This is a genomic window from Kitasatospora sp. NPDC041988, assembly GCF_055588525.1.
In genome coordinates this window covers 102,002-148,641 of the sequence record NZ_JBVJCO010000007.1, presented here as the reverse complement: position 1 = coordinate 148,641, position 46,640 = coordinate 102,002, and the positions used below count along the sequence as shown (strand labels likewise).

Below are 46,640 nucleotides of genomic sequence, written 5' to 3'. Positions count from 1 at the left end.
CCCACAGCGCCCCCCCCCCCCCCCCCCCCCCCCCCAACCCCCCCCCCCCCCCCCCCCCCCCCCCCCCCCCCCCCCCCCCCTCCGGGCGCTGCTGACTGCCGGCGGACTACTGCTGGCGGAGCATCCCGTCCACCACGCGGGCCGCGGCCTGGCCGTCGTCGAGGTCGCAGTACGCCTCGCGGAAGGCCGTGTACTTGTCGGCGTACTCCGCGGCCACCTCGTCGACCCGGCCGAGCGCGGAGAGCAGCTCCTCCGAGGTCGCCAGCAGCGGGCCGGGCGCCTCCGCCTCGAAGTCGAGGCTGAAGCCGCGCAGGTTGTCGCGGTAGTGCTCCAGGTCGTGCGTGAAGAACAGCACCGGCTTGCCGGTCGCGGCGAAGTCGAACAGCGTGGCCGAGTAGTCGGTGACGAGTACGTCGGCGATCAGCAGCAGCTCGGCCATGTCGGGGTAGCTGCCGACGTCCCAGATGTAGCCGTTGCCGGCGCCGGGGATCTGGCCGCACATCACGCTGTGCCGGCGGACCAGCAGCACCTGGTCGTCGCCGAGCGCGCCCTTCGCCGCCTCCAGGTCAATCCGCAGGTCGATCTGGTAGCCGCCGTTCGGGCGGCGCCGGTCCTCACGGAAGGTCGGCGCGTAGAGCACGACCTTCTTGCCCTCGGGCAGGCCGAGCCGCTCGCGGACCTGCTCGGCGGTCTTCTCCCGGTCGGACGCGAACAGCAGGTCGTTGCGGGGCGAACCGCTCTCCAGGATCTCGCCCTTGAAATCGAACGCGCGGCGCAGGACCGGCGCGGCCCAGCTGTTGCCGGCGACCAGCATCGACCAGTTCGGGACCTCCTTGGCGACGCCCTTCAGGTAGTTGGCGTCGGTGAACCAGACCTTCTCGAAGTCGTACCCGATCTGCTTCAGCGGGGTGCCGTGCCAGGTCTGCACGACCACCTGGCCGGGGCGGCGGACGAAGAAGTCCGGCAGGTGCGCACTGGTGACGATGTACTTGGCGGTCGCCAGCGCCTCGAACCACTCGGGGCTCCAGAGCCGGATCGCGCCGGCCGTCTGCGGCAGCTCGGCCTGCAGGTCGTCGCTGCCCCACAGGTGCTCCAGCGGCAGGCCGCGGCGGACCAGCTCCTCGTGGATCGCCCGCGGCGAGTCCGCGTAGAGACCGCCGAGCGCCACGTTGTAGAGCACGGTGTCGCGCACCGGCAGCCGGCGGGCCGTCGGGTAGTCGACGGTGCGCAGCTGCCGCTGCCGGTAGCCGCTGCGCTCCTCGGGCAGCAGCGCCGAGTGCGACTCCAGCGAGAGGCCGTCGTAGTGGCGGCGCTCCAGCACGATCCGCTTGCCGCGCGACTCCACCTCCAGCGGCAGGGCGCCGAAGCAGGCGGGCGAGATCAGGGCGTACCGGGTGGCGATCGTCTCGGCCGGCTCCCCGACCGGGCGGAAGAAGACGTCCCAGGTGCCCTGGGCGAGCGGCACCTGCCCGGCGAAGGAGGCCGTCGGCACCGGCGGCAGCGCGGCCCGGAACCGGCCGTCCGCGATCTCCACCGGGTAGACGTGCTCCTCCTCGCGCCAGTTGTGCCGGGCGACGAGCTCCCAGCGGTGGTTGCCGGGCAGCGGGAAGGCACCGCTGAGCAGGAAGCCGTCGGCGCCGCGGGCGGCGACCTCGTCCACCACCGGCTGCAGCAGCTGGTCGGAGAACTGCAGGTAGCCGCCGGGGGAGGGCTTGGAGTAGAGCACGCGGCGCTCGGCGTCCGGGGCGTCCGGGTTCAGCGCCAGGTGCAGCTGCGCCGGGGCGTTGCGATCGTCCCAGGCCACCGGCACGGGGCTGCCGTCGGCGAGCAGCAGAGTGGTGTCCCAGCGGTCGCGGGCGCGCTCCGGGGCGACCGGGTCGAGCTCGGCCCAGGCCTCGCGGACGGCGGTCAGCTCGGCCAACGAGACGGAGGCCGAGAACGGCTGCAGAGTGCCGACCGGGGCGCCGAGCTCCACCGGGAGGAGCAGCTCGCGGTCGGACTCGACGTGGGTGAGCTTCAGCCGGGCCCCGGCGAGGTCCGGGCCGGAGCGGGCCGCGCCGGACACCTCCAGCTGCCCGTCGTGCGCGGCCAGGCCGGTCACCCGCGCCCGGACGGTCTCCACCCGCAGGTAGACGTGGCCGTCGCGGACCCACGGCACGATCCGCACGTCCGGCTCGACCCACTGTGCGGGGATGTACGCGGCGGTGTCGCTCCACCCGGCCGAGACCCGGCCCTTGTAGACGCCGCCCTTGCCGGCGCCGGCCACCAGGACGCGCCAGTTGCCGTCCTTCCACTGGCCCCGGTGCTTGAGCTTCTTGGGGTCGAGGGAGACGGTGAAACCGGCCCAGTCGCAGTTGTACAGGTCGTGCTTGGAGCTGGCGGTGGCCTCGGGGCTGTACTGGGTCTTCATCGGCACGGCGATCACCCGGCGGCCCTTGGTCTCGCGCAGCACCAGCGTGCGGACCATGTCGAGCTTGTTGGCGGCGCCCAGCTGCTCCGGGTACGCGTGCCCGGTCAGCTCCAGCCTGCCGCCGGTCCAGGCCGACTCGTAGAGCCGGCTGCGCATCACCAGCGAGTTGTCCAGCTTGAGGACACTGGCCGGCACGCTCTTGCGCCCGCCGCGCAGGAACGGGTAGTCGGCGTACGGGCGCAGCAGGCCGCGGGCCGCGACCCCGCCGTTGCTCTCGCCCTCGTACTTGATCTGCTCGACGAACTCGTCGATCCGGCCCGACAGGGTCAGGTGGTACTTCAGCCGCAGCGGCGCGCGCAGCTTGCGGACCTGCTCGGGGCCGATCGCCCGGAGCAGTCGGCTGACGTTCTTGTGGTAGGCGTCCCGGTACTCCTTGTCGCCGTCCACGACGGACCAGAAGAACATCGGGATCTCCTCGACGAGGGTGTTCTCGTCGTAGGAGTGCAGGTACTGCGCGAACCGCGGGTCGGTCTGCTTCCTGAGCCAGCCGCGGACCAGCTCCACCGAGGCGACGCGGTCGATCAGGCCCTTGGGGTTGGTGCGCATCTGCGTGATCGACATCTCGCCGACCTCGCGCTCACGCCAGTGGTAGATCGGCTCGGCGAGCACGTCCACGCTCTTGGCGAGGTAGTGGTGCGGCACGCTGACCGGGGCGTCCTCGTACAGGATGCCCTCGGGGTAGAGCAGGCCGGCCGCGTCGAAGAAGGACCGGCGGTACACCTTGTTCCACGCCGTGCGGTCGGTGACCAGCGCGGGGATCTCGGTGATGTGGGTCTTGAGCCTGGTCTCCTTGAACGGCTTCACGTGCCCGCCGGACTGGTAGTAGCCCACCGCGCGGAACCGCAGCACGTTGCCGGTGGCGAAGTCCGAGCCGGTCTCGTCCAGCGTGTTGATCATCAGCTCGTACGCACTCGGCGGCATCGAGTCGTCGCTGTCGACGAAGCAGAGGAACTCGCCGTCCGGGTCGATGTGCCGGATGCCGGTGTTGCGGGCCGCGCCGAGGCCCTTGTTCACCTGGCGGACCAGCCGGAACCGGGAGTCCTTGGCGGCATACGCCTCGGCGAGTGCCGCGCTGCCGTCCTTCGAACCGTCGTCGACCATGACGCACTCGAAGTCCGTGAACGTCTGGGCGGCGATCGAGTCGAGGCATTCCACGAGGTAACGCTCGACGTTATAGATCGGAACGACGATGGAGAGGCGGGGAGCCATCGGCTACGCAGGCCTTTCTTGGGAAGGAGCGTGGCAGCCCGTTCGGGGTCTGACCGCACTTTGAACCGGTGCGTACGTGCCCACCGATCCTACCGTCCGGCCCCGGAGGCCCTCCGGGTCCGCCCGGGCGGCGGACGGGGAGGCCCTGGCGGGCCCGCGCGGCCGGGCAGGGGCGGGACCGGCCGGGCGGGCGGCCACACTACTCTGTGCCCATGCCCCGCTTCAGCGTCATCGTCCCCGTTTACCAGGTCCAGGAGTACCTCCCCGAGTGCCTCGATTCGGTGCTCGGCCAGGGCGGCCCGGACTTCGAACTGATCGCGGTGGACGACCGCTCCCCGGATGGCTGCGGCGCCCTCCTGGACGAGGCCGCCGCCGGCGACCCCCGGGTGCGGGTGCTGCACCTGCCGGAGAACGTCGGCCTCGGCCGGGCCCGCAACGCGGGCCTGGAGGTCGCCACCGGCGAGTACGTGATCTTCCTGGACAGCGACGACACGCTGACCCCCGGACTGCTCAAGGCCGTCGACGACCGGCTCGCGGCCGGTGGCGACCCGGACATCCTGGTCTACGACTACGCCCGCACCTACGTGGACGGCCGGATCACCCGGGCCGCCTCGGCACACGTCTTCGGCGCCGACTCCCCGGACGTCTTCGACCTCGACCGCCGCCCCGACCTGCTCGACCTGCTCCAGGTGGTCTGGAACAAGGCCTACCGCCGCGGCTTCATTGCCGAACAGGGCCTCACCTTCCCCGCGGGCTACTACGAGGACACCCCCTGGACCTACCCGGCGCTGCTCGCCGCCGCGAGCATCACCCTGCTCGACCAGGTCGGCGTGCACTACCGCCAGCGCCAGGAGGGCGGCAACATCCTCGCCACCGCCAGCCGCAAGCACTTCGACGTCTTCGCCCAGTACGACCTGGTCTTCGCCTTCCTGGACGGCCGCCCCGACCTCGGCCACTGGCGCCCGGTGGTCTACGGCCGGATGCTGCACCACCTCAACACCGTGGTCTCCAAGGCCGGCCGTGTCCCGCCCAGCGACCGCCGCGAGTACTTCCGCCGCGCCGCCGCGCACTGCGCCCGGCTGCGCCCGGCCGGCTACCGCCCGCCCGCCGGGGTGGACGGGGTCCGCACCGAGCTGCTCAGCCACGGCCGCTACGGCGCCTACCAGGCCGTCCGCGCCCTGGCCCGCGCCCGCCGGCTCGTCAAGCGCTGACGTGCCGAACCTCCCGGGGGCGCGGGGAGCCTGACGGCCATTCGGGCGAACGGCCGGTATAACCGGTCGGGTGGACTTCCTGACCCGCCTCCCGGTGATCGGCCCGCTCGTGGCGCGGGTGCTGCGCAGCCGCCCGTACCGCGCGTACGAGCACTTCACCGCCGCCCGCGGCAACCGGCTGGCCGGCGCGATCACCTTCTTCGGCTTCCTCGCGCTCTTCCCGCTGCTCACGGTGGCGCTGGCGATCGCGGTCGCGACCCTCAGCGACACCCGGGTCGCCGAGCTGCAGAAGCGCATCTCCGACCAGCTGCCGGGCATCTCCGACGCGCTCAACCTGCCCTCGCTGGTGGCCAACGCGGGCGCCGTCGGGCTGGTCGGCGGCGTGCTGCTGCTGATCTCCGGCCTCGGCTGGGTGGACACCATGCGCACCTCGGTCCGGGACATCTGGCAGCTGCCCGAGAACGACGGCAACCCGGTGCTGCGCAAGGGCTTGGACTGCGTGGTGCTCTGCGGCCTGGGCCTGGTCTCGCTCTTCTCGCTGGCCGCTTCCGCCGCCGGGACGACCCTGGCCGGCCGGATCGCCGAGTGGATCGGCCTGGGCACCGGCGGGCCCGGCGGCTACCTGCTGACCGGCGTCGGCCTGCTGATCGCGGTCGCGTCCGACACGGTGCTCTTCGCCTACCTGCTGGCGCCCTTCCCCGGGATTCGCGGCCAGCGCCGGCGGGACGTACTGCAGGGCGCGCTGATCGGCGGGATCGGCTTCGAGCTGCTGAAGGTCCTGCTCGCGTCCTACCTCGGCTCGGTCGCCGGGAGGAGCCTCTACGGCGCGTTCGGCGTGCCGGTGGCACTGCTGCTCTGGATCAACTTCGTCTGCCGGCTGCTGATGTACTGCGTCGCCTGGACGGCCACGGCCGACCCGGCCGCCGCCCGTGACCGGGCCCGCGAGCGCGCCCGGGAGATGGTGACGGCCGCCGACAAGGCGGAGGCGGAGGACGAGGCGGAGGACGAGGAGGAGAAGGGCGAAGGCACGGAGGAGGGCAAGGGGGAGGCCCGGTCCCGGGAGTGAGGGACCGGGCCTCGCACGGCCTCCGTCAGCCGGACGACGGGCGACCGCGCCGCCGCAGCAGGAACAGCGCGCCCGCGCCGCCCACGGTCAGGGCGAGCGCGACCGCCAGCCAGCCGGCCGGGCCGAGCCCGTCGGCGCCGCCGTCCCCGGCAGGGGCCGCGGCGGCCTGCGCTGTGGGGGTGGGCGACGGGTGCGGCGGCGGCGCGGGCACCCCGGCGGTTCCGCCTGCCTGCCCGGTCGGCGTCGGCTCGGTGCCCGTGGCGGGAGCCTCGTCCACCAGTCGTCCGACCGGCGTGACCTTGTCTGCGGCCGCGAACCCCCAGTCCAGCAGAGCCGCTGTCTCGTCGTACACCTTCTGATACGTCGACGGGTGCATCACCGTCACCAGCAGGGTGCGTCCGTCCCGTTCGGCCGCCCCGACGAAGGTCGAGCCGGCTTCGGTGGTGAAACCGTTCTTCACGCCGATCAGCCCCGGGTACTTGCCCAGCAGCCGGTCGGTGTTGGCGATCCCGAAACTGCCGCGCTGGCCGGTGTTCTTGTCCACCGCGCCGGGGAACAGCGCGTCCCGGGTGGCGCAGTACATCCGGAAGTCGGGGTTGCGCAGCCCGGCCCGGGCGAACAGCGTCAGGTCGTACGCCGAGGAGAGCTGGCCGTCCATGTCGTAGCCGTCCGGCGAGACCACCTTGGTGTCCTTCGCCTGGAGCGCGTCCGCGCGGGCCTGCATCTCGGCGACGGTCTGCTGGACCCCGCCGTTCATGTGCGACAGGACGTGCACCGCGTCGTTGCCCGAGCTGAGGAACACGCCGCGCCAGAGGTCCTCGACCCGGTACTCCAGGTCCTCCTTGATGCCGACCAGGCTGCTGCCGGCGCCGATCCCCTGGATCTCCGCGTCCGCGACCTTGTGCACCGTGTTGCGGTCGAACTTGGGCAGCACGGTGTCCGCGAAGAGGATCTTCAGGGTGCTGGCCGGTGCGAGCCGCAGATGCGGGTTGCTGGCCGCCAGCACGTCTCCTGACGCGGCGTCGGCGACTATCCAGGACTGTCCGGTGAGGCCCCCCGGAAGTGCCGGGGCGCCGGCCAGCGGGGCCACCTGGACCCCGGAGAGTCCCAGTCGCTCGCCGCCGATCGCGGCCGCCGGGGGCGGCGGCTCGTGCGGGGCGGCGAGGGCCGCCGGGGCGGCGAGGAGAACCGGGAGGGCCGCGACGTACGCGGCGAGCAGGTGTGCGAGCTTAGGGCATTTGGGCACCCGCAGACCGTACCCAGTCGGAGCCCCCGCCGTCCGCCCCTCCGGGCCCGTCCTCCGCAGGAGGGGGCAGACGTACGCCGAACGGACGCCTGCGCATACTGGGAGGGCACAGCATCTTCACGCCACCGCTCGTTGAGGACCTCCATGAAGCTCAGCCGCCGCACCTCCTGGTTCCTGACCGCCTTCGGCGTCTGGTCCATGATCATCTGGACCACCTTCGTCAAGAACCTCTGGAAGGACTCCGGCGGCCAGGCCTTCACCGACGGCGACCACTCCCAGCCCACGGCCTTCTTCTGGATCCACCTCCTGCTCGCGGTGACCTCGTTCCTCCTCGGCATCGCCGTCGGCGCCGTCGGCGTCCGCGGCCTGCGCGCCGCCCGCCGCGAGCCGGCCGCCGGCTGACCGCACCCGCCGGAAACGACCGAGGGCCCGTCCGATCGCAGGATCGGACGGGCCCTCGGTTCAGTGGTGGATCAGAAGCGGCGGGTGACCAGCGCCCGCTTCACTTCCTGGATCGCCTTGGTGACCTCGATGCCACGCGGGCAGGCCTCCGAGCAGTTGAAGGTGGTCCGGCAGCGCCAGACGCCCTCACGGTCGTTCAGGATCTCCAGCCGCTGCTCCGCACCCTCGTCGCGCGAGTCGAAGATGAAGCGGTGCGCGTTGACGATCGCGGCCGGGCCGAAGTACTGGCCGTCGTTCCAGAAGACCGGGCAGGACGACGTGCACGCGGCGCACAGGATGCACTTGGTGGTGTCGTCGAAGCGCTCGCGGTCCTCGGCGGACTGCAGGCGCTCGCGGGTCGGGTCGTTCCCCTTGGTGATGAGGAACGGCATGACGTCCTTGTACGCCTGGAAGAACGGGTCCATGTCCACGACCAGGTCCTTGAGGACCGTGAGGCCCTTGATGGCCTCGATCGTGATCGGCTTCTCCGGGTTGACGTCCTTGATCAGGGTCTTGCACGCCAGCCGGTTGCGGCCGTTGATCCGCATCGCGTCGGAGCCGCAGATGCCGTGCGCACAGGAACGGCGGTAGGTGAGGGTGCCGTCCTGCTCCCACTTGATCTTGTTGAGCGCGTCCAGGACGCGCTCCTTCGGGTCCAGGGTCAGCTGGTAGTCGACCCACACCGGGTCCGGGTGCTCCTCCGGGTTGAACCGGCGGATCCGGAAGGTGACGGTGATCAGCTCGACACCGCCCGCCTCGACCGCGTCCAGAGCGGCCGAGTGCTTCTCCACAGTCGGAGTGCTCATCAGTACTTACGCTCCATCGGCTGGTAGCGGGTCGTGACGACCGGCTTGTAGTCGAGGCGGATGGAGGTGGTGCCGTCCTCGGCAACCTCCTGGTACGCCATGGTGTGCTGCATGAACTTCACGTCGTCACGGGTCGGGAAGTCCTCGCGGTAGTGGCCGCCGCGCGACTCCTCGCGGGCCAGCGCGGAGACCGCCAGCACCTCGGCCAGGTCGAGCAGGTTGCCCAGCTCGACGGCCTCCAGCAGGTCCGTGTTGTAACGGAAGCCCTTGTCCTGGATGGCGACGTTCTTGTACCGCTCGCGCAGCGCGGCGATGTCCTCGACCGCCTGCTTCAGGGTGGCACCGGTGCGGTAGACCATGGCGTTGGTGTCCATGGTCTCCTGCAGCTCCTTGCGGATCTGCGCCACGGACTCGGTGCCGGTGGACTCGCGCAGGCCGTCGACCAGCGCCTGCACCTTCTCGGCCGGGTTCTCGGGCAGCTCGGTGTAGTCCACCGTCTGCGCGTAGTCGGCGGCGGCGATGCCCGCGCGCTTGCCGAACACGTTGATGTCCAGCAGCGAGTTGGTGCCCAGGCGGTTGGCGCCGTGCACGGAGACGCAGGCGACCTCGCCGGCCGCGTACAGGCCCGGGACGACGTCGGTGTTGTTGCGCAGGACCTCACCCTCGACGTTGGTCGGGATGCCGCCCATGGCGTAGTGCGCGGTGGGCTGGATCGGGATCGGGTCCGTGTAGGGCTCGATGCCGAGGTAGGTGCGCGCGAACTCCGTGATGTCCGGGAGCTTGGCGTCCAGCTGCTCCGGCGGCAGGTGGGTGAGGTCCAGGTAGACGTGGTCGCCGTCCGGACCGCAGCCGCGGCCTTCGCGGATCTCGGTGTAGATCGCGCGGGAGCAGACGTCACGGGACGCGAGGTCCTTCATGACGGGGGCGTAGCGCTCCATGAAGCGCTCGCCGTCCTTGTTGCGCAGGATGCCGCCCTCGCCGCGGGCGCCCTCGGTGAGCAGGATGCCCATGCGCCAGATGCCCGTCGGGTGGAACTGGAAGAACTCCATGTCCTCCAGCGGCAGGCCGCGGCGGTAGACCAGGGCCTGGCCGTCACCGGTGAGGGTGTGGGCGTTGGAGGAGACCTTGAAGAACTTGCCGGTGCCGCCGGAGGCGAACACGACCGACTTGGCCTGGAAGACGTGGATCTCGCCGGTGGCCAGCTCGTAGGCGACGACGCCGGCCGTCTTGCCCTCGTTGATCAGCAGGTCGAGGACGTAGAACTCGTTGAAGAACTCGACGCCGTGCTTGACGCAGTTCTGGAACAGCGTCTGGAGGATCATGTGGCCGGTGCGGTCGGCCGCGTAGCAGGAACGGCGGACCGGGGCCTCGCCGTGGTTGCGGGAGTGGCCGCCGAAGCGGCGCTGGTCGATCCGGCCCTGCTCGGTGCGGGAGAAGGGAAGGCCCATCTTCTCCAGGTCGAGGACGGCGTCGATGGCCTCCTTGCACATGATCTCGGCGGCGTCCTGGTCGACCAGGTAGTCACCACCCTTGACCGTGTCGAAGGTGTGCCACTCCCAGTTGTCCTCCTCGACGTTGGCGAGGGCGGCACACATGCCGCCCTGGGCCGCGCCGGTGTGGGACCGGGTCGGGTAGAGCTTGGTCAGCACCGCGGTGCGGCTGCGCTGGGTCGACTCGATGGCCGCGCGCATGCCGGCGCCGCCGGCGCCGACGATGACGGTGTCGTACTGGTGAATCTGCATGGGGGTTCTAACTCGCCTCTGGCCTCTGCCGATTGCCGATTAGATGTTCGGGTCGAAGGTGAAGATCACCAGGGTGCCGAGCAGCACGGTGAAGACCGTGGCGGCGCCCATGAGGCCCTTCAGCCAGAGCCGGGTGGAGTCCTTCTCGGCGTAGTCGTTGATGACCGTCCGCATGCCGTTGGCGCCGTGCAGCATGGCGAGCCAGAGCATCAGGAGGTCCCAGCCCTGCCAGAACGGCGAGGCCCAGCGGCCGGCCACGAAGGCGAAGCCGATCTTCGAGACGCCGCCGTCGAGCACCAGCATGATCAGCAGGTGGCCGAGGATCAGCACCACGAGGACGATGCCGGACAGGCGCATGAAGAGCCAGGCCAGCATCTCGAAGTTGGTCCGCGTACGGCGCGGGGTCTTCTTGGTCCGCTGGCGGGCCGGCTCGATCACGAAGGCGTCGGCCGGGTTGCCGGTGCCGAGACCCTTGCCGGTGTGCGCCTGGGCGGAGGGGACCACCAGGGCGTCGGAGTATTCCGTGGACATGTCTCAGATCACTTCCCGAACCAGGAGGTCAGCGTGTGCTGAAGGATCGGGTAGAAGGCGCCGGCCATCAGGACGACCCACACCCCGACCACGGTCCAGAGCATCTGCTTCTGGAACTTCGGGCCCTTCGACCAGAAGTCGACGGCGACGACCCGCAGGCCGTTGAGAGCGTGGAACAGGATGGCGGCCACCAGGCCGTACTCCATCAGGTTCACCAGCGGCGTCTTGTACGTCTGAATGACAGAGTCGTACGCCTCGGGCGACACCCGCACCAGTGCGGTGTCCAGGACATGAGCGAACAGGAAGAAGAAGATGAGGACGCCGGTGACTCGATGAGCCACCCAGCTCCACATGCCTTCCCGGCCGCGGTACAACGTTCCAGCCGGCACGGAAAAACCCTCCGGAAGCGATTGGGGGCTCGGCCGGCTTCGGTGTCGGTCAGCCCGGCCGGGTACGGTCCACCGGCCGCGAGCATCCTATCGACGCCGTCTTGCGAACCGCCTCCGGGGGCCCGAGGTGTGATCAATCAGGCACGACTGGCCTAGTCGGGTGGGAACCTCGCCCGAAATGGGCACGCAGGGTGACCGTCCGGTTGCGCTACCGTGGCGGCCCCTCCCGTGCCGACACCCTGCCGAGGCCGCCGTGCCGCTCCGCCCGTCCCGCCCGTCTCGCCCATCCGTCCCCTTCGCCGTCTGCGCCCTGGTGCTCGCGGCGGGCTGCACCACGGTCGACGGCTCGGCCGACCACGCCGGGCCCGGGCGTGAGCTGTCCGCCGCCGAGCTGCGGGCGGCCGCGGTGGCCGACGCCGACCTCGGGCCCGGCTACACGGTGACGGTGATGAAGCCGGGCCACGGCGAGACCGGCTCGGGCGGCGTGCGGGAGGCCGCCGACGTGGCGGCCTGTCAGCCGCTGCTGGACGCGGTGACCCCGGCCGCGTCGGTGGGCGGCACCGTGCCCTCGCCCGGGCCGGAGGGTCCGTATGCCGAGACCGATCTGGGTGTGGCGCGGGCGGCGGACCCGAAGGGCGGCGTGTACGGAGGGCTGCTCGGCTACCGGGCCGGGCGGGCGGCGCAGCTCCAGGCGGAGCTGGAGAAGCTGTTCGGCCCGTGCGCCTCGTTCACCTCCACCGCACCGCCGCCGCCGGCGGACAGGTCACGGAAGGGAGTGCGGACCAGGCACCGGCTGATGCGGGACGACACGCCCACGCCCGGGGGAGCCGACGCGGCCACCGGGTTCACCCTGACGAATGAATCGGGCTCGGTGGTGCTCTCCCAGCGTGCGGTGGTGGCCCGGGTCGGCCCGGCGCTGGCGGTCTTCACCACGGTGGGCGTCGGCGCGGAGCCCGCCACGGTGCCGGACGAGCGGATCGTCCGGCAGCAGGTGGCGAAGCTCCGCGCCGCGCAGGCGAAGAGGTGAGCCCGGTTCAGCGCGCTCCGGCCTCCGAATGGGTGGCGACCAGGTGCTCCAGGCGGGTGAGGGCGATCCGGCGCAACTCGTCCGAGGCGATCAGCCGCTCCTCGTCCGGGTCGTTGGCCAGCCGGGTGCGGATCGAGCTGAGCACGGTGTCGAGCATCTCCTCGGGGGCGACGCCCTCCAGGCAGACCACGAAGACGTGCCCGAACCGGGCCTCGTAGGCGGCGTGGGCCGCCCGCAGCGCGGTGTGCGCGGCCTGGCTGCCGGGGGCGCGCATGCCGAGGAGCGGCTGCGGCATCCAGCTCTCGTCCGCCAGTGCCTCGGCCAGGTCGGCCGGGCGCAGGTCGTAGGAGGCCTCGCTGGCGGCGGCCAGCAGGGACTCTATGTCGGGGTAGGGCCGGTGCGCGGTGAGCCGCAGGGCCCAGCGGTGGCTGCCGCAGCAGGCGAGGAGGGCCTCCTCGGCGGCGCCGGCGTCGGCCTCGTTGAAGCGGTGCAGCCCGAGGAGGGTCGGCTCGGAGCTGGGATCGAGCCGCGGTGACGGGATGTCGCTGGCCAGCGGGTCCTCCTCGTGAGGGCGGGAAGGTGCCGGTGAAAGGGGAGGTGGAGCAGGTGAAGTATCGGGCTGCCGGGCGGCGTCCAGCGCCCGCCGGGCAGCGGCTCAACGGTAATTGAGCAGTCATCGGTTGGGGAGGGCGCACGCGGAATTCATCCGATCGAGCTATCAAGTTGTGACGTTGACACCTTGGTGTCAGCGCCCTCCCCACCCTCATCTGCTAATAACGCCGGCCCCTCAGGAACAGCGCGTCCCGGCCGCCGGCAGCGTGCCCTCGGTGAGGTAGGCCTCCAGTGCGGTGTCGATGCACTTGTTGCCCTTGCCGAACGCGCCGTGGCCCTCGCCCACCCGGGTCAACAGGGTGGCGTTGGCGAAGCCCTTGGCCAGCGCCTCGGCGGAGGCGTACGGGGTGGCCGGGTCGCCGGTGGAGCCGACGACCAGGATCGGGTCGGCGCCCTCGGCGCGGATGGTGTGCGGCTTCTCCGTGGTCTTGAACGGCCAGCGTGCGCAGCCGGCCTCGCTGAAGTCGTCCACCGTGGTGCCCTTGGAGAGCAGCGGGGCCTCGGCCTGGAGCTTGGCCACGGCCTGCTGAGCCCGCTCGGGGGTCGGGGCCGGAGGGGCGTTGTCGGCACACCTGATCGCGCCGTTCGCCTCCTCCATCGGGCTGTAGTGGCCCTTGTCGTCGCGGCCGTTGTAGTCGTCGGCAGAGGCCAGCAGGACATCGGCCTTGTTGCCGACCATCGCCCAGCCGAGCGCGTTGCGCAGGTACTTCCAGGACGTGTTCTCGTCGCCGTACAGCAGCTGGGTGGTGCCGGTCCAGGCCTGGTCCCGGCCGAGCTTGCGGCCGTCCTTGGCGGTCATCGGACTGTCCCGGAGGCCGTCCAGGAAGTCGGCCGCCTTCTTGGCGGCCTTGGCCGGGTCCTTGCCGAGCGGGCACTCGGCGCCGTGGTTCTCCACGCAGTCGGCGGCGAAGCGCTCGAAGGACTTCTCGAAGCCGACCTGCTGGTCGATACCGTGGTCCAGCTGGTCCTGGGCGGGGTCGACGGCGCCGTCCAGGATGAGCCGGCCGACGTTCTTCGGGAACTCCTCGGCGTAGAGCGCGCCGAGGTAGGTGCCGTAGGAGATGCCGAGGTAGTTGAGCTTCTTGTCGCCGACGGCGGCGCGCAGCACGTCCAGGTCGCGGGCGGTGTTGCGGGTGCCCACGAAGGGCAGCAGCTTCCCGGACTTCGCCTGGCAGGCGGCGGCGTACTCGGTGGCGTTCTTGATGTGCTCGGCCTTGCGGGCCGCCGGGTCGAGCGGATCGTCGGACTCGTTGTGGGCGTCCTTCTGCTTGTCGTCGAAGCAGAGGACCGGCGAGCTGTCGCCGGTGCCGCGCGGGTCGAAGCCGATCACGTCGAAGCGGTTGTGCAGGGCGCCGTCGTACTCCGTGGCGCCGTACTTGACCATCTCGACACCCGAACCGCCCGGGCCGCCCGGGTTGACCATCAGCGAGCCGATCTTCTGGTCCGGCTTGGCGGCCGGCAGCTTGATCAGCGCGATGTCGAGGGCGTCGGCGGTCGGGTTGGCGTAGTCGAGCGGGACGTGCAGTCTGCCGCAGAGCATCCGGGATATGTCGATCTTGGCCTTCGCGGCCTGGGGGTCGGCCGGGCAGGCGGCCCAGGCGATCTGCTGGCCGTAGAACGGCTTGAGCGCCGGGTCGTCCGCCCCGGTGGGCCTGGGGGTGGGCGTCGGCGTCGCGGTGGGCGTCGGGGTGGACGCGGCCGAGGGTGTCCCGGCGGCGTTGTCCTGGGCGGGCTTGTTGTTGTTGTCGCAGGCGGAGCTGAGGAGCAGGGCGCCGGCCGCGAAGGCGGTCAGCAGAACCCGCGGGCGGGCAGCCCGGAGAGATTTCATCGCACGTATGTACCACTGTGGGGTGACACGTCCGATCAGGGCCCCCGTGCTGCCCGCGTCCGGCGTCAGGCCCGGTGGACCTTGTGGTTGGCGGCCTGGGCACGCGGGCGCACCACCAGCAGGTCGATGTTGACGTGCGAGGGCCGGGTGACCGCCCAGGCGACGGTGTCCGCGACGTCCTCCGAGGTCAGCGGCTCGGCGACACCCGCGTACACGGCCGCCGCCTTCTCCTCGTCGCCCCGGAACCGGGTGACCGCGAAGCCCTCGGACTTCACCATGCCCGGCGCGATCTCGATCACCCGGATCGGCTCGCCGCACAGCTCCAGCCGCAGCGTGGCCGCGATGGTGTGCGCCGCGTGCTTGGCCGCCACGTAGCCGCCGCCGCCCTCGTACGCGGCCAGCGCGGCGGTGGAGGAGAGCACCAGCACGGTGCCGTCACCGCTCGCCCGCAGCGCCGGCAGCAGCGCCTGGGTCATGTGCAGCACGCCGAGGACGTTCACCTGGTACATCGCCAGCCAGTCGGCCGGGTCGCCGGCCTCCACCGACTCGGCGCCGACCGCCCCGCCGGCATTGTTGACCAGGACGTCCACCCGGCCGATCCCGGCCGCGAAGGCGTCCACGGCGGCCCGGTCGGTGACGTCCAGGGTGTACGGCCTGCCGCCGATCTCCTTGGCCAGTGCCTCGATCCGGTCGGTCCGGCGGGCGGTCAGCACCACGTCGAAGCCCTCGGCGGCCAGTCGGCGGGCGGTCGCCGCGCCGATTCCACTGCTCGCACCGGTGACCACGGCCACCTTCTGCTCGGTCATTGCCACTCCTCGGAAGCGTGGGGTCAGAAGCTCTTCGGTCGCTCACCCGATCATCTCAACGGTGCCGGCGCCGCCCGCCACCGCCCAGGGCCCGTCGTCGAACTCCCGGCGTCGCCGGGCAGGCGGGAGTTCGGAGACGGGCCCTACATTGCCAAGGGACGAGTGCACCGCCCGCCGATCCCGCGGAGGACACCATGGCAACAGAGCCGCGCCGCACCGAGTCCGGCTTCCCCGTCGAACCGCTCTACGGCCCCGAGGCCCTGGCCGGCTGGGACCCGCAGGAGCGCCTCGGCAGGCCGGGGGAGTACCCGTACACCCGGGGCGTCTACCCGACGATGTACACCGGCCGGCCGTGGACGATGCGCCAGTACGCGGGCTTCGGCACCGCGGCCGAGTCCAACGCCCGCTACCGGCAGCTGATCGCGGGCGGCAGCACCGGTCTCTCGGTCGCCTTCGACCTGCCCACCCAGATGGGCTACGACTCGGACGCCCGGATCGCGGCCGGTGAGGTCGGCAAGGTCGGGGTCGCGATCGACAGCGTCGAGGACATGGGCGTCCTGTTCGACGGCATCCCGCTGGGCGAGGTCTCCACCTCGATGACCATCAACGCGCCCGCGGCCCTGCTGCTGCTCCTCTACCAACTGGTCGGCGAGGCCCAGGGCGTCCCGCCGGCCCGGCTGACCGGCACGGTGCAGAACGACGTGCTGAAGGAGTACATCGCCCGCGGCACCTACATCTTCCCGCCGAAGCCCTCGCTGCGGCTGGTCGCCGACGTGTTCCGGTACTGCCGGGCCGAGATCCCCCGCTGGAACACCATCTCGATCTCCGGCTACCACATGGCCGAGGCCGGGGCCGACCCCGCGCAGGAGATCGCCTTCACCCTCGCCAACGGCATCGCGTACGTGCGCACCGCCGTCGCGGCCGGCATGGCGGTGGACGACTTCGCGCCACGGCTCTCCTTCTTCTTCGTAGCCCGCACGACGCTCCTGGAGGAGGTCGCCAAGTTCCGCGCCGCCCGCCGGATCTGGGCCCGCGTCATGCGGGAGGAGTTCGGCGCGAAGGACCCGCGCTCGCAGATGCTCCGCTTCCACACCCAGACCGCCGGGGTGCAGCTGACGGCGCAGCAGCCCGAGGTCAACCTGGTCCGGGTCTCGGTGCAGGCGCTGGCCGCGGTGTTCGGCGGCACCCAGTCGCTGCACACCAACAGCTTCGACGAGGCGATCGCGCTGCCCACCGAGAAGGCCGCCCGGCTGGCGCTGCGCACCCAGCAGGTGATCGCCTACGAGACCGACGTCACCGCCACCGTCGACCCCTTCGCCGGTTCGTACGTGGTGGAGTCGCTGACCGACGAGGTGGAGGCCGCCGCCCTCGCCCTGATGGCGAGGATCGAGGACCTGGGCGGTGCGGTGGCCGCGATCGAGGCCGGCTACCAGAAGGCCGAGATCGAGCGCACCGCCTACCGCGTCCAGCAGGAGACCGACTCCGGCGAGCGGACGGTGGTCGGCGTCAACCGCTTCCGGCTGGACGCCGAGGAGCCGTACCAGCCACTGCGGGTGGACCCGGCGATCGAGGCCCGGCAGGCCGGGCGGCTGGCCCGGCTGCGGGCCGGGCGCGACTCCACGGCGGTCGCCCGCGCGCTGGGCGCGCTGCGCCGGGCGGCCGAGGGGCGGGACAACGTGCTCTACCCGATGAGGGAGGCGCTGGCCGCCCGGGCCACGCTCGGGGAGGTCTGCGACGCGCTGCGTGAGGTCTGGGGGTCGTACACGCCGAGCGAGCGGTTCTGAAGGATCGTCACACCGCTGTCACGCGACGCCCGTGACCGCCGGCGCGGGCGGTCGTTGCACAGGGCACGCAACCCGGGGAAGGCGGCTGAAACGAGATGTCATACCCACCTGCTCGGCCGGTATGCGCCCATCCGGGGACGACTTTTGGGGAAGTCGGGCCAAATCCCCCCAACAGGCCTACTCTTGTTGAGATGAACCGTCCTGACCCCGCCCAGCCGGCCGCCACTCTCACCGCTGCCCGCCCCGTCGCCGACCTGCGCGGCAGGGTCAGGGCGCTGGAGCCCGAGCTGATCGCCTTCCGCCGCGATCTGCACCGGCACCCGGAGCTGGGCCGCCAGGAGTTCCGCACCACCGGCCTGCTGCGCGACCGGCTGACGGGGGCGGGTCTGGCCCCCCGGGTGCTGCCCGGCGGCACCGGCATGACGGTCGACATCGTCCCGGACGGGACCCCGCGCGGCGCCGAGCTCCTGGCCTTCCGCGCCGACATCGACGCGCTGCCGATCGACGACGCCAAGACGGATGTGCCGTACCGCTCGACCGTCCCCGGCCGGGCCCACGCCTGCGGCCACGACGTGCACACCTCGGTGGTGCTGGGCACCGCCCTGGTGTTGGCGGAGGCCGCCCGCACCGGGGAGCTGCGCCGCCCGGTCCGGCTGGTCTTCCAGCCCGCCGAGGAGGTCATGCCGGGCGGTGCGCTGGACGTGATCAACGCCGGCGGGATGGACGGCGTCGGCCGGATCTTCGCGGTGCACTGCGACCCCAAGGTGGAGGCCGGCCGGATCGGGCTGCGCACCGGGGCGATCACCTCCGCCTGCGACCGGCTGGTGCTCCACCTGGACGGCCCCGGCGGCCACACCGCCCGCCCGCACCTGACCACCGACCTGGTGACCGCGATCGCGCGGATGGCCGCCGACCTGCCGGCCGCGCTGGGCCGCCGGATGGACCCGCGCTGGGGCGTCAGCCTGGTCTGGGGCCGGATCGCCTCCGGCTCCGCGCCCAACGTGATCCCGCAGCACGCCGAGCTGGAGGGCACGGTCCGCTGCCTGGAGCTGGCCGGCTGGCGCGAGGCGCCGGACCTGCTGCACGAGCTGATCGCCAAGGTGGCCGAGACCTACCGGGCCAAGTGGACGCTCGACTACCACCGCGGGGTGCCGCCGGTGGTCAATGAGGCGGTCTCGGTGGGCCTGCTGGAGGCCGCCATGACGGCCCGGTTCGGGCAGGGCGGCCGCCAGGTGGTGGAGGACACCGAGCAGAGCCTGGGCGGCGAGGACTTCTCCTGGTACCTGGAGCACGCCCCGGGCGCGCTGGCCCGCCTCGGCGTCCGCCCCCCGGGCGATGCCACCGTGCGTGACCTGCACCAGGGCCGGTTCGACGTGGACGAGCGGGCGATCGGGATCGGCGTGGAGCTGTTCGCGGCGCTGGCGCTGGACGCGGGGGCGGGAGCGCGGCCGGCGGAAGGGGCGTAGGTCTCGTCGTCGCCCGGTTTGTCGGAATTCAGGCTTTACATCCGGTTACGTAAACTGGGCCGGGCCAGTTCCGATCACCGTGTGCGTGAGGGAAGGGAGCGCCGGGAGGGTTGTCAGACCACGGTTTGATAACAACCCGAATGCTCCGGCGGCCCGTAACCCAACCGTGTTCTACGCGCGTTACGGTGGCGTCCGACCACGCTAATCGGGTGCGTGTGAGAAGGAGATACTCCCTTGCGCCGTTCTACTAAGCTCGCCGCGGTTGTGCTCTCGGGTTCCCTGGGCATTGCCTCGCTCGCCGCTTGCGGCGCAAAGAGCAACGACACCACCGCTTCTGCCGGCGCCTCCGAGGGCAGCCTCAAGGTCGGCATGGCCTACGACATCGGCGGCCGTGGCGACCAGTCGTTCAACGACTCCGCCGCCCGCGGCCTGGACAAGGCCAAGGCCGATCTGGGCGTCGCCGTCACCGAGGCCGACGCCAAGACCGGTGAGGCCGAGGCCGACAAGGAGACCCGGCTCAAGAACCTGGTCACCGCCGGTTACAGCCCGATCATCGCGGTCGGCTTCGTGTACCAGGACGCGGTCAACAAGATCGCCAAGGAGAACCCGAACACCAAGTTCGCGATCATCGACTCGGCGTCCGACGCCCAGCCGAGCAACGTCACCTCGCTGACGTTCTCGGAGCAGGAGGGCTCGTACCTGGCCGGCGTGGCCGCCGCGCTCAAGAGCAAGACCAAGCACATCGGCTTCATCGGCGGCGTGCAGACCGAGCTGATCAAGAAGTTCGAGGCGGGTTACAAGGCCGGCGCGAAGTCCATCACCCCGGACATCGCGGTCGAGACCACCTACCTGACCACGCCCCCGGACTTCTCCGGCTTCAACTCGCCCGACAAGGGCAAGGAGGCCGCGCAGGGCCAGCTCGACAAGGGCGCGGACGTCATCTACTCCGCGGCCGGCTCCTCCGGTAACGGCTCCATCGAGGCCGTCGCCAACGCCGGCAAGCTCGCCATCGGCGTCGACTCCGACCAGGCCGCCCAGCCCGCCCTGGCGAAGTACAAGAACAGCATCCTCACCTCGATGGTGAAGAACGTCGACAAGGCCGTCTTCGCCTACATCGAGTCGGTCAAGAAGGGCTCCCCCTTCACCGGTGTGAAGAACTTCGACCTGAAGGCCGACGGCGTCTCGCTCGCCACCACCGGTGGCAAGATCGACGACATCAAGGCCAAGCTCGACGAGGCCTCCAAGGCGATCACCTCGGGTGCCACCACCGTCCCGACCGCCCCGTAAGGCGCGCCCGGACGTCGCTGCCGCTGCCACCTGTCCGGCAGCGCAATGATTGACACAGCATCAGGGAGGGGCCCGGCAGGGTGCGCTCAATGCGTACCCCCGGGCCCCGTCCCGTACCCCACCGTTTTTTCTTGGCCCTCCAGCGCAACGACGCGCCTCCAGACCACCAGGAGATCGCCATCACCGCATCCGACCCCGCCCTCAGCAAGGGCGGTACCCCCAGCGCGGGGACGGCGACACCGGCCGTCGAACTGCGCGGCATCACCAAGCGCTTCCCCGGTGTCGTGGCCAACCACGACATCAACCTCACCGTCCGCACCGGCACCGTGCACGCGCTCATGGGCGAGAACGGCGCCGGCAAGTCGACGCTGATGAAGATCCTCTACGGCATGCAGAAGCCGGACGAGGGCACCATCGCGATCAACGGCGAGCTGTGCGAGTTCAACACCCCCGGCGACGCCATCGAGCGCGGCATCGGCATGGTGCACCAGCACTTCATGCTCGCGGACAACCTGACCGTCTGGGAGAACGTCGTCCTCGGCGGCGAGAAGCTCCACGGCATCGGCGCCAAGGCCAAGGCGAAGATCAAGGAGCTCTCCGACCAGTACGGCCTGGGTGTGCGCCCGGACGCCCTGGTCGAGGACCTCGGCGTGGCCGACCGCCAGCGCGTCGAGATCCTCAAGGTGCTCTACCGCGGCGCCAAGATCCTGATCCTCGACGAGCCCACCGCGGTGCTCGTCCCGCAGGAGGTCGACGCGCTCTTCGACAACCTGCGCGAGCTCAAGTCCGAGGGCGTCACCGTCATCTTCATCTCGCACAAGCTGCACGAGGTCCTCTCGGTGGCGGACGCGATCAGCGTCATCCGGCGCGGCACCACGGTCGGCGACGCCGACCCGGGAAACGTGACCGCGCGCCAGCTCGCCGAGATGATGGTCGGCGCCGAGCTGCCCTCCCCGGAGAGCCGCGAGTCCACCGTCACCACCGACGAGATGCTCGACGTCAAGGGTCTGCGGATCGCCAAGACCGACGCCGAGGGCATCGAGCGCGTGGTGCTGGACGACATCTCGCTGCGCATCCACAGGGGCGAGATCCTCGGCATCGCCGGCGTCGAGGGCAACGGCCAGGCCGAACTGGTCGAGGCCATCATGGGCATGCTGCCGCTGGACGGCGGCACCGTCACCCTCGACGGCAAGGACCTCTCCGGCACCCTCACCCGGGCCCGCCGCGAGGCCGGCATCGGCTACATCCCCGAGGACCGCCACAAGCACGGCCTGCTGCTGGAGGCCCCGCTCTGGGAGAACCGGATCCTCGGCCACGTCACCGAGACCCCGAACTCCAAGGGCGCCCTGCTCGACCCGTCCGGTGCCCGCAGGGACACCCAGCGGATCGTCGAGGCGTACGACGTCCGCACCCCCGGCATCGAGGTCACCGCGGCGTCGCTCTCCGGCGGCAACCAGCAGAAGCTGATCATCGGCCGCGAGATGAGCCACGAGCCCAAGCTGCTGATCGCCGCCCACCCCACCCGTGGTGTGGACGTCGGCGCGCAGGCGCAGATCTGGGAGCACATCCGGGTCGCCCAGCGGGCCGGCCTCGCCGTCCTGCTGATCTCGGCCGACCTGGACGAGCTGATCGGCCTCTCCGACACCATCCGGGTGATCTACCGCGGCCGTCTGGTCGCCGACGCCGACCCGGCCACCGTCACCGCCGAGGATCTGGGTACCGCGATGACCGGTGCGGCCCGCGGCCACATCGAGTCCGACGCCGATGCCGTGGAGGAGTTCCACGCGCTCAGCGCGGAGGGCACCGAGGCTGCCGCAGCCGAGGACGGCACTCCGTCCGACACCCCCACCGACACCGCCGACCCGCAGGCGGGGGAGTAGCCACATGACCAGTCCCAACCCCGCCGCCAAGCCCAGCCTGGTGAAGCGGTTCGACGGCGAGAAGATCGTGCTCGCCCTCGCAGCTCCGGTGCTCGCCGTGCTGCTCTCCGTCGCGATCTGTTCGGTGCTCCTGGCGACCTCGGGCAAGAACCCGTTCGACGCCTGGAACGTGATGATCACGTACGCCACCAAGTCGGACGGTCAGGTGGCCATCCTCAACCGGTCCACCACGTACTACCTGGCCGCCGCGGCCGCCGCCTTCGGCTTCCGGATGAACCTCTTCAACATCGGTGTCGAGGGCCAGTACAAGCTCGCGGCGCTGTTCGCGGCGTTCGTCGGCAGCCGGCTCGACCTGCCGTCGTTCATCCAGATCCCGCTGCTGCTGATCACCGCCATGCTGGTCGGTGGCCTGTACGCGAGCATCGCCGGTCTGCTGAAGGTCTTCCGCGGCGTCAGCGAGGTCATCTCGACCATCATGCTGAACGCCATCGCGATCGCCATCGTCGGTCTGCTGCTCGTCCCCGGCATCTTCGCGCCGGAGAAGGGCACCACCAGCAACTCGATCCAGACCGACCCGGTCTCGGAGTCCAGCCACTTCTTCGCGATCAACACCGACGGCGGGCCGCTCTACGGCTTCCTCTTCATCGCGATCCTGGTCGGCGTGGCCTTCCAGTTCACCCTGACCCGCACCCGCTTCGGCTTCGACCTGCGTGCCACCGGCCGCTCGGAGACCGCGGCCACCGCGTCCGGCGTGAACGTCAAGCGCATGGTCGTCACCTCGATGGTGGTCTCCGGCGCGCTGGCCGGCCTGATCGGCCTGCCCGAGCTGCTGCAGAACTCGTACAACTACGGCCAGAGCTTCCAGGGCGGCCTCGGCTTCCTCGGCATCTCGGTCGCCCTGCTGGGCCGCAACAGCCCGATCGGCATGGCCTTCGCCGCCGTGCTGTTCGCCTTCCTGGACGCCACCGGCTCCCAGCTGCCGCTGCCGCAGAACGGCGGCTTCCCGTTCGAGATCGTCCCGGTCATGCAGGGCACCATCGTCATCTGCGTCGTCGTCGCCTACGAGCTGGTGCGCCGCTACGGCCTCAAGCGCCAGCAGCAGAAGGTCGGCGCCGAGCTCGCCGCCCAGGCCGCGGCCGCCAACGAGAAGAAGGAGGTGTCCGCATGAGCACGGCCACCGCTGCCCGCGCGAAGGCGCCGGGCGCTCCCGCGAAGAAGCGCAAGATGTCCTGGCCGGTGGTGCTGCTGCTGATCGCGGGCGCCCTGGTCCTCTTCTCCGCCGTGGGCATGGCCACCGGCAACCACTCGCTGACCTCCTCCGGGCAGGTCACCGCCGCGCTCAGCGCCGCCGTGCCGATCGGCATGGCCGGTCTGGGCGGTCTCTGGTCCGAGCGGGCCGGCGTGGTCAACATCGGCCTCGAAGGCATGATGGTCGCCGGCACCTTCTGCGGTGCCTGGGGCGGCTACCTGGTCAGCCCGTGGTTCGGCCTGGTGGCCGGCATGATCGGCGGCGCGCTCGGCGGTCTGCTGCACGCCGTGATCACCGTGACCTTCGGCGTCGACCACATCGTCTCCGGTGTCGGCGTCAACCTGCTGATCCCCGGCATCTGCGCGTACGTCAACCGGATCTACTACAAGGACTACATCTCCGTCGGTGCCGGCGCGAACCAGTCCCCGCCGGCCGATCCGCTGCCGTACATCACCATCCCCGGCCTCTCCTCCGGCCTGAAGGACATCGAGGTCCACCACTGGTTCCTGGTCTCCGACGTCGCGGGCGTGCTCGGCGGCCTGGTCACCAACATCTCGGTGGTCGTGCTGCTGGCCGGCGCGCTGATCGTGGTCAGCTACTTCGCCCTCTGGCGCACCGTGTTCGGCCTGCGCCTGCGCTCCTGCGGTGAGAACCCGACCGCGGCCGAGTCGCTGGGCGTGAACGTCTACAAGTACAAGTACTACGCGGTCGTCGCTTCCGGCGCCTTCGCGGGCCTCGGTGGCGCGTACCTCTCGCTGGTCGCGGCGCACTTCTACAAGGACGGCCAGACCAACGGCCGAGGCTTCATCGGCCTCGCGGCGATGATCTTCGGTAACTGGATGCCGGGCGGCCTCGCCATGGGCGCCGGCCTGTTCGGCTTCACCGACAGCCTCCAGCTCCGTGACCCGGGGTCCGTCCACGTGCTGATCCTGGTCGTCGCCATCGCGATGCTGCTGCTCGCGATCTGGCACGCGTACCGCCGGAAGCTCACCTCCGCGGTGATCACCTTCGTGGTGTCCGGCGGCCTCTTCGTCTGGTATGCCACCACCGACGAGGTGCAGCGTCCGCTGATCGTCGCCACGCCGTACGTGATCACCCTGGTGGTGCTGGCGCTGGCCTCGCAGCGGCTGCGGCCGCCGAAGGCCGACGGCCAGATCTACCGCAAGGGCCAGGGCAAGTGACGTCCGCGGCCCCCGAGGTCGACTGGGAGGCGCTGCGCGCGGCGGCGCGGGAGGCGATGACCCACGCCTACGCCCCGTACAGCAGGTTCCCGGTCGGCGCGGCCGCCCTGGTGGCCGACGGCCGGGTGGTCACCGGCTGCAACGTGGAGAACGCCTCGTACGGGCTCGGCCTCTGCGCCGAGTGCGGCCTGGTCTCCGCGCTGTACGCGAGCGGTGGCGGCCGGCTGACCGCGTTCACCTGTGTGGACGGGGACGGTCGGTTGCTGATGCCGTGCGGGCGCTGCCGCCAGCTGCTGTACGAGCACGGCGGGCCGGAACTGCTGATCGAGCTGCCGTCCGGCGTGAAGCCGATGAGCGAGGTCCTGCCCGACGCGTTCGGGCCGGAGCGGCTCTAGTCTTTGCCTTTGTTACGCGCGTAGAGTGTCGCGAGTGGGCCGCAATCCGGCCACCTCGCGACACTCTTCGCTTTTCACGGCTTTTCAGAACTTTGCAAAGCCTTCAGAACCCCTCCGGTAGCAATGGAGCAGCCATGGACGCCATCTCCGTCATCAGGACCAAGCGCGACCGCGGCGAGCTGAGCGACGCTCAGATCGACTGGGTCATCGACGCCTACACCCGCGGCGAGGTCGCCGACGAGCAGATGTCCGCCCTTGCCATGTCCATCCTGCTCAACGGCATGAACCTGCGGGAGATCAGCCGCTGGACCGACGCGATGATCCGCTCCGGCGTCCGGATGGACTTCTCCTCGCTGGCCCAGCCCACCAGCGACAAGCACTCCACCGGCGGCGTCGGCGACAAGATCACCCTGCCGCTCGCCCCGCTCGTCGCCGCCTGCGGCGCGGCCGTCCCGCAGCTCTCCGGCCGCGGTCTCGGCCACACCGGCGGCACCCTCGACAAGCTGGAGTCCATCCCCGGCTGGCGCGCCCTGCTCTCCAACGAGGAGATGCTCCAGGTGCTGCGCGACACCGGCGCGGTGATCTGTGCGGCCGGCGACGGCCTCGCCCCCGCCGACAAGAAGCTGTACGCGCTGCGCGACGTCACCGGCACGGTCGAGGCGATCCCGCTGATCGCCTCCTCGATCATGTCCAAGAAGATCGCCGAGGGCACCGGCGCGCTGGTCCTGGACGTGAAGGTCGGCTCCGGCGCCTTCATGAAGAACCTGGACGACGCCCGCGAGCTGGCCCGCACCATGGTCGGCCTCGGCACCACGGCCGGCGTCAACACCGTCGCCCTGCTCACCGACATGTCCACCCCGCTCGGCCTCACCGCGGGCAACGCGCTGGAGGTCCGCGAGTCGGTCGAGGTGCTGGCCGGCGGCGGCCCCGCCGACGTCGTCGAGCTGACCCTCGCCCTGGCCCGCGAGATGCTCGCCGCGGCCGGTGTGCACGGCAAGGACCCGGCCGACGCCCTGCGCGACGGCTCCGCGATGGACCACTGGCGCCGCATGATCGCCGCCCAGGGCGGCGACGTCGACGCCCCGCTGCCCGTCGCCCGCGAGCAGCACATCATCCCCGCCCCGGCGTCGGGCGTCCTCACCACGCTGGACGCGTACGCCGTCGGCGTCTGCGCCTGGCGCCTCGGCGCCGGCCGTGCCCGCAAGGAGGACCCGGTGCAGGCCGGCGCCGGCGTCGAGATGCACGCCAAGCCCGGCGACACCGTGGTGGCCGGCCAGCCCCTGCTGACCCTGCACACCGACACCCCCGAGCGCTACGACTACGCCATCGAGGCCCTCGCCGGCGGCATCGAGGTCTCCCCGGCCGGCACGGCGTTCACCCCGAACCCGATCGTGCTGGACCGGATCGCCTGACGGGTGCGCTCCTGCTCACGTACGCCGGATCAGGCGTGCGTGAGCAGGCCGCTGGTGTCGAGGGTCCAGGGGCCGATGGTGATCTTGTCGCCGAAGACGAACTTCTCGCGGGAGGCGTAGCCGAGCTCCGAGTGCACGATGCCCGTACCCGTGCGGGGATCGATGATCAGATAGAACGGAATGCCCATCGCCGAGTAGTCGCGGACCTTGTCGCGGTAGTCATTCTCGGGGTTGGCCTTGGAGACGATCTCCACGACGAGCAGCACATCGTGCGGGAGAACCGCCGCCTGCGCGCTCTCCAAGAGGGCTTCGGGGAAGACCATCAGATCCGGGTTGCGCAGCCGGCCGAGCCCGGCGTCCTCCAGGTCCGCTCCGTGGTAGGCGATGTGGCCGGGGTGCGTGGTCGGCAGCTGGGCGTTGAGCAGCCGGGCAATGCGCAGCACGGCCAGCTCATGCCGCATGACCGGCGACATCATCATGACGATCTCGCCGTCGGCGATCTCGATCTTCCCTATCCCGGGCACCTGCGGCAGCTGATCGGCGATCTCACGCAACCGGGCGTACACAGCAGGATCGGTGCTCATAGTCCGGAGTTTATCGGCGCTCACCGACTGCCGGGCGGGGGTTCACCCGGCGGCGGCGAGGGTGATCTTGAGGAACTCCTCGGGGGCCTCGCGGACGAGGTCGTGGCCGACGGGGAGCGTGTGGACGGTCCAGCCGGGGTCGGTGCGGACGCGGTCGACGGTCTCCAGGAACGGGGTGTCCTCGAAGCGCTCGGCGTGGATGTAGACGCGGCGGGTGACGGTGTCGGCCGCGCCGGTGAGGGTGACCGGCTGGAACAGGCTGCCCAGCGGGTGGACGGTGGCACGCGGGTCGAGGAAGGGGCTCAGGCCGACCACGGTGGAGCCGTTTCCCGCGGCGGCGCCGGCCAGGTAGCGCTGCTTCCAGACCTCGTTGACGATCCGGTAGGCCGATTCGCCGCTGCGCGGCACGAAGGCGTCCGCGTACACCAGCGCCCCGATCCGCTCCGGCGCCCGGTCGGCGACCCCGGAGAGGACCATCCCGCCGTAGCTGTGCCCGACCAGCACCACGTCCGTCAGCTGCTCGGCCTCCAGCGTCGCCAGCACGTCCTGGATGTGGGTGTCCAGGTTGACCGCCGCGTTGTTCAGGTGCCCGCGCTCGCTCACCCCGGTCAGCGTCAGCGGGTACACCTCGTGCCCGGCCGCCCGCAGCCCGTCGGTGAGCGGCCGGTACCACCAGGCGCCGTGCAGCATGCCGGGGACGAGAACGAAGGTGGCCATGTCGGGTTCCTCTGGTCGATCTGGCGGGACGAGAGGAAAGCTACGGCGGATACCTGACACCCAGCGTCAGGTATCCGCCGGGGAAGTCACGGGCGGTGGAAGATCTCGTGGGTGCCGATGCGGCGCCAGACGATGTGCGGCTCACCGTCCTGGACGGGCGTTCCGCAACTGAGGGTGGCCCGGCCGTCCGGCGCCCAGGTCAGCTCCCAGACATCCGGATGGCCCTGCACCTTCTTCACTCTCAGCCCCCGCCGGAAGCCCTGGCCGGCCCGCAGATCGGCGACGAACTGGGCGACCGCGACGAGGAACGCAGTCTGCTGAGCAGTGGTCAGGCTCTTCCGGTCGCGTAGGAAGTGGGCCAGTGACTCATGCGTCGGCACGGCGCTTGATCTCCCCCAGGTCGAGACCGGCCTCGTCGGCAAGGGACTTCAGGAACTCGTCGCCGTTCTCGAAGACCTCGCCGCGCTCGCCCTGGGCGATGGCCTCGTCGACCTCCTGCTCCTTGGCCTGCCAACTCGGGCTCCAGAACCACGCCTGGTCGTCGGGGATGACGGAGGCCGGGGTCAGGATGATCCGGCCGTCCTCCACCGCGACGACCAACTGGTCGCCCTCCTGGAGATCGAGCTGCTCCCTTATCTCCTGCGGGATGGTGACCACACCCTTCTTCCGCACGGGTGTGGACACCAGGTGGGGGCGGCGACGGCGCTTGAGGTCTGCCATGGGGAAAGTCTACCGGGCGGAAAGTCTGCCCGGCAGCCCGTTCGTGGTGCGGCGGGCGGTGTGGGCCTGATGGGTGGCGTAGAGGGTGACGGCGGCGGCGAGGGTCATGGCGGTGAGGCCGACGGCGGCCGCGCCGGGCCAGCCGGTGGAGTGGTAGGCGTCGGCGCCGACGGTACCGCCGAGACTGTTGCCCAGGTAGTAGGCGATCAGATAGAGCGCGGAGGCCTGGGCGCGGCCCTCGGTGGCGGTGCGGCCGACGGCCGAGGAGGCGGTGGCGTGGCCGGCGAAGAAGCCGGCGGTGATCAGGACCAGGCCGAGCAGGGCGCAGAGCAGCGAGCCGGCCAGGGAGAGCAGCAGGCCGGCGGCGGTCACGCCGATGGAGACGTAGAGGGCGCCGCGGCGGCCGAGCCGTCCGGACAGGCGGCCGGCGGCGGCCGAGGTGCCGGTGCCGACCAGGTAGACCACGAAGATCGAGGCGGCGACCGACTCCGGCAGGTGGAACGGCGCGGAGATCAGGCGGTAGCCGACGGTGTTGTAGACCGCGCCGAACACGGCCATGAAGAGCAGTCCGAGCGCGTACAGCCGGACCAGCAGCGGGTTGCGCAGGTGGCGGCCGACGGTACGGGCGAGGGCGCGGGCGTCCACCGTGGCCGGGGTGAAGTGGCGGGCGGCGGGGATCAGCAGCCGGAAGGCGAGCGCGGCGAGCAGGGCGAGGGCGGCGGAGGCGGCGAGGCCCCAGCGCCAGCCGAAGCCGGCGGCGACCCAGCCGGAGAGCAGCCGGCCACCCATGCCGCCGATGCTGTTGCCGGCCACGTACAGGCCCATCGCGGAGGCGAGCGCGCTGGGGTGGACCTCCTCGGCGAGGTAGGCCATCGCGGTGGCGGGCAGCCCGGCGAGGGCGGCGCCCTGGAGGGCGCGGAGGACGACCAGGGTGGTGAGGTCCGGGGCGAACGGCAGGGCCAGGGCGAGGGCGGAGGCGGCGAGCGTGGAGGCCGTCATCACCGCGGTGCGCCCGTACCGGTCGGAGAGCGCGCTGGCCGGGAGCAGGGCGAGGGCGAGGCCGAGGGTGGCGGCGGAGGCCGTCCAACTGGCCTGGCCGGGGGTGAGGTCGAGGTCGGCCGAGAGGACCGGCAGCAGGCCCTGGGTGGAGTAGAGGAGGACGAAGGTCGCGACACCGGCGGCGAAGAGCGCGAGGTTGGCGCGGCGGAAGGCGCGCTGCCCGGGGCGGTGGCGGTCGTCGTGGTGGCGACCGTCGGTGCCGGCGGGGAGTGGGGACGGCTGGGCGAGGGCATCCGGAGTGGCCACGGATGCCCCGGTACTGGAGGGCTGCATGGCGTCGACGTTAGGACCGTCGCCGCTGATGCGTCCAATGCATGATCCATCGATAATGCATGCGTCAGGGTATGAGCGCAGGTTGGCGTGGTGAGGACGGGGAAGAGTGACGCAGGGAACGGGCGGTTCCGATGGGTTCGAGCTCCCGCACCGGCTCGCCGAGCTGGGCCCGGAGCTGCCGGCCGCCCAACTGGCGCCCCGGCTAGCCCAGTTCGCGGCGGTGGCCCGGCTGGAGCACGTGACGCAGGCGGCCGCGCTGCTGGGCATGCCGCAGCCGACGCTGTCCCGGGCGGTGGCCCGGCTGGAGGCGGAGCTGGGCGTGGACCTGCTGGCCCGTCAGGGCCGGACGGTCCGGCTGACGCGGGCCGGCCGGCTGCTGCTGGCCTCGGTGGAGCGGGCGCTCGCCGAGGTCGAGCGCGGCGCCGAGGCGGCCCGGGCGGAGGCGGACCCGGCGGTCGGGCGGGTGGCGTTCGGCTTTCTGCACACGATGGGGACGGACGCGGTGCCGGCGCTGCTGCGGGGCTTCCGGGCGGCGCACCCCCAGGTGCGGTTCCAGCTGGTGCAGGACTACGTCGGCGCGATGCTGGAGCGGCTGCGCGCCGGTGAACTGGACCTCTGCCTGGTCGCCCCGGTGCCGGACGAGGACCCGGCGCTGGTGGCTCGCCCGCTGGACGAGCAGCGGCTGCACCTGGTGGTGCCGGCCGACCACCGGTTGGCCGGGCGGCGGCGGATCCGGCTGGCGGAGGTGGCGGAGGAGCCGTTCGTCGGGCTGGAGCGCGGGTACGGGCTGCGGGCGATCACCGACGGGTTCTGCGCGGAGGCCGGTTTCGTGCCGCGGATCGCGTTCGAGGGGGAGGAGGCGGAGACCTTGCGCGGGCTGGTCGCGGCCGGGCTGGGGGTGGCGCTGCTGCCGCCCGCGCTGGTGCCGCGGCCCGGGGTGGTGGAGCTGGAGGTGACGGCGCCGAGGACCCGGCGGGCGATCGGCCTGGCTTGGGCGGCGGGCCGGCCGTTGACCCCGCCGGTGGCGGCGTTCCGGGACTTCGTGCTGTCGCGGCGCGGGCGGTTGTTGCAGCACGACTGAGGGGCGGGGGCGGCGTGGCGCGGCGAGGGCCGGACGGCGTGGCTGGTGAGGGCCGGACGGCTCGGTCTGTGGGGGCGGCGCGGCGCGGCTCGCCCATTCGGTGGAATTCAGGGTGCACATTGGCGGAACCGGCCGTGTGGGGTGTGGCCTGTCTACGCGCGTAGGAGCTACACTCCCGCAATGGAGAACCAGATCCCTGTCACCACCGCGGGCACCGGCCCCCGGATCCCCACGCCCGAGCAGATCGCCCGCGCCCCGAAGGTGCTCCTGCACGACCACCTCGACGGCGGGCTCCGGCCCGAGACCATCGTCGAGCTGGCCGCCGCGGTCGGCTACGAGGGCCTCCCCACCACCGACCCGAAGGAACTCGGCGAGTGGTTCCGCGAGGCCGCCGACTCCGGCTCGCTGGTCCGCTACCTGGAGACCTTCGCGCACACCTGCGCCGTCATGCAGACCCGCGAGGCCCTGATCAAGGTCGCCGCCGACTGCGCCGAGGACCTGGCCGCCGACGGCGTCGTCTACGCCGAGGTCCGCTACGCCCCCGAGCAGCACCTGGAGGCCGGCCTCACCCTCGACGAGGTCGTCGAGGCCGTCCAGGAGGGCTTCCGCCTCGGCGAGGCCAACGCCCGCGCCGCCGGCCACCGCATCCGGATCGGCACCCTGATCACCGCGATGCGGCACGCCGCGCGCTCGCAGGAGATCGCCGAGCTGGCCAACCGCCACCGCGACCAGGGCGTCGTCGGCTTCGACATCGCCGGCGCCGAGGCGGGCTACCCTCCCACCCGCCACCAGGCCGCCTTCGACTACCTCAAGGGCGAGAACAACCACTTCACGATCCACGCGGGCGAGGCGTTCGGCCTGCCGTCGATCTGGGAGGCCCTGCAGTGCTGCGGCGCCGACCGGCTCGGCCACGGTGTCCGCATCGTCGACGACATCACGGTGAACGAGGACGGCAGCGTCGAGCTCGGCCGGCTGGCCGCGTACGTGCGCGACAAGCGCATCCCGCTGGAGATGTGCCCGACCTCCAACCTCCAGACCGCGGCGGCCACTTCGTACGCCGAGCACCCGATCGGGCTGCTCAGCCGGCTGAAGTTCCGGGTGACGGTCAACACCGACAACCGACTGATGAGCGGCACCAGCATGAGCCGCGAGTTCGGGCACCTGGTGGAGGCGTTCGGGTACACGCTGGGCGACATGGAGTGGTTCACGGTGAACGCGATGAAGTCGGCGTTCCTGCCGTTCGACGAGCGGCTGGCGATGATCAGCGATGTGATCAAGCCGGGCTACGCCGAACTCAAGGCCGAGTGGCTGTTCAGCGCCGGCGCCTGAGGGCGTGTGATGGGGTCGGATGAACGCCTTTGTCCCGTAAGGGCGTTGGCGTTCATCTGACTACCCACTCGTGTGGGTTAACCGCCTTTGATCCTCGTGCGATCCAATCACTACGGTGTGCCAGTCATCGCCGACCGGCCGTGGCGGCGGAACCCGCTGCCTGCCGTGAATGTCGGCCACCGACGAGGATCCAAGGGGACGAACATGAAGCAGGCCAGTCTCAAGGCCGCCGGCACCGCCGTGCTCGGCATCGCCATCGCGGCGGTCGGCGTCGGCAGCGCGTCCGCCGACCCCGCCGCCGCCGGCGGCCTCGGGCTTCCCACCGGCGCGGTGAGCAACCCCGCCGTCACCGGTGCCGTCGCCGACACCGCGAGCAAGCTGCCCGGCGGTGACAAGGTCGCCGGCACCCTCGGCACCCTCACCCCGAGCGCCGGCCAGGCCGTCGCCCCGGCCGGCGACGCCGCCACCCGCGCCGGTGTGCCGAGCGTCCCGGGCCTGGACAAGACCCCGATCGGCGGGCTGACCGGGGCCCTCCCGCTGCCCGGCCTCGGCGGCTGACACCTCCCGCAGGCCGAACGGGCCGCCAGCGCACCCGGTGATCCCGGGGCGCGGGCGGCCCGTTCGGCGTTCCGGGCGCCGGTTCACGGCTCCTGGGGCAACAGCAGCCAGAGCGCCAGGTAGATCAGGAACTGCGGGCCGGGCAGCAGGCAGGAAGCCAGGAAGATGATCCGGACGGTCCAGGGCGTCAGGCCGAAGCGCTCGGCGATCCCGGCGCAGACGCCGGCGATGACGCGGTTGTGACGGGGGCGGGCGAGGCGGCTCATGACGTTCTCCGTGGTCTTCGCGCCTGTTCCGGTCCCTCCGGTCGGCGTACTTCCATGCTCCGCCGCGTTCGCCGCCGGATCCTCACCCCGGATGCCGATCCTGGCCCCGGTGTTCCTCACCGGTAGGGAGTACCCGCACTAGGGGTTCTCCTCGGGGGCGCCCCCGAGGTCCGTCGGTGTTCCTGCCCTCATGACGGCGGGTGGGTGCCGCCTGCCGGACCTGCACCGGCTCACGCCCTGACCGGCGTGCCGGGGCCGTGGCTTCGTGCCGCGGCCCCGGCGCAGCGGCCGTACCTGCCTCCGCGGACACCGCGCACGGCGGCGTCGCGGGACTCCCTGCCGTGACGGGGCAGGTCAGCCGGCCGGGTGCTGCGGGTACTGCGGGGCCTGGGGCTGAACGGGCTGGGCGACCGGGGCGGCCGGAGCGCCGGGGACACCCTGCGGCGGGACCGGCGCCGACTGGGCGTACGGGTTGTACTGCGCGTTGGGGTTCTGCGGGGCGTTCGGGTCGTACTGCGCGTTGGGGTTGTACGGCACGTTCGGGTTGTACGGCGCTGCGGGCGGGGCCGGGACCGGCTGCGGGGCCGGCGTGCTGCGGGCCAGCAGCGCCTTCACCGCGTTGGCTATCAGCAGCAACGGCAGGATGAACGCCTGGAAGAACATGCGGTACTCGCCGCCCTCGAAGACGAACGCCAGGTAGTACGCGTAGCCGGCGAACGCCATACCGGCCAGCACGTTGATGACGCGCCAGCCGCCACTCAGGCCGCCACCGAGGTTGATGGCGCCGAGGATGACCATGGCGATGCCGCTGATCGCCAGCAGGACGACGTACCAGGAGAAGAGGGGATCGACGCCGAAGTCGAGATTCACGGAGGCATTCCTGTGGGGAGTGAGGAAGAACTGCTGATGGGGACGAGTGCGCACAGTACTGGAACGCGCGGACAACCGCTCCCGCCTTTTCATCACGGAGTCATTGCCGAATCCCCATCACGGCCGTGGTTGGGTGGGCGGATGACTGACTATGAGGTCCTTCGCGTCTTTTGCGGCCCCGACGGCGCGCACGGCAACGAACTCGGTGTGGTCCGCGACGGTGCCGCCGTCCCCGGCGAGGCGGACCGGCTGGCACTCGCGCGCGAACTCGGTTTCAGCGAGACCGTCTTCGTGGACGACGCCGGGAGCGGCGCCATCGACATCTACACGCCGAGCGTCCGCCTCCCCTTCGCCGGCCACCCGTGCGTCGGCGCCGCCTGGCTGCTCGGCGCGGACCGGCTGGTCACCGCCGCCGGCGTGGTCGGCGTGCGCCACGAGGGCGAGTTCACCCGGATCGCGGCGCGCCCGGAGTGGGCTCCGGGGCGGACGACGAAGCAGTACGGCTCGGCCGCGGAGGTGGAGGCCCTGGAGGTGCCGCCGCCGGGCGAGTGGATCTACGCCTGGGCCTGGCAGGACGAAGCGGCCGGCACCGTCCGGGCGCGGGCCTTCCCGGGCCGCGGCGACGGGATCGACGAGGACGAGGCGACCGGCGCCGCCGCCCTGCTGCTGACCGCCGAGCTGGGCCGCGATCTGACGATCACCCAGGGCCTCGGCTCGCAGATCGTCACGGCGGTGCGGGCCGACGGCCTGATCGAAGTCGGCGGCCGCGTCCGGACGGCCGGGTAGCCGGGGTCGAGGACGGGGTGGTGATCGATTCCGGGCCGTGCGCCACCAGGGGCTGGGACTACTGCCCGGCGAGCGGCTGACCCCTCAGCGGCCGGGGGAGGAGACCGGCTCCGCGTAGACGGCGGCGGGCGCCGCCGGGGCCGGAAGCGGGGGCGTCGGGGGTGCGGCCGGGGTGCGGCGGGCGGTGTGGAGGGCGAGCGAGCGGGAGGCGGGCACCAGGGCCAGGTGGGCGGCGGCCACGCCGGCGACGGCGAACAGTATGTGGTCGACGTCGAGGACGTGCCCCGGGGCCCAGGAGGAGAGGAACTCCAGCGCGGTGGCCAGCAGGGCCGAGGCGCCGGTGGTGCGGAGGAAGGACGGCAGCCAGGGGGCCCGGATCCGGCCGCCGGCCAGCGGGAGCAGCACGCCGAGCGGGGCCAGCAGCAGCAGTTCGCCGAGGACCTGTCCGGCGGTGGAGAAGCGGAGCGAGGCCAGCGGCGTCAGGTTGGCGTCGTAGACCCAGGCCACCGGCAGCGGTCTCAGTACGAGCCAGCCGGCCAGCACCAGATGGAGGGTGAGTCCCAGGAGGCCCGCCATGCGGAGGGAACGGTGGACGGCCGCCGCCGGCCCGGTCTCGGTCCGCACGCCGGAACGCTCGTCGCGTGTCCTGGTGCCATCTCGCTGCACGCGGGGAAGGACGTGAGCCGGTGGCGCGGCGGTTCCACGACAGGCGTGAACATTCCGGCGCACGCCCGCGAAGCCCTCCGGGCCCGGCCTGCCCGGTCAGCGGCAGGTCGCGGACGCCGAGGCCGACGGCGTCGGCAGCGCGCTGAACGGGTTGTCCGCCGGCGGGGTCGGCGAGACGACGGCCGGCGAGGGCGACGGCTTTCCTCCCGCCTTCGCCGAGGCGTGCGCGGCGGGCGCCGTCGGCCCGGCGGGCGAGGGTGTGGACAGCGCGGTGGGTATCTGCGGCGCCGTCGGGCAGGCGGTCCGGCTGGCCGGCGCGCCCGCGTCCACCGGCACGGGTGTCGGGCGGATCCCGCAGCCGGTGGCGAGTGCGAGCAGTACCGCGCCGACGGCGCAGCAGGCGGGAAGGCGGAACGGACGGGCGCTCACTGCGCACTCTCCTCGGAAGCGTCGGCCGGAGGGGGCGGCGGGGCCAACGGCAGCGTCAGTGTGAACACCGCCCCCACCTCCCCGTTGGCGGCCGTGATCGTCCCCCCGTGGATCTGTGCGTTGGCCATCGCGATCGACAGGCCCAGCCCGCTGCCCTCCGAGCGGGCCCGCCCCTTGTCGGCCTTGTAGAACCGGTCGAAGACGTGCGGCAGCACGTCCTCGGGAATGCCGGGGCCGCTGTCCGAGACCTCCACCGTGATGGCGTCGTCCGACTCGCGGACCTTCACCCGCACCGGCGAGCCGCCGTGCTTGAGGGCGTTGCCGATCAGGTTGGCGAAGACGACGTCGAGCCGGCGCGGGTCGACGACGGCCCGGACGCCGCGCGGGGCGTCCAGCTCGACCGCGTCGTACCAGGCCCGGCCGTCGATGCAGGACATGATCAGGTCGGCGATGTCCACCTCGTCGGCGACCAGCTTGGCGGTGCCGGCGTCGAAGCGGGTCACCTCCATCAGGTTCTCCACCAGGTCGGAGAGGCGCCTGGTCTCGCTGACCACCAGCCGCACCGCCGGTTCGATCATCGGGTCCAGCGATTCGGCCTCGTCCTCCAGGATGTCCGTGACGGCGGTCATCGCGGTCAGTGGGGTGCGCAGCTCGTGCGACATGTCGGCGACGAACCGCCGGCTCTGTGCCTCGCGCGCGCTCAGCTCCTCGACCTGCTCGTGGAGCGACTCCGCGGTGCGGTTGAACGTCCTTGCCAGGTCGGCGAGTTCGTCCGAACCCTCGACTTCGAGGCGGGTGTCCAGGTGGCCCTCGCCGAGCTGCCGGGCGGCCTCGCCGAGGCGCTTGACCGGGCGCAGCACGGTCGCGGACGCGGCCTGGGCGAGCAACGCCGAGCCGATCAGCGCCAGCAGCGTGGCGATGGCCAGCGACCAGCCGAGCGTGTTGAGGTCGGCCCGCTCGTTCTCCAGCGACTTGAACATGTACGCGGTCGGGCCGGTCGGTACCACCTTGGTACCGCCGATGACGTACGGCCGGCCCTCCAGGTTCTGCCGCTGCCAGTACAGGTGGTACGGGTACGGGTTGCTCTCGGTGATGTCGCGCTGCTTGGCGACGATGTCCCGCAGCTTGGCCGGGACGTTGGCGAGCGTGTAGCGCGTCGGGTCCGAGGAGGCGGTGCACTCCGGGTGGGCGGCGTCGGTGACCACCACCTCGTAACTGAGCCCGGAGCTGGCGACGTTGGAGGCGAGCTGGGCCAGTTCGGCGCAGGTGGCGTTCAACGGCAGTTCGGAGACGTTGCGGCTGAGCGAGACCCGGAAGTCGTTGAGCGCGGTGTCCTGGGCGCGCTTGAGCACGGCGTCCCGGTTCAGCCAGTAGGCGATGCCGGAGGCCGAGACGGCGGTGAGCAGCGCGACCGCGGCGAACACCGCGATCAGCCGCACCCGCAGGGAGCGCAGCCGCCGCCACGGGCCCGAGGAGAACCGGCGGGTCGTCGTCTGATGGTCAGTCACGGGAGCCTGTCGTTGCGAAACCGGAGGATCAGAAGATCAGAAGGGATATCGGGGCGAGCGGGCGGGCAGCGGCGGTCATGCGGGCGGGTCCAGCCGGTAGCCGACCCCGCGCACGGTGCGGATCAGCGTCGGCGCCGAGGGGACGTCCTCGACCTTGGCCCGCAGCCGCTGCACGCACGCGTCCACCAGGCGGGAGTCGCCCAGGTAGTCGTGCTCCCAGACCAGCCGCAGCAGTTGCTGCCGGGAGAGCGCCTGCCCCGGCCGGCGGCTGAGCTCCAGCAGCAGCCGCAGCTCGGTCGGGGTGAGCTGGAGGTCCTCGCCGTCCTTGGTGACGGTCATCGCCGCGCGGTCGATCACCACGCTGCCGTACGCGGAGGAGTCCGAGCTCTCCCGCTCGCCGCGGCGCAGCACGGCCCGGATCCGGGCATCCAGGACGCGCGGCTGCACCGGCTTCACCACGTAGTCGTCCGCACCGGACTCCAGGCCGACCACCACGTCGATGTCGTCGGACCGGGCGGTGAGCAGGATGATCGGCAGCTGGTCGGTCCGGCGGATGCGGCGGCAGACCTCGAAGCCGTCGATTCCGGGCAGCATGACGTCCAGCACGATGAGGTCCGGCCGCTGCTCCTTGAAGAGCCTCAGACCGTCCTCGCCGGAGGCGGCGGTGGCCACTTTGTGGCCCTGGCGGGTGAGGGCGAGTTCGAGGCCGGTGCGGATGGCGTCGTCGTCCTCGATCAGAAGGAGGAAAGGCACGGCCTCATTCTGGCTCACCCGGGGCGCCGAATCACCCCCCGGCCCGGACCGGCCCATCGCCCACCGGCCGCGCGGGAACCGGAATGCGTGCCACCGGCGTCCGTGACGGCAGATGGGAGTGCGGGATGAAAGCCCCGCCCCTGTGACACCCCTGTGACAGTCGGCGGACAGCGCCATCACAACCGGCGGGCAAGATTTTCCATGTCGCCGCAGGACAGCGGGCCAACAGGCCGACTGGAAGGCGGCAACAGGGACCGCTCGTACCGACCAAGGGGGCGCACGATGAACGCCATGCTTCAGGCCCGGACCAACCCGGCTGACCGCACCGCGCGTTCCTCAGCGACCACCCACCGGACCAGGTACGAGGTCAGGACCGACGAGACCTCCGGTGCCGTGATCGTACGGGGGTGCGCACACAGCACCGGTGGAAACACTGCTGCCGGCCGGGTGAGCGGCGGCGGCAGGCAGGGGGAGCTGTACGGAATCGGCCGGATGGGGAGTGCGGTCGACTCCGCCAACACCCTCACGCTGCGGGGGATCCTCCCCGTCCGCGTCGAGGGCAAGGACGCCCTGGGGGGTAACGGGGGAACCAGGGGGATCGGGGGAACCGGCCTGCGGAAGGCCGACTCGGGGGAGTCGGCCGGCCGCGAGGCCGCCGGTGCGACGCTGCTGCGGCTGAACCCCGCAGCGGCCCGCACCACCGAGGCGGGACAGGGAGACGCGCAGGGGGAGCACCCGGCCGTCGCGGAGGACCACACCAAGGAGTTCACCGCGTACGTGCGCGAGCGCCGCGCCTCCCTGTACGCCACGGCGTACCACCTCACCGGTGACCGCTACGAGGCCGAGGACCTGCTGCAGAGCGCGCTCTTCAGCACCTACCGGGCCTGGGGCCGGATCACCGACAAGGCCGCGGTCGGGGGCTACCTCCGCCGCACCATGACCAACCTGCACATCTCCGCCTGGCGGCGCCGCAAGGTCAGCGAGTACCCGACCGAGGAGCTGCCGGAGACGGCCGGCGACACCGACGCGATGGGCGGCACCGAGCTGCGCGCCGTGCTCTGGCAGGCGCTGGCCAAGCTGCCGGAGAACCAGCGGACCATGCTGGTGCTGCGGTACTACCAGGGCAAGACCGACCCGGAGATCGCCGACGTGCTCGGCATCAGCGTCGGCACGGTCAAGAGCAGCATCTGGCGCGCGCTGCGCCGGCTGCGCGACGACGACCAGCTGAACAACTCGGGCGACACCGTCCGGGCGTTCGGCGAGCTGGTCGCGTAACGACCGTAGGTACGGAGGAAACAACAGAGGACTCCCGTCGGGGGACGGGTGAGGACGGTCAGGGACTGGTGGCGCCGGCTCGGGGGAGCGGCGTAGCCGGGGGAGCCCTACGGCCGTCCGGGAAGGCGACGGGCCCGGTGCGGGGGAGACGCACCGGGCCCGTCGTTCGTTCATGTCCACGGTGGTTCGGTCCGCAGATCACCGAGGCTCGGACCCGCGCCGCGGGCCGCGGCGGACGGCGCTCAGACCGCGGACAGCTCCCGCGCCGCCGCCGCGCGGATCCGCCGGTCCGCCTCCGGGCCGGTGCACGGGTGGGCGCCCAGGCCGACCTGGCGGCCGACGATCGACCGCTCGGCCCGCATCAGCCGCCAGCCGCGGCGCAGCAGCACCGGCAGCGACTTGCGGCCCTCGTGGACGTCCCGGCGCAGCCGGCGCCAGGCGGTGGTGAGGGCGCCGTTGCGCAGGCAGAGCGCATCGCCCAGCACGCCCTCGGCGGCGCAGTCGGAGGTGATCTCGGCGGCGAAGATGCCCTCGGCGATGAACGCGGGGGCGCCGGCGAGGTCCAGCACCCGGGTGGAGATGCGGCCGTTGTCCGGGATCGAGTACACCGGGACGTCGGCGCGGCCGGTCTCGTGCAGGCGGCGGATGGCGGCGACGGCCTGCTCGCGGTGCCAGGCGAGCGGGGAGTCCCAGTCGACCGCGCCGTCGGGCAGCCGCGGGAGGGTGGGGTCGTCCCCGTCCTTGTAGAAGTCGTCGAGCTGGAGCACCGGCAGGCCGCTGCGCTCGGCCAGCGAGGACTTCCCCGAACCGGAGGGCCCGGACAGCAGGACCACCCGGGCGCGGGCTATCGGCACAGGGTTCAGCGGGGAGTCACTCACGAGACACCAGTCTGACGCATCCGGGCCGGATGCCGAAACCGGTCGGATCAGCTTTTCCCGAGCCCGGTTCGGACCTTCCCCGTCGAGTCCGCCACGGCGGCGGGCGCGGTGAGCGCGGCGTGCAGCAGCGGCAGGTAGCCGCTGTCCACCTGGAGGAAGACCGGCTCCCCGGCGCCGGGCACCAGGTAGGCGGTGGCGGCCCAGTCCTGGTCGTGCCAGGTGTCGGGCTCGGGCTCGTGGAAGGTCCCGCCGGCAGGCAGTTCGAGGCCGGCCCCGCCGCGGACGGCGAAGACCACGACCGGTGCGCCCGGGGTGACCCGCAGCTTGCCGTTGGCGTACCGCCCGGTGGGCCAGCCGGGCCGGTGGGACCGGGCGGAGCAGGGGATCCGGACCGCCTTGCGGGCGGCCAGCCGCCGCCGCGTCCGGGCCAGGTGCAGCCGGCGGACGAACCCGTCCGCGAACAGCGCCATCAGCTCGCCGACGATCTCTCCCACGTGCGTCCCCCTCGGTGTGCGGTGTGATCCACAGTCTGCTCGGGCAGCGGGGGCGGGCGGGAGCGCCGAAAGACGGAAGCCCGCGGCGACGAAAGTCGACGGACCCGCGCCAGGGGGGGAGAGGCGCGGGTCCGTCCAATGACCGTCCGGGCCCTGGGGGGAGAGGGCACTGGGGACGGCCAGCTTGTGGAGTTGTTACTCGGTGGCCGACGGGACGGTCAGATCCCCATCGGGTGCCAGACCGTCTTCGTCTCCAGGAAGGAGAGTAGCCGGTCGGTACCGGGAGCATTGGTCCAGTCCTGGGCGAACGGGTCCAGCTCCGGACGGACCACCCTCTTCAGGGTATCCGCGGCAGCGGCTTCCAGCGTGCCCGCCGCGCCGGGACCGTCGGCGGCGATCGCCCCGGTGAGGTCCAGCGCGTTGATGTCCTGGTGCGAGGCCAGGGTGGGCGCGATGTCGGCGGTGCGGCCGGAGATGATGTTGACCACGCCGCCGGGGACGTCCGAGGTGGCCAGCACCTCGCCCAGCGACAGGGCCGGCAGCGGGGCGTCGGCCGCGGCCGCGACCACGACGGTGTTGCCGGTGGCGATCGCCGGGGCGATCACCGAGACCAGGCCGAGCAGCGAGTGCCCGTAGCCGGCCTGCGGGGCGACGATCCCGACCACGCCGGTCGGCTCCGGGGTGGAGAGGTTGAAGTACGGCCCGGCGACCGGGTTGGCACCGCCCGCGATCTGGGCGACCTTGTCGGTCCAGCCCGCGTACCAGACCCAGCGGTCGATCGCCGCGTCCACCAGGGCGGCGGCCTTCTTCGGGCCGATGCCCTCGGAGAGCGCCACCTCGGCGGCGAACTGCTCGCGCCGGCCCTGGAGCATCTCGGCGACCCGGTAGAGCACCTGGCCGCGGTTGTACGCGGTGGTGCCGGCCCAGCCCTTGACCGCCGCACGGGCGGCCAGGACGGCGTCGCGGGTGTCCTTGCGGGTACCCAGCGGGGCGTTGGCGATCCACTCGCGCTTGCCCGCCGCGTCAGCGGCTGATGTCGCCTTGGTCACCTCGTACACCCGCCCGCTCTCGGAGCGCGGGAACTTCCCGCCGACGTACAGCTTGTAGGTCTTGAGGACATCAAGACGGCTCACGACATCAGACATCGAGGTAGGCCTCCAGACCGTGGCGGCCACCCTCGCGGCCGTAGCCCGACTCCTTGTAGCCGCCGAACGGCGAGGTCGGGTCGAACTTGTTGAAGGTGTTGGCCCAGACCACACCGGCCTTGAGCCGGTTCGCGGCCCACAGGATCCGCGAGCCCTTCTCCGTCCAGATGCCGGCGGAGAGGCCGTACGGGGTGTTGTTGGCCTTCTCGACCGCCTCGGCGGGGGTGCGGAAGCTCAGCACCGACAGGACCGGGCCGAAGATCTCCTCCTGGGCGATCCGGTGGGCCTGGCTGACGCCGGTGAAGATGGTCGGCTTGAACCAGAAGCCGGTGCCCGGCAGCTCGCAGGCGGGCGACCAGCGCTCGGCGCCCTCGGCCTCACCGGCGTCGGTCAGCGCGGTGATCCGGGCCAGCTGCTCGGCGGAGTTGATGGCGCCGATGTCGGTGTTCTTGTCCAGCGGGTCGCCGACCCGCAGGGTGCCCATCCGGCGCTTCAGGGCGTCCAGCAGCTCGTCCTGGATCGACTCCTGGACCAGCAGGCGCGAGCCCGCGCAGCAGACGTGGCCCTGGTTGAAGAAGATGCCGTTGACGATGCCCTCGACCGCCTGGTCGATCGGCGCGTCGTCGAAGACGATGTTGGCGGCCTTGCCGCCGAGCTCCAGCGAGAGCTTCTTGCGGGTGCCGGCCAGCTGCTTGGCGATCGCCCGGCCGACCGGGGTGGAGCCGGTGAAGGCGACCTTGTTGACGTCCGGGTGAGCGGTGAGCGCGGCACCGGTGCGGCCGTCGCCGGTGACGATGTTGACGACGCCCTTCGGCAGGCCCGCCTGGCGGCAGATCTCGGCGAAGCGCAGCGCGGTCAGCGGGGTGGTCTCGGCCGGCTTGAGGACGACCGTGTTGCCGGTGGCCAGCGCCGGGGCGATCTTCCACGCCAGCATCAGCAGCGGGAAGTTCCACGGGATGACCTGGCCGGCCACGCCGAGCGGCTTCGGGCTGGGGCCGTAGCCGGCGAAGTCCAGCTTGTCGGCCCAGCCGGCGTAGTAGAAGAAGTGCGCGGCGACGAGCGGCAGGTCGACGTCGCGGGTCTCGCGGATCGGCTTGCCGTTGTCGATCGACTCCAGCACGGCGAGCTCGCGGCTGCGCTCCTGGATGATCCGGGCGATCCGGAACAGGTACTTGGCGCGCTCGCTGCCCGGCAGCGCCGACCAGTCGGCGAAGGCCTTGCGGGCGGCTGCGACCGCGCGGTCCACGTCCTCGTCGGTGCCCTGGGCGAACTCGGCGAGCACCTGCTCGGTGGCCGGGTTGACCGTCTTCAGGGCCTCGCTGCCGGAGGAGTCGACGAACTCGCCGCCGATGAAGTGGCCGTAGGAGGTGGCGATGTCACCTGCGGCGGCGGGCGACTCGGGGGCCGGGGCGTACTCGAAGAGGCCGCCGCGCTTGGGGGCCACGGGCTCCTCGATGGTCTTCTTCTTGGCCATGGTGATCAGTCCACCGTCACGTAGTCGGGACCGGAGTACCGTCCGGTGGTGAGCTTCTGACGCTGCATCAGCAGGTCGTTGAGCAGGCTGGAGGCGCCGAAGCGGAACCAGTGCGGGGTCAGCCAGTCGTCGCCGAGGGTCTCGTTGACCATCACCAGGTACTTCATCGCGTCCTTGGTGGTCTTGATACCGCCGGCGGGCTTCACGCCGACCTGGACGCCGGTCTGCGCCCTGAAGTCGCGGACCGCCTCCAGCATCAGCAGGGTGACCGGCGGGGTCGCGTTGACGGCGACCTTGCCGGTCGAGGTCTTGATGAAGTCGGCACCGGCCAGCATCGCCAGCCACGAGACGCGGCGCACGTTGTCGTACGTCTGCAGCTCGCCGGTCTCGAAGATCACCTTGAGGTGGGCGGAGGTGCCGTCCGGGCGCTTGCACGCCTCCTTGACGGCGACGATCTCGTTGAAGACGTCGAGGTAGCGGCCGGAGAGGAAGGCACCCCGGTCGATCACCATGTCGATCTCGTCGGCGCCGGCCGCGACCGCGTCGGCGGTGTCGGCCAGCTTCACCGGGAGCGCGGCGCGCCCGGCGGGGAACGCGGTGGCGACGGAGGCGACCTGGATGTCGGTGCCCTGCAGCGCGGCCTTCGCGGTGGCGACCATGTCCGGATAGACACAGATCGCGGCGACGCGGGGAGTGGTCGGGTCGGTGGGGTCGGGGGTCCGGCCCTTCGCGCAGAGCGCGCGCACCTTGCCGGCCGTGTCCGCGCCTTCGAGCGTGGTCAGGTCGATCATCGAGATGGCCAGGTCGATGGCGTTCGCCTTCGCCGTGGTCTTGATCGAGCGGGTACCGAGAGTGGCGGCACGCGCCTCCAGGCCGACCTGGTCGACGCCGGGCAGGCCGTGCAGAAAGCGGCGGAGCGAGGCCTCGGACGCCGCAACGTCCTGGAGACCGCTGCCCGCAACGCCGGGGGCATTGGCTGCAAGAGTGGACATAGTCACCAGACCAGCATATCTACGCGCGTAACATCGCGCTAGGCCGGGACCTTTTCGATGCCGGACCGAGACCTCCGAACCCCACGTACCCGGCTCGTCACCCCTGTAGATCGTGGGGGGCATGGGGCAGAATCGTGGGCATGACCGAATCCGACGGCAGGCCCCACCAGGGCTCGGCCGGCTCCGATGGGGAGCCCGTGTACGCCGACCGCGTGTACCGCTCCATTCCCGGCGTGATCTCCGGTGTGCTGTTGTTGGCCGTGGCCGGGTGGCTGATCGGGGACGCGGCGCTGAACGGGACGGGGAAGACGCCGTACGTGTCGCTGGCGGCCGTGCCGGTGTTCGCCTTCCCGGTGATCGCCTACACGCTGCGGCCTGCGGTGCTGGCCAACGACCGGCGACTGGTGGTGCGCAATCCGCTGCGGACGATCACGGCGCCGTGGGCGTCGGTGGACGCGCTGCGGGCCGGGTACTCGGTGGAGCTGCTGGCGGGTGACAAGAAGTACCAGGTGTGGGCGGTGCCGGTGTCGCTGCGGCAGCGCAAGCGGGCCGGCCGGATCGAGCAGCGCGGCGGGGCGGACCGACACGCCTCCCGGCTGGGGGCGACCTTCGGACGGCCGGCGCCGACGGTGGTCGAGGGTGCGCCGGACCCGAACCGGGCCTGGTCCGACCAGGTGGTCGGGGTGTTGCAGGACATGGCCGAGCGGAACGCGTCGCGCCCGGACGCCGCCGGGCCGGTGACCGTCCGCTGGTGCTGGTGGATCATCGCGCCGACGCTGGCCGGCCTGGCCGCGCTGATCACCGTGATCGCGGCCTAGGCCCAAGCGCCACGGGAGCAGACGGGAAGGGGCCGCCGGAGAATCTCCGGCGGCCCCTTTCGGCGTGCGCGGGGTGGGTCAGGCGTCGATGCCGGCGGCCGCGGCCAGGTCGCGCTTGACCGCGGCGAGCAGCTCGGCGGCGCGCTCGCGGGCGCCCGCCAGCTCGGCGGCCGAGGCGACCGGGAGGACGACCTCCAGGTAGCACTTCAGCTTGGGCTCGGTGCCGGACGGCCGGACCACGATCCGGGCCGAGCGGACGGCCTCGCCGGCCAGGTAGTAGCGCAGGCCGTCGGTGGGCGGCAGGTCGGCGGAGCCGGCGGTCAGGTCGTCCGCCTGGGCCACCTTCAGGCCGGCCAGCTCGGTCGGCGGCTGCTCGCGCAGGCGCTGCATCGCGTCGGCGATCAGCGAGAGGTCCTGGACGCGGACGGAGAGCTGGTCGGTGGCGTGCAGGCCGTGCTCCAGCGCCAGGTCGTCCAGCAGGTCGGTCAGCGTGCGGCCGGACTGCTTGAGGGTGGCGGCCAGCTCGGCGACGAGCAGGGCGGCGGTGATGCCGTCCTTGTCGCGCACGCCCTGCGGGTCCACGCAGTAGCCGAGCGCCTCCTCGTAGCCGTAGCGCAGGCCGTCGGCGCGGGCGATCCACTTGAAGCCGGTCAGCGTCTCGGCGTACCCGACGCCGGCCGCCTCGGCGATCCGGCCGAGCAGGGTGGAGGAGACGATGGTGGTGGCGAAGGTGCCGGCGGCCTTCTTGGCGACCAGCGCCGCGCCGAGCAGCGCGCCGACGTCGTCGCCGCGGAGCATCCGCCACTCGTTGCCGTTGCCGTTGGCGGGGACGGCCACCGCGCAGCGGTCGGCGTCCGGGTCGTTGGCGATGACGATGTCGGGGCCGACCGAGGCGGCGGTGCGGAAGGCGAGGTCCATCGCCCCCGGCTCCTCCGGGTTGGGGAAGGCCACGGTCGGGAAGTCCGGGTCGGGCTCGGCCTGCTCGGCGACGACGGTGGGCGCGGGGAAGCCGGCTCGGCGGAACGCGGCGACCAGGGTGTCGCGGCCGACGCCGTGCATCGGGGTGTAGACCACGTCGAGATCGCGCGGGCTGTGCGGGTCCACGATCGAGACGGCGCGGGCCAGGTACGCCTCGACGACCTCCTCGCCGACCACGTCCCAGCCGTCCTCGGCGAGCGGGACCTCGGCGAGCGTGCCGATCGCGTCGATCTCGGCGGCGATCCCGGCGTCGGCCGGCGGGACGATCTGCGAGCCGTCGCCCAGGTAGACCTTGTAGCCGTTGTCCTGCGGCGGGTTGTGGCTGGCGGTGACGGTGACACCGGCGGCCGCGCCGAGGTGGCGGACGGCGAAGGCGAGCACCGGGGTGGGCAGGGCGCTCGGCAGCAGCGCGGCGCGCAGGCCGGCGCCGACCACCACGGCGGCGGTGTCGCGGGCGAAGTCGTACGACTTGTGCCGGGCGTCGTAGCCGATGACGACGAGGTCGCCGAGGTTCTGCTTCTTCACGTAGGCGACCAGGCCGGCGGCGGCCCGGATCACCACGGCGCGGTTCATCCGCATCGGGCCCGCGCCCAGTTCGCCGCGGAGGCCGGCGGTGCCGAACTGGAGGCGGCCGGAGAACCGCTCGGCCAGCTGGGACCAGGCGATCTTGCTGTCCGACTCGGCGTCCGGGCCCTCGGCCTCGGCCAGCAGCGCGGCCAGCTCCTCGCGGGTCTGCGGGTCTGGGTCCTCGGCCAGCCAGGCCCGGGCCCGGGTAAGGAGGTCGGTGGTGGGTGCCTGCGTCATGGCCAGCTCCGTTGGAAAGTTCCGCAATGTCGTGGGTGTGCGCATGCGGACGGGGCCCGGGGGGGGGGGGGGGGGGGGGGGGGGGGGGGGAAGGGGAACAGGCCCGCGGCCGCCCTCTGTCACCCGGTGCAACAACCCGTCCCCT

General features: G+C 71.8%; 44 protein-coding genes. 18 read left to right on the top strand and 26 right to left on the bottom strand.

All coding sequences use genetic code 11. The features are described from left to right. Nucleotides 1–106: 106 nt before the first annotated feature. Complete coding sequence (locus ACZ6NC_RS10075) at nucleotides 107–3,679, bottom strand: bifunctional glycosyltransferase/CDP-glycerol:glycerophosphate glycerophosphotransferase (RefSeq protein WP_465730892.1); 3,573 nt, start codon at nucleotides 3,677–3,679, stop codon at nucleotides 107–109. A gap of 212 nt (nucleotides 3,680–3,891) precedes the next feature. On the opposite strand from ACZ6NC_RS10075, the gene ACZ6NC_RS10070 reads away from it, so the two are divergent. Together ACZ6NC_RS10070 and ACZ6NC_RS10065 are read left to right on the top strand one after the other, a co-directional pair. Further along, nucleotides 3,892–4,890, top strand: coding sequence for a glycosyltransferase family 2 protein (locus ACZ6NC_RS10070; protein ID WP_465730890.1), 999 nt, complete (start codon nucleotides 3,892–3,894; stop codon nucleotides 4,888–4,890). 70 nt (nucleotides 4,891–4,960) lie between these two features. Next, nucleotides 4,961–5,956, top strand: coding sequence for a YihY/virulence factor BrkB family protein (locus ACZ6NC_RS10065; RefSeq protein ID WP_465730888.1), 996 nt, complete (start codon nucleotides 4,961–4,963; stop codon nucleotides 5,954–5,956). Between the two features lie 25 nt (nucleotides 5,957–5,981). Here the strand turns inward: ACZ6NC_RS10065 and ACZ6NC_RS10060 are convergent, their stop codons facing one another. Next, the gene (locus tag ACZ6NC_RS10060; protein ID WP_465730886.1) at nucleotides 5,982–7,202 is read right to left on the bottom strand and encodes a D-alanyl-D-alanine carboxypeptidase family protein; all 1,221 of its coding nucleotides are present in this window, start codon (nucleotides 7,200–7,202) and stop codon (nucleotides 5,982–5,984) included. Nucleotides 7,203–7,346: 144 nt separating this feature from the next. On the opposite strand from ACZ6NC_RS10060, the gene ACZ6NC_RS10055 reads away from it, so the two are divergent. Beyond that, nucleotides 7,347–7,604, top strand: coding sequence for an SCO4848 family membrane protein (locus ACZ6NC_RS10055; RefSeq protein WP_396321389.1), 258 nt, complete (start codon nucleotides 7,347–7,349; stop codon nucleotides 7,602–7,604). Between the two features lie 71 nt (nucleotides 7,605–7,675). Here ACZ6NC_RS10055 and ACZ6NC_RS10050 read toward each other — a convergent pair whose 3' ends face one another. Genes ACZ6NC_RS10050 through sdhC form a run of 4 tightly spaced genes read right to left on the bottom strand, consistent with a single transcriptional unit; the run spans nucleotide 7,676 to nucleotide 11,111 of the window. Next, nucleotides 7,676–8,449, bottom strand: coding sequence for a succinate dehydrogenase iron-sulfur subunit (locus tag ACZ6NC_RS10050; RefSeq protein WP_371518497.1), 774 nt, complete (start codon nucleotides 8,447–8,449; stop codon nucleotides 7,676–7,678). Continuing rightward, nucleotides 8,449–10,191, bottom strand: a complete 1,743-nt coding sequence (gene sdhA / locus ACZ6NC_RS10045) for a succinate dehydrogenase flavoprotein subunit (protein WP_465730884.1) — start codon at nucleotides 10,189–10,191, stop codon at nucleotides 8,449–8,451. The genes ACZ6NC_RS10050 and sdhA overlap by 1 nt, the downstream gene beginning before the upstream one ends. Nucleotides 10,192–10,230: 39 nt before the next feature. Then, nucleotides 10,231–10,722: a succinate dehydrogenase hydrophobic membrane anchor subunit gene (locus tag ACZ6NC_RS10040; protein WP_465730882.1), complete on the bottom strand. Its 492-nt coding sequence runs from the start codon at nucleotides 10,720–10,722 to the stop codon at nucleotides 10,231–10,233. A gap of 8 nt (nucleotides 10,723–10,730) precedes the next feature. Then, nucleotides 10,731–11,111: a succinate dehydrogenase, cytochrome b556 subunit gene (gene sdhC / locus ACZ6NC_RS10035; RefSeq protein ID WP_360631421.1), complete on the bottom strand. Its 381-nt coding sequence runs from the start codon at nucleotides 11,109–11,111 to the stop codon at nucleotides 10,731–10,733. A gap of 253 nt (nucleotides 11,112–11,364) precedes the next feature. Between sdhC and ACZ6NC_RS10030 the strand changes: the two genes are divergently transcribed. Further along, on the top strand, nucleotides 11,365–12,138 hold the full coding sequence (locus ACZ6NC_RS10030; protein WP_465730880.1) for a hypothetical protein: 774 nt from the start codon (nucleotides 11,365–11,367) through the stop codon (nucleotides 12,136–12,138). A gap of 7 nt (nucleotides 12,139–12,145) precedes the next feature. On the opposite strand, the gene ACZ6NC_RS10025 is transcribed toward ACZ6NC_RS10030, so the two are convergent. The 3 genes from ACZ6NC_RS10025 to ACZ6NC_RS10015 form a co-directional block, all read right to left on the bottom strand. Further along, the gene (locus tag ACZ6NC_RS10025) at nucleotides 12,146–12,691 is read right to left on the bottom strand and encodes a 2-oxo-4-hydroxy-4-carboxy-5-ureidoimidazoline decarboxylase (RefSeq protein WP_465731013.1); all 546 of its coding nucleotides are present in this window, start codon (nucleotides 12,689–12,691) and stop codon (nucleotides 12,146–12,148) included. Between the two features lie 234 nt (nucleotides 12,692–12,925). Then, nucleotides 12,926–14,578 (bottom strand): alpha/beta hydrolase, encoded by a 1,653-nt coding sequence (locus ACZ6NC_RS10020; RefSeq protein WP_465730878.1) that lies wholly within the window; start codon nucleotides 14,576–14,578, stop codon nucleotides 12,926–12,928. Between the two features lie 65 nt (nucleotides 14,579–14,643). After that, the gene (locus ACZ6NC_RS10015; RefSeq protein WP_465730876.1) at nucleotides 14,644–15,384 is read right to left on the bottom strand and encodes an SDR family oxidoreductase; all 741 of its coding nucleotides are present in this window, start codon (nucleotides 15,382–15,384) and stop codon (nucleotides 14,644–14,646) included. Nucleotides 15,385–15,578: 194 nt separating this feature from the next. Between ACZ6NC_RS10015 and ACZ6NC_RS10010 the strand changes: the two genes are divergently transcribed. From ACZ6NC_RS10010 to ACZ6NC_RS09975, 8 genes are all read left to right on the top strand, one after another. After that, complete coding sequence (locus ACZ6NC_RS10010) at nucleotides 15,579–17,168, top strand: acyl-CoA mutase large subunit family protein (RefSeq protein ID WP_465730874.1); 1,590 nt, start codon at nucleotides 15,579–15,581, stop codon at nucleotides 17,166–17,168. 191 nt (nucleotides 17,169–17,359) lie between these two features. Further along, a complete protein-coding gene (locus ACZ6NC_RS10005; protein WP_465730872.1) occupies nucleotides 17,360–18,634 on the top strand; it encodes an amidohydrolase in 1,275 nt (424 codons plus the stop codon). A 234-nt stretch (nucleotides 18,635–18,868) separates the two neighbouring features. Further along, complete coding sequence (locus tag ACZ6NC_RS10000) at nucleotides 18,869–19,921, top strand: BMP family lipoprotein (RefSeq protein ID WP_465730870.1); 1,053 nt, start codon at nucleotides 18,869–18,871, stop codon at nucleotides 19,919–19,921. An 89-nt stretch (nucleotides 19,922–20,010) separates the two neighbouring features. Further along, a complete protein-coding gene (locus ACZ6NC_RS09995; RefSeq protein ID WP_465730868.1) occupies nucleotides 20,011–21,801 on the top strand; it encodes an ABC transporter ATP-binding protein in 1,791 nt (596 codons plus the stop codon). Between the two features lie 4 nt (nucleotides 21,802–21,805). Beyond that, on the top strand, nucleotides 21,806–22,969 hold the full coding sequence (locus ACZ6NC_RS09990) for an ABC transporter permease (RefSeq protein WP_465730866.1): 1,164 nt from the start codon (nucleotides 21,806–21,808) through the stop codon (nucleotides 22,967–22,969). Next, a complete protein-coding gene (locus ACZ6NC_RS09985) occupies nucleotides 22,966–24,231 on the top strand; it encodes an ABC transporter permease (protein WP_465730864.1) in 1,266 nt (421 codons plus the stop codon). The genes ACZ6NC_RS09990 and ACZ6NC_RS09985 overlap by 4 nt, the downstream gene beginning before the upstream one ends. Further along, nucleotides 24,228–24,626: a cytidine deaminase gene (locus tag ACZ6NC_RS09980; protein WP_465730862.1), complete on the top strand. Its 399-nt coding sequence runs from the start codon at nucleotides 24,228–24,230 to the stop codon at nucleotides 24,624–24,626. The genes ACZ6NC_RS09985 and ACZ6NC_RS09980 overlap by 4 nt, the downstream gene beginning before the upstream one ends. 134 nt (nucleotides 24,627–24,760) lie before the next feature. Further along, entirely contained in the window at nucleotides 24,761–26,038 is a 1,278-nt protein-coding gene (locus tag ACZ6NC_RS09975) for a thymidine phosphorylase (protein WP_465730859.1), read from the top strand. Nucleotides 26,039–26,067: 29 nt separating this feature from the next. Here ACZ6NC_RS09975 and ACZ6NC_RS09970 read toward each other — a convergent pair whose 3' ends face one another. The 5 genes from ACZ6NC_RS09970 to ACZ6NC_RS09950 all read right to left on the bottom strand — a co-directional run bounded on the left by ACZ6NC_RS09970 (nucleotide 26,068) and on the right by ACZ6NC_RS09950 (nucleotide 29,391). Then, the gene (locus ACZ6NC_RS09970) at nucleotides 26,068–26,622 is read right to left on the bottom strand and encodes a Uma2 family endonuclease (RefSeq protein WP_465730857.1); all 555 of its coding nucleotides are present in this window, start codon (nucleotides 26,620–26,622) and stop codon (nucleotides 26,068–26,070) included. Nucleotides 26,623–26,664: 42 nt separating this feature from the next. Next, nucleotides 26,665–27,339, bottom strand: a complete 675-nt coding sequence (locus ACZ6NC_RS09965; protein WP_465730855.1) for an alpha/beta fold hydrolase — start codon at nucleotides 27,337–27,339, stop codon at nucleotides 26,665–26,667. An 86-nt stretch (nucleotides 27,340–27,425) separates the two neighbouring features. Beyond that, nucleotides 27,426–27,719, bottom strand: a complete 294-nt coding sequence (locus tag ACZ6NC_RS09960; protein ID WP_465730853.1) for a hypothetical protein — start codon at nucleotides 27,717–27,719, stop codon at nucleotides 27,426–27,428. Beyond that, nucleotides 27,706–28,059 carry an AbrB/MazE/SpoVT family DNA-binding domain-containing protein gene (locus ACZ6NC_RS09955; protein WP_465730851.1) on the bottom strand — a complete coding sequence of 118 codons (354 nt, stop codon included), beginning with the start codon at nucleotides 28,057–28,059 and terminating at the stop codon, nucleotides 27,706–27,708. The genes ACZ6NC_RS09960 and ACZ6NC_RS09955 overlap by 14 nt, the downstream gene beginning before the upstream one ends. A 9-nt stretch (nucleotides 28,060–28,068) precedes the next feature. After that, nucleotides 28,069–29,391 carry an MFS transporter gene (locus tag ACZ6NC_RS09950; RefSeq protein WP_465730849.1) on the bottom strand — a complete coding sequence of 441 codons (1,323 nt, stop codon included), beginning with the start codon at nucleotides 29,389–29,391 and terminating at the stop codon, nucleotides 28,069–28,071. 163 nt (nucleotides 29,392–29,554) lie between these two features. On the opposite strand from ACZ6NC_RS09950, the gene ACZ6NC_RS09945 reads away from it, so the two are divergent. From ACZ6NC_RS09945 to ACZ6NC_RS09935, 3 genes are all read left to right on the top strand, one after another. Further along, a complete protein-coding gene (locus ACZ6NC_RS09945) occupies nucleotides 29,555–30,472 on the top strand; it encodes a LysR family transcriptional regulator (protein WP_465731011.1) in 918 nt (305 codons plus the stop codon). A 180-nt stretch (nucleotides 30,473–30,652) separates the two neighbouring features. Further along, nucleotides 30,653–31,801, top strand: coding sequence for an adenosine deaminase (locus ACZ6NC_RS09940; protein ID WP_465730847.1), 1,149 nt, complete (start codon nucleotides 30,653–30,655; stop codon nucleotides 31,799–31,801). A gap of 204 nt (nucleotides 31,802–32,005) precedes the next feature. Then, entirely contained in the window at nucleotides 32,006–32,359 is a 354-nt protein-coding gene (locus ACZ6NC_RS09935; RefSeq protein ID WP_465730845.1) for a hypothetical protein, read from the top strand. Between the two features lie 83 nt (nucleotides 32,360–32,442). Here the strand turns inward: ACZ6NC_RS09935 and ACZ6NC_RS09930 are convergent, their stop codons facing one another. Both ACZ6NC_RS09930 and ACZ6NC_RS09925 read right to left on the bottom strand, forming a co-directional pair. Further along, nucleotides 32,443–32,625: a PspC domain-containing protein gene (locus ACZ6NC_RS09930; protein ID WP_329488007.1), complete on the bottom strand. Its 183-nt coding sequence runs from the start codon at nucleotides 32,623–32,625 to the stop codon at nucleotides 32,443–32,445. 354 nt (nucleotides 32,626–32,979) lie between these two features. Then, nucleotides 32,980–33,495 carry a hypothetical protein gene (locus ACZ6NC_RS09925; RefSeq protein WP_465730842.1) on the bottom strand — a complete coding sequence of 172 codons (516 nt, stop codon included), beginning with the start codon at nucleotides 33,493–33,495 and terminating at the stop codon, nucleotides 32,980–32,982. A 141-nt stretch (nucleotides 33,496–33,636) separates the two neighbouring features. Between ACZ6NC_RS09925 and ACZ6NC_RS09920 the strand changes: the two genes are divergently transcribed. After that, the gene (locus ACZ6NC_RS09920) at nucleotides 33,637–34,281 is read left to right on the top strand and encodes a PhzF family phenazine biosynthesis protein (protein ID WP_465730840.1); all 645 of its coding nucleotides are present in this window, start codon (nucleotides 33,637–33,639) and stop codon (nucleotides 34,279–34,281) included. A gap of 84 nt (nucleotides 34,282–34,365) precedes the next feature. On the opposite strand, the gene ACZ6NC_RS09915 is transcribed toward ACZ6NC_RS09920, so the two are convergent. From ACZ6NC_RS09915 to ACZ6NC_RS09900, 4 genes are all read right to left on the bottom strand, one after another. Further along, complete coding sequence (locus tag ACZ6NC_RS09915; protein ID WP_465730838.1) at nucleotides 34,366–34,905, bottom strand: VanZ family protein; 540 nt, start codon at nucleotides 34,903–34,905, stop codon at nucleotides 34,366–34,368. A gap of 138 nt (nucleotides 34,906–35,043) precedes the next feature. Then, on the bottom strand, nucleotides 35,044–35,376 hold the full coding sequence (locus ACZ6NC_RS09910) for a hypothetical protein (RefSeq protein WP_465730835.1): 333 nt from the start codon (nucleotides 35,374–35,376) through the stop codon (nucleotides 35,044–35,046). Continuing rightward, complete coding sequence (locus tag ACZ6NC_RS09905; protein ID WP_465730833.1) at nucleotides 35,373–36,884, bottom strand: ATP-binding protein; 1,512 nt, start codon at nucleotides 36,882–36,884, stop codon at nucleotides 35,373–35,375. Before ACZ6NC_RS09905 ends, ACZ6NC_RS09910 begins: the two co-directional genes overlap by 4 nt. 75 nt (nucleotides 36,885–36,959) lie before the next feature. Further along, nucleotides 36,960–37,637, bottom strand: a complete 678-nt coding sequence (locus ACZ6NC_RS09900; protein ID WP_148644494.1) for a response regulator transcription factor — start codon at nucleotides 37,635–37,637, stop codon at nucleotides 36,960–36,962. 492 nt (nucleotides 37,638–38,129) lie between these two features. Between ACZ6NC_RS09900 and ACZ6NC_RS09895 the strand changes: the two genes are divergently transcribed. Continuing rightward, on the top strand, nucleotides 38,130–38,912 hold the full coding sequence (locus ACZ6NC_RS09895) for a SigE family RNA polymerase sigma factor (protein WP_465731009.1): 783 nt from the start codon (nucleotides 38,130–38,132) through the stop codon (nucleotides 38,910–38,912). Between the two features lie 242 nt (nucleotides 38,913–39,154). Here the strand turns inward: ACZ6NC_RS09895 and ACZ6NC_RS09890 are convergent, their stop codons facing one another. The 5 genes from ACZ6NC_RS09890 to deoC all read right to left on the bottom strand — a co-directional run bounded on the left by ACZ6NC_RS09890 (nucleotide 39,155) and on the right by deoC (nucleotide 43,895). Then, the gene (locus ACZ6NC_RS09890; RefSeq protein ID WP_465730831.1) at nucleotides 39,155–39,790 is read right to left on the bottom strand and encodes an ATP-binding protein; all 636 of its coding nucleotides are present in this window, start codon (nucleotides 39,788–39,790) and stop codon (nucleotides 39,155–39,157) included. A 47-nt stretch (nucleotides 39,791–39,837) separates the two neighbouring features. Then, nucleotides 39,838–40,284 carry a hypothetical protein gene (locus tag ACZ6NC_RS09885; protein WP_465730829.1) on the bottom strand — a complete coding sequence of 149 codons (447 nt, stop codon included), beginning with the start codon at nucleotides 40,282–40,284 and terminating at the stop codon, nucleotides 39,838–39,840. 218 nt (nucleotides 40,285–40,502) lie between these two features. Then, on the bottom strand, nucleotides 40,503–41,429 hold the full coding sequence (locus tag ACZ6NC_RS09880) for an aldehyde dehydrogenase family protein (RefSeq protein WP_465730827.1): 927 nt from the start codon (nucleotides 41,427–41,429) through the stop codon (nucleotides 40,503–40,505). Further along, entirely contained in the window at nucleotides 41,422–42,903 is a 1,482-nt protein-coding gene (locus ACZ6NC_RS09875) for an aldehyde dehydrogenase family protein (RefSeq protein ID WP_465730824.1), read from the bottom strand. Before ACZ6NC_RS09875 ends, ACZ6NC_RS09880 begins: the two co-directional genes overlap by 8 nt. Nucleotides 42,904–42,908: 5 nt before the next feature. Then, nucleotides 42,909–43,895: a deoxyribose-phosphate aldolase gene (gene deoC, locus ACZ6NC_RS09870; protein WP_465730822.1), complete on the bottom strand. Its 987-nt coding sequence runs from the start codon at nucleotides 43,893–43,895 to the stop codon at nucleotides 42,909–42,911. Nucleotides 43,896–44,035: 140 nt separating this feature from the next. Here deoC and ACZ6NC_RS09865 point away from each other — a divergent pair, with 140 nt between their 5' ends. Beyond that, nucleotides 44,036–44,713, top strand: a complete 678-nt coding sequence (locus tag ACZ6NC_RS09865) for a PH domain-containing protein (RefSeq protein ID WP_465730820.1) — start codon at nucleotides 44,036–44,038, stop codon at nucleotides 44,711–44,713. Between the two features lie 78 nt (nucleotides 44,714–44,791). Here the strand turns inward: ACZ6NC_RS09865 and ACZ6NC_RS09860 are convergent, their stop codons facing one another. Then, the gene (locus ACZ6NC_RS09860) at nucleotides 44,792–46,495 is read right to left on the bottom strand and encodes a phospho-sugar mutase (protein WP_465730818.1); all 1,704 of its coding nucleotides are present in this window, start codon (nucleotides 46,493–46,495) and stop codon (nucleotides 44,792–44,794) included. Nucleotides 46,496–46,640: the final 145 nt, after the last annotated feature.

Bases quoted from the DNA above. Each gene is read 5' to 3' on its own strand.
- ACZ6NC_RS09860 (WP_465730818.1), bottom strand. From the start codon at position 46,495: ATGACGCAGGCACCCACCACCGACCTCCTTACCCGGGCCCGGGCCTGG.
- ACZ6NC_RS09875 (WP_465730824.1), bottom strand. From the start codon at position 42,903: ATGGCCAAGAAGAAGACCATCGAGGAGCCCGTGGCCCCCAAGCGCGGC.
- ACZ6NC_RS09950 (WP_465730849.1), bottom strand. From the start codon at position 29,391: ATGCAGCCCTCCAGTACCGGGGCATCCGTGGCCACTCCGGATGCCCTC.
- ACZ6NC_RS10075 (WP_465730892.1), bottom strand. From the start codon at position 3,679: ATGGCTCCCCGCCTCTCCATCGTCGTTCCGATCTATAACGTCGAGCGT.
- ACZ6NC_RS10070 (WP_465730890.1), top strand. From the start codon at position 3,892: ATGCCCCGCTTCAGCGTCATCGTCCCCGTTTACCAGGTCCAGGAGTAC.
- ACZ6NC_RS09865 (WP_465730820.1), top strand. From the start codon at position 44,036: ATGACCGAATCCGACGGCAGGCCCCACCAGGGCTCGGCCGGCTCCGAT.
- ACZ6NC_RS09995 (WP_465730868.1), top strand. From the start codon at position 20,011: ATGCGTACCCCCGGGCCCCGTCCCGTACCCCACCGTTTTTTCTTGGCC.
- ACZ6NC_RS10050 (WP_371518497.1), bottom strand. From the start codon at position 8,449: ATGAGCACTCCGACTGTGGAGAAGCACTCGGCCGCTCTGGACGCGGTC.
- ACZ6NC_RS09955 (WP_465730851.1), bottom strand. From the start codon at position 28,059: ATGGCAGACCTCAAGCGCCGTCGCCGCCCCCACCTGGTGTCCACACCC.
- ACZ6NC_RS10015 (WP_465730876.1), bottom strand. From the start codon at position 15,384: ATGACCGAGCAGAAGGTGGCCGTGGTCACCGGTGCGAGCAGTGGAATC.
- ACZ6NC_RS09985 (WP_465730864.1), top strand. From the start codon at position 22,966: ATGAGCACGGCCACCGCTGCCCGCGCGAAGGCGCCGGGCGCTCCCGCG.
- ACZ6NC_RS10010 (WP_465730874.1), top strand. From the start codon at position 15,579: ATGGCAACAGAGCCGCGCCGCACCGAGTCCGGCTTCCCCGTCGAACCG.
- sdhA (WP_465730884.1), bottom strand. From the start codon at position 10,191: ATGCAGATTCACCAGTACGACACCGTCATCGTCGGCGCCGGCGGCGCC.
- ACZ6NC_RS10005 (WP_465730872.1), top strand. From the start codon at position 17,360: ATGAACCGTCCTGACCCCGCCCAGCCGGCCGCCACTCTCACCGCTGCC.
- ACZ6NC_RS10040 (WP_465730882.1), bottom strand. From the start codon at position 10,722: ATGTCCACGGAATACTCCGACGCCCTGGTGGTCCCCTCCGCCCAGGCG.
- ACZ6NC_RS09895 (WP_465731009.1), top strand. From the start codon at position 38,130: ATGGGGAGTGCGGTCGACTCCGCCAACACCCTCACGCTGCGGGGGATC.
- ACZ6NC_RS10020 (WP_465730878.1), bottom strand. From the start codon at position 14,578: ATGAAATCTCTCCGGGCTGCCCGCCCGCGGGTTCTGCTGACCGCCTTC.
- ACZ6NC_RS09975 (WP_465730859.1), top strand. From the start codon at position 24,761: ATGGACGCCATCTCCGTCATCAGGACCAAGCGCGACCGCGGCGAGCTG.
- deoC (WP_465730822.1), bottom strand. From the start codon at position 43,895: ATGTCCACTCTTGCAGCCAATGCCCCCGGCGTTGCGGGCAGCGGTCTC.
- ACZ6NC_RS09990 (WP_465730866.1), top strand. From the start codon at position 21,806: ATGACCAGTCCCAACCCCGCCGCCAAGCCCAGCCTGGTGAAGCGGTTC.
- ACZ6NC_RS09970 (WP_465730857.1), bottom strand. From the start codon at position 26,622: ATGAGCACCGATCCTGCTGTGTACGCCCGGTTGCGTGAGATCGCCGAT.
- ACZ6NC_RS10055 (WP_396321389.1), top strand. From the start codon at position 7,347: ATGAAGCTCAGCCGCCGCACCTCCTGGTTCCTGACCGCCTTCGGCGTC.
- ACZ6NC_RS09880 (WP_465730827.1), bottom strand. From the start codon at position 41,429: ATGTCTGATGTCGTGAGCCGTCTTGATGTCCTCAAGACCTACAAGCTG.
- ACZ6NC_RS09935 (WP_465730845.1), top strand. From the start codon at position 32,006: ATGAAGCAGGCCAGTCTCAAGGCCGCCGGCACCGCCGTGCTCGGCATC.
- ACZ6NC_RS09940 (WP_465730847.1), top strand. From the start codon at position 30,653: ATGGAGAACCAGATCCCTGTCACCACCGCGGGCACCGGCCCCCGGATC.
- ACZ6NC_RS09930 (WP_329488007.1), bottom strand. From the start codon at position 32,625: ATGAGCCGCCTCGCCCGCCCCCGTCACAACCGCGTCATCGCCGGCGTC.
- ACZ6NC_RS09920 (WP_465730840.1), top strand. From the start codon at position 33,637: ATGACTGACTATGAGGTCCTTCGCGTCTTTTGCGGCCCCGACGGCGCG.
- ACZ6NC_RS09965 (WP_465730855.1), bottom strand. From the start codon at position 27,339: ATGGCCACCTTCGTTCTCGTCCCCGGCATGCTGCACGGCGCCTGGTGG.